The following is a 50,339-nucleotide window of genomic DNA, read 5'->3' on the forward strand; positions in this document are numbered from 1 at the left end:
GGGGGCAGGATGCACTACCCCTTCAAAACCTCAAAAACTATCCTCGTCGCTACAGATTTGCCAGGTTTTTACCCACAAATTTTCCTGAAGAGCCTATAATCTTTCATCCCATAAGGATATCATCCATCGCCTAAAGGCGAGGGGTTTACGGATCCCCTATCGGGGACTCTAAAAATTGTTTCAAAGCGTATCATGTCTCGGCGCCTTAATATATGAGAGGAAATCACCAGCAGTACCTAAAGCAGACAACCAGTAATGTAACACCCGGGCGTGGTCTTCGTTTCTGGCATACCAGTGACCCGGCTGGTGGGATTGCGCGCCTGACCCCGGCCCTGCCCCGGACAGACATCGTGGGTAACCGGTATCACTTGGTCTCGTAGCCCAGATTCGGCGCCAGCCATTTTTCAGCTTCGGCCAAACTCAGCCCTTTGCGTTTGGCGTAGTCTTCCACTTGGTCGCGATTGATTTTTCCCACGGCGAAGTAAGTGCTGTCGGGGTGGGAATAATAGACGCCGCTGACTGAAGCGGTGGGCACCATGGCCTTGGTTTCGGTAAGCCAGATGCCGGTATGTTCTTTTGCATTCAGCAGTTCCCACAGCAGGTCTTTTTCCGTGTGGTCGGGGCAGGCGGGATAGCCCGCGGCCGGCCGGATGCCGCGGTACGCCTCCTTGACAAGTTGGTCTTTGTCGAGCGCCTCATCAGCAGCGTAAGCCCAGAACTCCTGCCGCACCCGCTGATGCAGAAGCTCCGCAAAGGCTTCGGCGAGGCGGTCCGCCAGGGCTTTGAGCATGATGGCGCGGTAGTCGTCGTGAGCCGCCTCAAAACGCCGGATGTGTTCCTCGATGCCGATGCCTGCGGTAAGGGCGAAGGCGCCGATGTAGTCATGCACACCGGTGCTTTTGGGCGCGATAAAATCACTCAGGCAACGATTGGGTCGGCCCGCCGGCTTTTGTTGTTGTTGGCGCAGGTTGTGCAACACGGTACGCACTTCCGCGCGGCGGTCATCACGATAGATTTCGATGTCATCTCCCACCCGGCTGGCGGGGAAGAGGCCAATGACCGCCCGCGCGCTCAGCCAGTGTTCAGCGATGATCTGCTGCAACAGGGTCTGCGCATCGGCGAAGAGTTTCTTCGCTTCCGCGCCTTTGGCGGGATCGTCGAGAATCCTGGGGTAACTGCCGCGCAGCTCCCAGGCGTGGAAGAAAGGCGTCCAGTCGATGTATTCGGCAATTTTGCTCAGGGGGTAATCAGCGAACACTTTTATACCGGTAACGCGGGGTACGGGCGGGGTGTATCTGTCCCAGTCGATGGGCGTCTGATTGGCCCGCGCCTGGTCCAGGCTCAGCCAGGGGGTGTGGCTGCGGCGGGCGGCGTGCTGTTTGCGCACCTGTTGGTACTCGCACCGCAGCCTGCTGATGTAGTCCTCACGGAGGGTATCGCTGATGAGGTTTTGCGCCACTCCCACCGCCCGTGAGGCGTCTTTGACCCACACGGTGGCACCGCCTTGGTAGTGGGGCTCGATCTTCACGGCGGTGTGGGCCCTTGACGTGGTGGCACCACCGATAAGCAGGGGTACGGCGAAACCCTGGCGTTCCATCTCTTTGGCGATGTGGGTCATCTCTTCCAGTGACGGCGTGATCAGGCCGGACAGGCCGATGATGTCCACCTGCTCATCCCTGGCGCTATCGAGAATTTTTTGCGCCGGCACCATCACGCCCAGGTCGATGACGTCGAAGTTGTTGCATTGCAATACCACGCCGACAATATTTTTGCCGATATCGTGCACGTCGCCTTTAACCGTGGCCAGGAGAATTTTTCCGGCGGAACGGTTCCCGTCGCTTTTTTCAGCTTCGATATAAGGGATAAGATAAGCCACCGCTTTTTTCATTACCCGGGCGGATTTCACCACCTGGGGCAAAAACATCTTGCCTTCGCCGAACAAATCCCCCACCACGTTCATGCCGTCCATGAGGGGGCCTTCGATTACTTCAATGGGCCGGGGGAAATGCTGGCGGGCCTCTTCCGTGTCCTGTTCCACGTAGCTGTCGATGCCTTTCACCAGGGCGTGTTCCAGTCGCTTGGCCACCGGCCACTGACGCCAGGCCTGGTCTTCTTTCTTTTCAGCGGCGGGGCCGCCTTTGTAGCGTCCGGCGATTTCCAGCAAACGTTCGGTGGCATCCGGGCGACGGTTGAGCACCACGTCTTCCACCCGTTCGCGCAGCTCCGGCGGCAGCTCGTCGTAGACGGCCAGCTGGCCGGCATTGACAATGCCCATGTCCAGCCCCGCTTTGATGGCGTGATAGAGAAACACCGAGTGAATGGCCTCGCGCACAGGGTTGTTGCCGCGGAAGGAAAACGACACATTGCTCACCCCGCCCGACACCAGCGCATGGGGAAGCTGGTGTTTGATCCAGCGTACAGCTTCGATGAAGTCCACGGCATAGTTGTTGTGTTCTTCGATGCCGGTGGCGATGGCGAAAATATTGGGGTCGAAAATAATATCTTCCGGCGGGAAGCCCACCTGTTCGGTAAGTATCTTGTAGGAGCGGGCGCAGATGTCGATCTTGCGCGCTCGTGTGTCCGCCTGACCCTGTTCGTCGAAGGCCATCACGACGGCGGCGGCGCCGTATTTGCGGATCAGGCGCGCGCGTTCGATAAACGCGCTTTCCCCTTCTTTCAGGGAAATGGAGTTGACCACGCCCTTGCCCTGCAGGCATTTCAAGCCGGCCTCGATGATGGACCACTTGGACGAATCCACCATTACCGGCACCCGGGCGATGTCCGGTTCGGAGGCGATGAGATTGATAAAATCGCGCATGGCCGCCGCGCCGTCCAACATGGCTTCGTCCATGTTGATATCAATGATCTGGGCACCGTTGTCCACTTGCTGGCGTGCCACTTCCAGGGCCTCGCCGGGGCGCTGCTCCAGAATCAAACGTTTGAACCTGGCCGAACCGGTCACGTTGGTGCGCTCGCCCACGTTGACGAACAAGCTGTCCGGGCCGATGTTCAGCGGCTCCAGGCCGGCCAGACGACAGGCCACCTCCGGCTTGGGCAGGGGACGCGGCGGATGCGTGGCGACGGCTTGCGCGATGGCAGTGATATGGGCCGGCGTGGTGCCGCAGCAACCGCCAACGATGTTGAGAAAGCCGCTGGCGGCCCATTCGCCGATTTGTTCGGCCATGGTTTCGGGCGTTTCATCGTATTCGCCGAATTCGTTGGGCAGGCCCGCATTGGGGTGGGCGCTGACCCGGCACTCGCAGATACGCGCCAGCTCTGCCACGTATTGGCGCAGCTCCGCCGCGCCCAGGGCACAGTTGAGGCCCACGGACAGGGGATTGATGTGACGCAAGGAGTTGTAAAAGGCCTCGGTGTTTTGGCCGGACAGCAAGCGCCCGCTCATATCGGGAATGGTGCCGGAAATCATTACCGGCAAGGTCAAGCCCTCGCGCTCGAAATAAGTCTCTATGGCAAACAGGGCGGCCTTGGCATTGAGGGTGTCGAAAATGGTCTCCACCAGAATCAGATCGGCGCCACCGTCCACCAGGCCGCGCAGGGCTTCGTCGTAGGTGGTGACCAGTTGGTCGAAGGTGACATCGCGGGCGCCCGGATTTTCCACGTCGCGCGACACTGATGCGGTAACCGGCGTCGGCCCCAGCACCCCGGCTGCGAAACGGGGCCGGTCCGGCGTTTTGGCCATGGCGTCGGCAGTGGCCCGCTTGGCCAGTTCCGCCGACGCTTTGTTGATTTCGTACACCAGCTCGGGCATCTGGTAATCGCTCATGCCGAAGTGGTTGGCGTTGAAGGTGTTGGTCTCGATGATGTCGGCGCCGGCATCCAGATAGGCGGTGTGGATGTCGTAGATGATGTCCGGCCGGGTCAGCGACAACAGGTCGTTGTTGCCCTTGAGGTCGCAAACGTGGTCGGCGAAGCGGGCGCCGCGGTAATCGGCCTCATCCAGCTGGTAGCCCTGGATCATGGTGCCCATGGCCCCGTCCAGAATAAGTATGCGTTGCTGTAGAAGCTGTTCGATGTGCGACATGCGGCGTTCCTGTGGGCAGGCGGTGAATGTAAGTGTTGGCGCAAAACCGGGTAACAAGCCAGGCGCAGTGACGGCCGGTGTTCTTCACAAGGCCCGGCATTTTAACACCGCCCGTGGCCTCGCACACCGGCGGCGGCGTATACTGCGGTTTTCCCCGAACAAGTGTCATGAAGCCCGTCACCATTGCCACCTTCGACAACATGCCCGCCGCCCACATTGCCCTGGGCCGCCTGCAGGCGGAGGGCGTGGACGCCTGGCTGGCCGATGAAAACCTGGTGCAGACCGACTGGCTGTACGACATCGCCGTAGGGGGCATCAAGCTGCAGGTGGAGGCGCCCTTCGAGGCGCGGGCGCGGCGGGTGCTGGCCACCGACTATTCCAGTCAACTGGACAACTGATGTCTTCCAGGGCGCGGGCCATAGCGTTGCTGCTGCGGGTGTTCGCCTTGTTGCCCTACCCTGCCACCCAGGCGCTGGGCTGGGCAGTGGGCCACCTGCTTGCCATGGTGCCCAACACGCTGCGGGACACCAGCCGCACCAACATTGCCCGCTGTCTGCCTGAACTCGGCGCGACGGCGCAGGCCCGGCTGTTGCGGCGCAGCCTGGTGGAAACCGGCAAAACCATGTTAGAAGCGGGTGCGGTGTGGCATTGGGAGGGCGGGCGCGCGCTGGCACTGGTGCGCAAGGTGTACGGCGAGCAGCACGTGCGTGATGCCCTGGCAGCCGGCCGCGGTGTGATTCTGGCCACGCCCCACCTCGGGCAGTGGGAACTGATGGGCCTTTACTGCTCGGCCCACTACCCCATCACCACACTCTACCGCCCCCCGCGACAGACGGAACTGGACGGTGTGATCCGGCGGGCCCGGGAGCGGCTGGGGGCGCATCTGGTGCCTGCCGGCACGGCGGGGGTGCGGGCGCTGTACCGCGCCATTGGGCGGGGCGAGGCGGTGGGGCTGTTGCCCGATCAAATGCCCAAGGGTGGGGAAGGCCGGCTGGCGCCTTTTTTTGCTCAGCCGGCCCATACCATGGTGCTGTTGTCGCGTCTGGCCATGAAAACCCGGGCGCCGGTGGTGTTCTGTTATGCCCGGCGCCTCACCGGAGGGCGTGGTTTCCAGGTGCATTTTCTGCCGGCACCGGCGGTGCTCAATGAAGGCACCCTGGCCGCATCGCTGGCGGGCGTGAATGAGATGGTCGAACGCTGCGTGCGCACATGTCCAGAGCAGTATCAATGGGGCTACAAGCGCTTTGGCTCAGCACCCGCGCCCTGACGCCCGCCTCATCCCCGGTTCCAGTGGCGCTGCATTTCGTAGTACAAAAATGACGCGGTCCAGGTGATCAACAGCAGGCCGGTCAGCGACTCCAGTCCCGCCAGATGTCTGAGATGGCCGTAAGGGGCGATGTCGCCTACGCCCAGGGTGGTGAACGTGGTGTAGGAGAAGTAAATGCAGTCGGTGAATGAACCGTCGAAGTTGCCGCTGAACCGGCCCCATTGCGCATTTTGTGACAGAAAATAATAGGCGGCGGCAAACAGAACAATTTCAATGCTATGGGCAACCAGGGCGCCGAACACGCCAATGACGATCCGCAAGCGGTGCTTTATTCTCATCTGCGGGATGGCAGCCGAGGTGCGGTACAAAAATTCATAATGTATGAGCACTGCCAGGGCGATGACGGAACCGATGACGATGATGACCATATGGTTTGCGGGAACGCGGGGACCGAGCGGGCCGCAGGCTCCTAAGGCCGGCTCCGCCGGCTGGCCAGCCACTTTAACAATGGCGTCCATTGTTCCAGATCCTGCGCCACGGACGACGGAGGCAGCTCGAAAATGCCCAGGCCGCGTTCGGCGGCACGGATATAGTTTTGGGTGTCACGCAAGGTGGCCACGAGGGGGATTTTCAGCCCTGCCAAAAAAGACGCCAGTTCGTTAAAAATCAGGGTGTTCTCCCGTACACGGTTGGCCACCAGGGCGAGTTTGACCTCCCTGCGTTCCACTTTGCCGACCCGCAGCAGCTCCTCCACAAAGTGGGCGGCGGCGCGCATGTCTATGGGGGAGGGAAGAACCGGCAGCACCAGCGTTTCAACCTTGCGCACGATATGGGTGAGGTCTCTGCCGTGCACCCGGGCGGGCGCGTCCATGATGACGTAATCGGTGTTCTTGCCAAGGCGCAGGGGGTTTTTCCACGCGGCGATGCCTTTGATGTAGGAACAATCAGCCGGGCGGGCCGCCAGCCAGTCCATGCTGCTGCCCTGGGGATCAAAGTCGGCCAGGGTGACTTGCTTGCCCGCGCCGGCGAAATAGGCGGCAAGATTGGTGGCCAGTGTCGTTTTGCCGCATCCTCCCTTGGCGTTGAGCAGCATGATGGGCCGCATGTCTTTCCTCCTTGGCGTGCGCGTGGCGGGTTAGGGACGTCGCCAAATTATAGCGGGCCGGCGGCGAAAGCTTCGCTCAGAAATGCCCGTCAATCCAGACCCAGGTGAATCCACAGCTCGTCAATGCGCCGTTTCACCGCCGCGTCCATGGTGATGGGCCGGCCCCATTCGCGCTGGGTCTCACCGGGCCATTTGCTGGTGGCGTCCAGGCCCATTTTTGATCCGAGTCCGGACACCGGCGAGGCGAAGTCCAGATAATCGATGGGCGTGTTGTGAATCATGACCGTGTCGCGGGCCGGGTCCATGCGGGTGGTCATGGCCCAGATCACGTCTTTCCAGTCACGCACGTTGATGTCATCGTCGGTGACGATGACAAACTTGGTGTACATGAACTGGCGCAGAAAAGACCATACCCCCAGCATGACCCGCTTGGCGTGGCCGGGGTATTGCTTTTTGATGCTGACACAGGCCAGGCGGTAAGAACAGCCTTCCGGCGGCAGGTAAAAGTCCACGATCTCCGGAAATTGTTTTTGTAAGAGGGGCACGAACACTTCGTTGAGGGCCACCCCCAATACGGCCGGCTCATCCGGCGGCCGGCCGGTGTAGGTGCTGTGATAGAGGGGCTGATCGCGGTGAGTGATGCGCTCCACCGTGAACACGGGAAAGCGGTCCACCTCGTTATAGTAGCCGGTGTGGTCACCGAAGGGGCCCTCGTCCGCCATCTCGCCGGGGTGGATCACCCCTTCCAGCACGATTTCGGCAGAGGCGGGAACATGCAGATCATTGCTGGTGGCTTGCACCAGTTCGGTCTTGCTGCCCCGCAGCAGGCCGGCGAAGGCGTATTCCGACAGGCTGTCGGGCACAGGCGTCACCGCGCCCAAGATGGTGGCGGGATCGGCGCCCAGGGCCACGGCCACCGGAAAGGGCTGGTCCGGGTGGGCGGCCTGCCAGTCGCGAAAATCCAGCGCCCCGCCGCGGTGGGCCAGCCAGCGCATGATGAGCTTGTTGCGGCCGATCACCTGCTGGCGGTAGATGCCCAAGTTCTGCCGTTCTTTGTGGGGGCCTTTGGTGATCACCAGGGCCCAGGTGATCAGCGGTCCGGCATCCCCCGGCCAGCAGGTTTGAATGGGCAGAGTGCTCAAATCCACCTCATTGCCTTCGATGAGATGCTCCTGGCAGGGGGCTTTTTTCACCACTTTGGGTGCCATGTTCAGCACCTGCCTGAACACGGGCAGTTTGTCGAAGGCATCGCGCATACCCTTGGGCGGTTCCGGTTCCTTCAGACAGGCCAGCAGTTTGCCCACCTCCCGCAGGGCATCCACCGAGGCCGCCCCCATGCCCAGGGCCACCCGCTTGGGCGTGCCGAACAGATTGCCCAGCACGGGGATGGCATAACCGCTGGGGCGTTCAAACAACAGGGCCGGTCCACCCCGGCGCAGCACCCGGTCGCAGATTTCGGTCATTTCCAGACGGGGATCCACTGGCGCGGTGATCCGTTTGAGTTCACCGGCCCGTTCCAGTTGGGTGAGAAAATCACGCAGGTCGCGGTATTTCACGGCGGACTCACCCGAAGGCGGGACGGGGCCATCACCGCCCGAACTCCGCGATCACCGGCGCATGATCCGAGGGCCGCTCCCAGCCGCGGGGCGTTTTGTCGATGCGGGCGCCGGTGCACGCGGCGGCCAGGGCGGGGCTGGCCAGAATGTGATCGATGCGCAAGCCGAGGTTGCGGCGGAAGGCGGCCATGCGGTAATCCCACCAGGAGAACTCGTTTTCCGCTTGCCTGAACAGCCGGTAGGTGTCCGCCAAGCCCGCTTTTATCAGGGCCTGAAAGGCGGTCCGCTCTTTGGCGCTGCAAAGCACACGGCCTTCCCAGAGCTGGGGGTCGTGCACATCGCGGGCCTCGGGTGCAATGTTGAAATCGCCGATTACCACCAGCTTGGGATACTGGCGCAGTTGGTTTTCGACGTAAGCCCGCAACGCGTCCAGCCAGTTGAGCTTGTAGCGGTATTTGGGCGAGTCCACATGCTCGCCGTTGGGCACGTATAAATTGAGCAGGCGGACATCGCCGTAGGTGGCACCCAGCACCCGCCGCTGGGGATCATCCAGACCCGGCAGACCGGTGACCACGTCAGCGGCGTCCACTTTGCTCAATATGGCCACGCCGTTGTAGGTCTTCTGACCGGCATACACCACGCGATAACCGGCCCCGCCAATGGCGTCCACGGGGAATTTGTCGTCAGTGAGCTTGGTTTCCTGCAAGCCAAGGAGATCGGGTTGTGCGGTCCCTATCCATTCCAACACATGGGGCAGGCGGACTTTTAGGGAGTTGACATTCCAGCTCGCCACTTTCATCGTGGCGCGGCCCGGCGGGAGGCTTGGCGGCAGCAGCGGCAAACGGTCATTGCAGGCACCTGGCGGCTTTCAGTCCGTCCTGTCCTTCACACAACCCATGGCCCGCGGCCCGGGGTCTTTGATGGCCACCAGTTGCGCCTTGTCGCGAAAGCCCCGGCGGGTGTCGCCCAGCAGACCTTCCTCCCGGTAGACCACCGGCCTGAGCGGCTGAAACAGGTACCACAATTCCCCGTCCGCCAGGCGCCACTCGGGGATTTTCGGTCCGGCGTCGGACAAGGCGGTGCGGGTGAAGGTCTGGAAAAACAGCAGCCCGCCCACGGTGAGGGCGTCGATGATGGCGGGAATCAGAGGGCGTTCCAGGTAGTGGGCGACCACGATCACGTCAAACCGGGCCGGTGGCAGTATGCAGGTGCTGAGATCCTTGCTCTCAGCCCTCAGCGGCAGGCCGCGCCGGTGGGCGATGGCGCCCAGTTTCTCCACCGCCACGGGGGAGATGTCCCAGGCCAGGGTGTCCAGTCCGTGCTCCGCCAGCAACAAGGCATTGGCCCCCAGGCCACAGGCCAGATCCAAGGCGGTGCCCCCGACGGGCAGCAGATGTTGATTCTCGCTTAAAACTTCCGCTGGATCACCCGGTAAATCAGCGTCCAGATAGCGTTGGTCCCACTTTTCGCGGGTGGAAGTGTTGCTCATGGTGCTCCTTGGTTGTCGTTACTGCGGGCCCGTTTCAGATTTGCTCCGTTCGCGTTTGCCCATCCACACGCCAATCAACACCGGGCCGACAATGACCGTGATGACGGCCAGGATGACCAGAAAATCGCCCCGCAGGGATTCAAACTGGGAAACGATGGACAGCACGGCCACCACGGCGGCGGTGCAGGCCGCGTAAGTCAGAAAACGCACGAGATCTTTCATGGACTTCTCCTCGCCCCGGCTGCGGGCGTTGAAATGGAAGCGATGGGACAGAAAAGACATTTTACATGGTTTTTCTTCAACGGCGCCAAAAGGCGGGCGTGAACAGCACCAACAGGGTGAAGATCTCCAGCCGCCCCATCACCATGGCCAGGCACAGCACCCATTTGGCGGAATCGTTGATGCTGGCGTAGTTGGTGCCCACCTCACCCAGACCCGGACCCAGGTTGTTGAGGCAGGCGGCCACGGCGGAAAAGGCCGTGATTTGATCCAGGCCGGTGAACATCAGCAACAGCATCATGCCCACGAACACCGCCACATAGGCCGAGAAGAAACCCCACACCGAGTCGATGATATTGTCCGGCAGGGGTTTGTCCCCGATCTTGATGACAAACTGGGCGTTGGGGTGGATCAGGCGTTTGACTTCGCGGGTGCCTTGTTTCAACAACAATAGAAAGCGGATGACTTTCATGCCGCCGCCGGTGGAGCCGGCGCAGGCACCGATGAAACTGGTGAACAACAACAGCACGGGTAAAAAACCGGGCCAATGGTGGTATTGCGCGGTGGTGAAACCGGTGGTGGTGCCAATGGACACGGCTTGAAAGATGCCGTGGTGCAAGGCGCTTTCCGGCCGGGTGAAGGTGCCGGTGCCATACAGATAGCCGGTGGCCACCAGGGCCACGATGGCCAGAATGGAAAGATAAGTGCGCACTTCCGCGTCCAGCAGATAGGGTTTGAGGCTGAGGGCGCGCCAGGCCATGAAATGCAGGGCAAAATTGACCCCCGCCAGCAGCATGAACACCACGGCCACCACCTCGATCAGCGCGCTTTCGAAATAGCCGATGCTGGCATCGTGGGTGGAAAAGCCACCGATGGCCACGGTGGAAAACGCGTGGGTGACGGCGTCAAACCCCCCCATGCCCGCTGCCCAGTAGGCCAGAGCGCAGGCCACGGTAAGGCCCAGATAGATGTACCACAGGGCTTTGGCCGACTCGGCCAGGCGGGGCGCGATTTTGGTGTCCTTGATGGGACCCGGCGTTTCCGCCCGATAGAGCTGCATGCCGCCCACCCCCAGCATGGGCAGAATGGCCACCGCCAGCACGATGATGCCCATGCCGCCCAGCCATTGCAGCTGCTGGCGGTAGAACAAAATTGAGTGCGGCAGCTCGTCGATGCCCACCAGCACCGTCGCCCCGGTGGTGGTCAGTCCCGACAGGGACTCGAACACCGCATCGGCGAAGAGCATGTGGGGCCGCTCCGACAACATCAGGGGGATAGCACCCGACAGGCCCAGCACGGTCCAGAACATCAGCACCACCATAAAGCCGTCCCGCACCCGCAGTTCGCGGCGATAGTGCCGTACCGGCGCCCAGAACAGAAAGCCGGCGCACAGCAGAATCACAAAACCGAGCAGGAAAGGCATGATGGCGCCGTCGCCGAAATACAGCCCCACCAGCACCGGCGGCAACATGGTGACGCTGAACACCATCAGGAGGATGCCGACGATGCGTTGGATGACGCGTAGCTGCAAAATCCCGCTCCCGCTCCGGGTGTTCAGATAAACGTAATGCCCACCTGGAACAAGCGCTCCACGTCGGCGACCCGGCGCTTGTCCACCAGGAACAAGATTACGTGGTCTTCCGCTTCAATCACCGTATCGCCATGGGCGATCAGGACCTCGTCGCCCCGCACCACAGCGCCTATGGTAGTGCCGGGGGGGAGTTTGATGTCGTTGACGGCACGCCCCACCACCTTCGAGGTGTGGCGGTCGCCGTGGGCCACCGCCTCAATGGCTTCCGCCGCGCCACGCCTGAGGCTGTGCACCACCACCACATCACCGCGCCGCACGTGGGCCAGCAGGCTGCCGATGGTGGCCTGCTGGGGCGAAATGGCGATGTCGATATCACCGCTTTCCACCAGATCCACATAGGCGGCGCGGTTGATCAGGGCCATGACTTTGCGCGCTCCCAGGCGCTTGGCCAGCATGGCAGAGAGAATGTTGGCTTCGTCGTCATTGGTGACGGCGCAAAAAACATCGGTGTTTTCGATGTTTTCTTCCAGCAGCAGCTCGCCGTCGGCGGCGTCCCCCAGCAGCACGATGGTCTTGGTCAGTTCCTCGGCTATGTCCCGGCTGCGGGAGCGATTGCGGTCGATGAGCTTGACCTGGTGCTGGGTTTCCAGGGCACGGGCCAGACCGCGGCCGATGTTGCCGCCCCCGGCGATGATGATGCGTTTGACCGGCTTGTCCAGTTTGCGCAGCTCGCTCATGACGGCGCGGATATCTTTGCGGGCGGCGATGAAGAACACCTCATCGTCCACCTCAATCAGCGTATCGCCCTCGGGCAGGATGGGGCGGCCGCGCCGGAAGATGGCCGCCACCCGGGTATCCACCCCGGGCATGTGCTCGCGCAGAGTGCGCAGTGCCTGACCCACCAGCGGCCCGCCGTAATAGGCCCGCACCGCCACCAGCTGCACCCTGCCGCCGGCGAAGTCCAGAACCTGCAAAGCGCCGGGGTATTCAATCAGGCGCTGCACGTAATCGATGACCACCTGCTCAGGACTGATGAGCACATCCACCGGCAGGGCTTCCTGGGCGAAGATCTCGGGATAAGCCAGGTATTCCCGTGCCCGCACCCGCGCCACCTTGGTGGGGGTGTGGAACAGGGTATAGGCCACCTGACAGGCGATCATGTTGGTTTCGTCGCTGTTGGTGACCGCCAGGATCATGTCCGCATCTTCCGCGCCGGCGCGACGCAAGACATCGGGGTGGGAGGCGTTGCCCACGATGGTGTGCAGATCAAGACGGTCCTGCAGTTCACGCAGACGGGGGGCGTCGGCATCGACAACGGTGATGTCATTGGCTTCGGTGACCAGGGTGGCCGCCACCGAAGCCCCCACCTGACCCGCGCCCAGAATGATGATTTTCATTGTCTGTAGTGTATACCCTGAAGCGGGAGGCTTGTCATCTCCACCGCTTCAGTCTTCCTCGGGGAGCGCGCCCTCGTCGCTGCTTTTCCTCACCGCCTTGGTGTTGATGCCAAGGGCGCGCAGCTTGCGGTACAAATGGGTGCGTTCCAGTCCCACCTGCTTGGCCACCCTGCCCACGCTGCCGCCGGCCAGTTTCAATTGATATTCCAGGTAGGCCTTCTCGAAGCGTTCCCGCGCTTCCCGCAGGGGGAGGTCGAAGCCACCGACCGTCTCCGGCGCACCGTTTTGTGTGGTGCCACTGAGGGCCTTGTCCAGTTCGTCGGCATCAATGTCGTGATCGCCCCCCAGGATCAACAGGCGCTGCACCAGATTTTTCAGTTCGCGCACATTGCCCGGCCAGGGGTAGTGGCGCAGGCGGTTTTGGGCCGCCACGGTGAAGGGGCGGTAGGGCAGGCCTTCCTGGACAACGAAGAAGTCCAGATAGTATTCCAACAGCTCGGGAACGTCCTCGCTGTGCTCGCGCAGGGCGGGCACCCGCAGGGGAACAATGCTGAGCAGGTAATACAAATCTTCGCGAAAGCGGCGGGCCTGCACCTCCCGGGCCAGATCGCGGCGGGTGGCGGCGATGATGCGCACGTCCAGCGCCACCGGCTCCACGCCGCCCACGCGCAGACAGGCGCCGCTTTCCAGGGCGCCGAACAAGCGCGCCTGCAGGGTCAAATCCATGTCCCCCACTTCGTCGAAGAACACCGTGCCACCGGCCGCCTGCTCCAGCAGGCCGTAGCGGATGCGGCCGTCTTGCTCGGCGCCGAACAGCTCCGCGGCGGGGTTTTCCCGCATCAGCACCGCCGCGCCCACTTCGACAAAGGGCCCCTGGGCACGGGGGCTCAAGGCATGGAGATAGCGGGCGCACAGCTCCTTGCCACTGCCCGGCTCGCCCTGGATCAGCACCCGCGCTTCGTGCTGCGCCACCCGGCGGATCTGGTCGCGCAAAGTCTCCATGGCGGCGCTGCGGCCCAGGGGCTCGGTGAGGGGGCGGGCATGACGCCGCAGGCCCTGGTTTTCCGAGGCCAGCCGGGCAGCTTCCAGGGCGCGGCTGACGCTGAGCAGCAGCTTGGCCATGGACAGGGGTTTTTCAATGAAATCGTAGGCGCCCAGGCGGGTGGCCTCCACGGCCGTTTCCACAGTGCCGTGGCCGGACATCATGATCACCGGCTGGACGTGGTCCTTGTCCGCGTTCCATTCCTTGAGCAGGCTGATGCCGTCCACGTCGGGCATCCAGATGTCCAGCAGGACCAGATCGGGCCGGCGGCTGCGGCGCGCCGCCCGGGCCTGGGCGCCGTTTTCCGCCACGGCCACGGAATAGCCCTCGTCTTCGAGGATGTCCTTCACCAGGATGCGGATATCCTCTTCGTCATCCACCACCAGAATATGGGCTGCGCTCATGAGGCCTCCAAATTCACGGCTTTGCGGGGACCTGCGTCGTCTTCCACCGCCACCGGCAGGCGGATGGTGACGCAGGCGCCGGGGCCGGCGTTTTCTGCGGTAATCATTCCGCCGTGTTCCTCCACAATTTTTTTGACAATGGCCAGACCCAGACCGCTGCCCTTGGGTTTGGTGGTGACGTAAGGGTCGAACACCCGCCCCAGCAGCCCGGGGGGGAAACCGGGCCCGTTGTCCATCACCTGCACGGTCACCATGGGGTCTTGGACATCGCGCTCGGTCCGGGTGATGAGCCGGACGCGGGGTGCTTTCTGCTCGCGCACGGCCTCCAGGGCGTTCTTGATCAGGTTGTGCAGGAGCTGGCGGAAGCGGCCCGCATCCCCCTCGATGTCCGGCAGCGCCGGGGCCAGATCCACCTGGATGTCGGCGCGGTGGGCACGATAGAGTTCCACCACCTCGGTGATCACTTCGTTCAGATTCAGGCTGACCCGTTCCAGCTTGGGAGTGTAAGCATAGTCGGAAAAGGCTTTCACCATACCCTGCATGGCCACCACCTGTTGCACGATGGTGTGGGTGGCGCGGTCCAGCACATCCGCCTCCCGCGGTGCCAGGTGCGGCAGGCATTTGTGGCGCAAACGCTCCGCCGACAAGCGGATGGGGGTGAGGGGGTTTTTGATTTCGTGGGCCAGGCGCCGGGCCACTTCCCCCCAGGCGGCGTCCCGCTGGGCCTGCACCTGGGCGGTGATGTCCTCGATCAGGATCACATAACCGCCCTTGCCCGCCACCCCGGGCAGCGCCGCCCCGCCGCAGCTCAGCACCTGCCGCCCCGCGGCGCTGAACACGGTAATCTCGCCGCGCCACTCGCCGGCGCTGGCGCACATATGGTCGGCAATGGTATCGAGGAAATGGTGCAGCTGGGGGCGGCCCCGGGCCAGATCCGGCAGCTTGTGCCCCAACATCTCCACCAGGGGAATGCCCAGGATCTGGCTGGCCGCCTGGTTGACAATGCGCAGCACCTGGTCTTCGTCCACAGTCAGCACGCCGGAGGACAGACGCGCCAGCACCGCTTCCAGATAGGCCCGCTGGCTTTCGATCTCGCGCTGGCTGTGGCGGGCCTCGTCACGGGCCTGGGCCAGTTTGGCGGTCATGTCGTTGAAGGATTCCACCAGCACCCCGAACTCGTCGTGACTGGGCAGGGGCAGGCGCCGGTCGTAGTCGCCGGCGGCTACTGCGCGAGTGCCGATGGCCAGGGTGCGGATGGGCGAGACCAAACGCCGCGCCGCGTAAAAGGCCACCCACACCGCCGTGAGCAGACTCAGCAGCAACACCAGAGACAGCGTCAGCATAAAGCTGAATTTCAAAGGATCGCGCAAAAAGGCCAGCTGCTTGTAGCGGGCATAACTGCTTTGCACCGCTTTGGCCAGTGCCGCCACCTGATCGGGCACCGGGTAGAGCGCCTGCAGAATGCGGCCACCGGGGCCGCTGAGGGGGGCCACCACGCGGATGTTGAGGCCGGCGCCGCGGATCTCGTCCAGCCCCACGTAAGTGATGCCCTGGCGCAGTTGCAGCAAAATGCCGTCGTCGGGCACCACGGGAAAAATCGTGTCGATGCCGCTGGTGGACAACACCTGGCCGCTGCCGGTGAGCAGGGTCAGCTCCCCCATGCCCGGCTGGGTGAGCAGGCGCAAGGTGTCGCCCGCTTCCTCCGGTGCCACCCGGCTCAAGCGGTCCGCCAGGCTTTCCGTCTGCCGCAAGAGATCCCGCATGCGCCCTTCCAGCACTGTGCGGCTTAAGGTCATGGAGTTTTCCATGGCCTGATCCATACGCACATCGAACCAGCTGTCGATGCCGCGGCGCAGAAAATCCAGGGAAAAGTAATACACCAGAGACACCGGCACCACCGCCAGCAGCACAAACACCACCACCAGGCGCACCGTCAGACGCGAGCCGGTGGCCCCAGCGCGGTACTGGCGGTAGAGGCGCAGCATGTTGATGCTGATCAGGTACAACAGCAGCACCAGCTCCAGCACATTGACCACCAGCAACACCGAGTACAAACCCTCGAACTCTTCCGAATGCTGGGTGGCGCGCCCCATGAGATAGAGGGAGGCCAGCAACAGGCAGAACAAGGCCAGAATGGGGGCGATGCCCGTGCCGAGGCGGCGGATCAGCGCAAGGTCCATGAGAACGGTTCACTCACCATGCGCCAGGATGAGGAAAAATAAGCCAGCACCCGCAGGGGCACGGGCAGGGACTCGATATCCAGCACCGCCCGCAAATTGACGTGATAGGTCTCACCGTCTTCCAGCAGACCGGCATCCAGAAAGGGCAGGTCGACGATACGCCCCAGGGCCGCCAGCGCCATATCCAGATCAGGGTAGTAGCTTTGCACGCCGGTGTTCACATTGGTGATGGTGTAACGCCGGGTCAGGGCCTCGTAGTTGATGCGGTAGCGCTGGCGCAAAGCGGTGACGGTGTCGTCCCACAGGTAATCCCGCTGGCGGGTGATGTCAATCTGCAGCTCGATCACCAGGGGCAGCCCCTTGTCCAGGGCTTCCAGGGCATTGGGGCTGAAGCGGTAGTCCACCACGGCATGGAGGCGGTAGACCCCGTCCCGCAACACGCTGCCGGCATCCCGGATGGTGATGCCGGGTGCCGCCGCCTGGGCGCCGACGCTGAGCCAGCACAGGCACAGACCCAACAGCCGGGACAGACCGCCCCGGCCGTTTTTCAGCCAGTATTCAATGCTTGCGCAAGCAGGCATAGTAAAAACCGTCCATACCACCACATCCCGGCGGCAGCAGGCAGCCGGGAGAGACCGCCAGGCCGGCGGGCAGGTTCACAGGGAGGGCGTGGGCATCCCCGTGGCGGGCAAGAAAATCGCGTATCTGTCCTTCGTTTTCTTCGGGCAGAACAGAGCAGGTCACATAAACAAGCATACCGCCCGGTGCCAGCAGCGGCCACAGGGCCTGAAGCAGCCGTCCCTGCCCTGCCACCAGGGCGGCGATGTCTTGGGGGCGGCGCAGGTATTTGATGTCAGGGTGACGGCGTATCACGCCGCTGCCGGAGCAGGGCGCATCCAGCAGGATACGGTCAAACGTTCGACCGTCCCACCAGCTCGCCGGTTCGGTGGCATCCCCGGCCATGACGGTGGCCTGCAGACCTGAGCGGTGGAGGTTGTCGCGCAAGCGCTCAAGCCGCTCGCCGGGCAGATCCACGGCCACCACTGCCGCCAGATCCGGTTCCGATTCCAGGGCGTGACAGGTTTTGCCCCCCGGCGCGGCGCAGGCATCCAGCAGGCGCATCCCCGGCGCCAGCTGCAACAAGGAGGCGCTGAGCTGGGCGGCGGCATCCTGCACCGACACCCAGCCGTCAGCGAAACCCGGCAGCCGGGCCACGTCCACGGGGCGGGCCAGGGTGAGGGCCGCCGGGACGTGGGGCACGGCTTGCGCAGCAAGGCCCTGCTCTTGCAACAGGGACAGGTATTCATCCCGGCTGAGCCGCGCAAGGTTGACCCGCAGCGTCATGGGCGGGCGCTGATTGCCCGCGGTCAGAATGGTTTGCCAGTGGCCAGGCCGGCCCGTCCGCAGGACGTCTATCCACCACTGCGGATGCATCCAGCGGGCCGTCTCGTCGTCAGCGGTCTCCCGCTCCAGCTCGGTGATCCGGCGTTGAAAGCCGCGCAACACGCCATTGACCAGGCCCGTGGCCCAGCTTTTGTCCAGGACCCGCGCCGCACCCACCGTATCCGAGACCGCGGCGTGCGCCGGAATGCGCAGGGCGGTGAGTTGATACAAACCGGTCATCAGCAGGCAATAGAGGTCGCGATCCTTGTGTTTCAGGGGCTTTTTCAGCAAGCGCGCCAAATACGCCTCCAAACGGGGGCCGCTGCGCAAAGTGCCGTAGACCAGTTCCTGCGCCAGGGCCCGCTGGGAAGAGGCCAGCGACGCCAGTGGAGGGGGCAGGGCCTGGGACAAGGACCGGCCTTGTTCCATCACGGCCCAGACAATACGCGCCGCCGTGGCGCGGGCGTTCATGTTTTAATTCTCGCCAAAGCGTTCGCCCGGCGCCAGGTTCTGGGCGTTGAGAAAATCCGCCACGGCCATGCGGCGCCTGCCCGGTGCCTGCACCTCCAACAGGCGCAGCACGCCGGCGCCCGTGGCCACGTCTATCCCCTGGCGCGTGACGGCGAGCACCGTGCCCGGCGGCGTATCGCGGCCGCCTTCCAGGCAACTTGCCGACCACAGCCGCAGGGTCTGGCCCCGCCAGGTGGTCCGGGCCACCGGCCAGGGGTTGAAGGCCCGCACCTGGCGTTCGATCCGGGCCGCGGGCTGGCGCCAGTCCACCACCGCTTCGGCCTTGTCCAGTTTTCTGGCATAGCAGGACAGGGCATTGTCCTGGGGCTGGGGAACGAGGGCGTTGTCAGCCATCTGATCCAGCGCCCGCACAATGGCGGTGGCGCCCAGGGCGGCCAGTTTGTCGTGCAAGGTGGCGGCGGTGTCGGCCGGGTCGATGGGACAGCGCAACCGGAGCAGCACATCACCGGTGTCCAGCCCCTCGTCCATCTGCATGATGGTGATGCCGGTTTCCCTGTCTCCAGCCAGCAACGCCCGTTGAATAGGGGCCGCGCCGCGCCAGCGGGGCAGGAGAGAGGCGTGAATGTTGAGGCAGCCGCGGGGAAAGGCTTCCAGCACCGCGCGCGGCAAAATCAAACCATAGGCGGCGACCACCATCACCTCGGGGCGATGGCCGCGCAGGCTGTCCAGTGCTGCGGCGGATTTCAAGCCAGCGGGCTGATACACGGGCAGGCCGTGTGCCAGGGCCCGTTGCTTCACCGGACTGGGCGTGAGCTTGCGGCCCCGTCCGGCGGGCCGGTCGGGCTGGGTGTAGACCGCCACCACTTCGTGCCCACATGCGATGAGGGCCTCCAGGGCCGGGGCGGCGAAGTCGGGGGTGCCGGCGTAGACGATGCGCATCGACGTGGTCATGGGTCCTTTGTGGGTCTGTGGTGCGGTCAGGCCTGCTGCGGGAAGGGTGCCCCCATTGCTGGCGATTTCGCTTCGTTTCACTCGTCCCGCGCCACTGTCGCCGGAGCGGGCCGCTTACTCCTTATTCTTTTGCAGCAGGGCCTCATAGTCGTTATTGAGCAGTCGCGTGCGAATCTTGTTCAAAGCACGCAGATCCTGGGAAGGCCCCACCCGCACCCGGTACCAGCTCACGCCGCTGTCTTTGAAGACGGGCTCGATGTGGGCCTCCACGCCCAGCAGGGCCAGTTCGGCCTTGAGCCGGTCGGCATCGCTGAAGGCGCGAAATGAACCCACCTGCAAAAAATAAGTGCCGGGTTTGCGCAGGCTTTCCGGTTTTGCCGATTCGGGCACCGGCACTTCCATTTCCGGGAGCAGTTCGTAGAAGTCGAAATCCAGGGTGTTGGAGGGCGCGCCTGGTGCGGCGGCCGGAGCGTTCGCCACAGGCCCGGCCTTGGTTTTCGTCCGCGCCGGGCCTTGTTGCAGGTAAGCCGCCAGCCCGATGGCCAATCCGATGGCCAGCCCGGTCACGCCCCAGACCCAGCCGGGCGCGCCGTGGCCGGTACTGCCGGGTTTTGGTTTCTTTTTAGGGGTCGCTTGCGCCATGTTACATGGCTTCCGGCGCGGACACGCCCAGCATGTCCAGCCCGTTGGCGATCACCTGGCGTACGGCACTGATGAGATTCAAGCGGGCGTCGCGCAGGGCGTCGTCGTCCACCAAAAACTGGTGGGCGTTGTAATAGGTGTGCAGTTCGTTGGCCAACTCGCGCAGGTAGTGGGCCAGCAGGTGGGGCTCGTGACCCAGCGCGGCGGCTTCTACAATCTCAGGGTAGTGCGACAAGCGGTAGAGCAGTGCTCGTTCGTGCTCTTCGTGCAGCAGGTGCAAATTGCGCCCGCCCCGCGCCTCATCCCGCACCAGTCCTTTTTCCTTGAGCTGTTTCAGCACGCTGCACACGCGCGCATGGGCGTATTGCACGTAGTACACAGGGTTGTCCGAGGATTGGGACTTGGCCAGGTCCAGATCAAAATCCAAATGTTGCTCGGCCCGGCGCATGACGTAAAAGAAACGGGCGGCATCGCAGCCCACTTCCCCGCGCAGTTCGCGCAAAGTGACAAACTCGCCGGAGCGGGTGGACATGGACAGCTTCTCGCCGCCCCGGTAGAGAATGGCGAATTGCACCAGCAGCACGTCCAGCCGCGCGGGGTCTTCGCCCATGGCCTGCAGGGCGGCTTTGACGCGCGGCACATAGCCGTGATGATCGGCGCCCCACACATCCACCACTTTGTGAAAGCCGCGCTGGAACTTGTCCAGGTGATAGGCGATGTCGGAGGCAAAATACGTCGTCTGGCCATTGTCGCGCACGAGAACGCGGTCTTTTTCATCACCGTAGTCGGTAGAGCGGAACCACAGCGCGCCGTCTTTTTCATAACAGTGGCCCGATTGTTTCAAGCGCTCAATGGTCTGCCGCACTGCACCGCTGGCGGTGAGGGAGCGCTCCGAATACCAGTCGTCGTAGGTCACACCGAACTCGGCCAGATCTGCGCGAATGTCCGCCAGCACTGTGTTCAGCGCCACATCGAATACTGCGCGGTAATCGTCCCTGCCCAACAGCGTTTTGCAGCGCTCGATGAGAGCGTCGATGTGTTCTTCCTTGTCGCCTTCCGGCGCATCGGCGGGCAGATCCGCCATCACCAGCGAAGCGCTGCGGCGCAGACGTTCGCCGTGAATGCGGCGCAGGTCCGCCGCCATTTCCCGCACGTACCCACCCTGGTAGCCGTTGCTGGGAAAACGGAGGGTCTCACCCGCCAGCTCCAGATAACGCAGCCACAGGCTGGCGGCGAGAATGTCCATCTGCCGTCCGGCGTCGTTGACGTAGTACTCCCGGTGCACCCGGAAGCCGGCCGCGTCCAGCAGGTTCGCCACCGCCGCGCCGTAGGCCGCGCCCCGCCCGTGACCCACGTGCAACGGGCCGGTGGGGTTGGCGGAGACGAATTCAACCTGCACCGGCTTGTCGTTCCCCACCGTACTGCGTCCGAAAGCCGGACCGGCACGTAAAATGTCGCTCACCACCGCCTGCCACGCCGCCGGGCTCATGAAAAAATTGATGAAACCGGGTCCGGCGACAGCCACCTTCGCCACCGTATCCGAGCCGGGCAGTCGCGCCACCAGCGCCTCCGCCAACTGCCGCGGCGCCTGGCGGGCCGGCCCGGCCAGGGCCAGGGCCAGATTGCTGGCGAAATCACCATGCCGGCGGTCGCGGGCGCGCTCCACTTTGACGGGAATGGCCGCCACCGCCTCCGCCGGTGCGAGACCGTCGGTCACCAGGCTGTTCAAGGCCGCTTGGAGCAGGGATTCGAGATGGTGTTTCATGGCGAGGGGGCGGAAAAAGTAAAGCAGCGTATTATCCGGGTTGCCACTGCGCTTTCAAGTGGGCGCCAGGGCAGGCGCTTCAACGCGTGTCGAACGAATTAGAGTTTAGGAGGGGCAGATTCGAATCAGGTTCTCAACCAGGCAGTTGAGATTGTGGGCTAATCGCCGTAGATGTACGAGACGATGGTGTGCCCCAGGTTGCTGATGATTTCCTTCTGCAGCTTTTGCACCGCCTTGGTCTCGGCCTCGGCGAAGTTCAGATGCCCTTCGCGGCCGTGCCTGGAAATGGCGCCGAAGATTTTGCCGGTGTGGCCGTTGATCAAATCCAGGTTTACCGCCCAATGCACGAACTTCCAGCGGGGGAGGTCGGCGTTTTTGAACTCCACCTTGCCCCTCAGCAGCACGTCTTTGTCCGCCATGCGGCCACCGGCACTCACGGCGAACCCGGCCTGGGTCAGTGCTTCGCGCAAGGCAGCGCGGATTTCCCTGCCGTGAGGGCCCTTGATTTCGACACCGAAGCGCATGTCTTTACGCAGCAGCCGCTCAATATCGTTGCTGATCTGCGTCACGCTCACGCTTGGTGAGACTCCCTGTCCGGTGCCGTTCACGGTGCCGAGATCGGTATTGTAAATCTCCCGCTCCAAGGCCAGCCGTTGAACACGACGATAGTTGCGCACCGCCTCGATTTTGTCTGCGGAAGCGGACACCTGCTGCAGCAGGGCGTCAATGTCGCCGTCGATGGCGGTGATTTTATTTCGCAATGCCGCCGCTGCCTGGGCCCGGTCCAGCACGGCCAGAGCGTAAGTCACCCGGTGGCGCCGGTCCACCCATACTTCAGCGATGTGGACGTTGCTGAGGGTTTTGTTGGTCACCACCGTGGTCGAACGGTCGATTTCCGTATCGGTGCTGAGGCGCACTTTGCCGCCCTGCTCGGTTTTGCGGGCCCGCTCTCGCACGTCGATGGCGGCATCCACCTGGGCTTGAAATATCCTGGCGATGGCGGAATAGGCGGCATCTTCCGCTTCTTCCCGGGTGCCGCCGCTGCCCACGGCGCTCAGGTAGCGCTCATGGGGATATGCAAAACTCTCCTCACTGACCCAGTCGGGCTCAGGAGCGGAAATATCTTCCAGCGCAAGGGGGGCGGGCGGCGGCGGAGGCGCTTTGCCGGGCTGGCCGGCACAGGCAGTCAGGCCGGCGGCGGCCACCACTGAGGCGAGATGCAAGGCCCTTGACCTGAATGGCCGGCTCGTTTTCATCGTTGATGTTCTCTTCCGCGCCCCGCCCGCCCGTTACCGCCTGAGGCGGGCGAGGGCCTTGGCGGAATGCTTTTTGAGCTTGCGCACCCGGGTGTTCCGCTGCACTTCTTCCAGTGTGCCGATGTAGCGGCGGTCGCCCGAGGCCCCCAGCACCCGGCACAGCCAGGCCATGGCGTCCATGTGATGACCATCGCCCGTGCGTTGCTGGTAACCCCTGAGCAGTTCGTCTTCCACCACTGCCAGCAGACCCGGCTCATACAGGGAGCGCCTGATGATGGTCTTGGCCGCCACTTTGACATCCCTGGCGCGCCGGGAACGCAGCATCCGCACATAACGCTCATGGCCCGGCCGGACCTGTTGCACCGCGGGGGGCGGCGCTGCGGGCACGCTTTGTTCGCGCTGCACCTCGGCGCGCATGGGGGCGGCGCTCACCGGGGCCGGGGCGCTGCGGGAGCCGCCGATGAGCACGATATCGTCCACCCGCACCGCGCTGTTTTCTTCAATGATGCTGGTGGCAGACAGGGAGTCGCCAATCGTCCGCTCCACCCGCAGCGTGGCCACATTGACCCGGTCGCGCCCGAGCACCCGGCCCGACGCGGGATCCCGGTAGATCTCGCCCATGCGCTCGATCCTGAGCACCGAATCCGGCCGCACGCCGTCCTGCCTGCCCAGGCTGACGATGATTTCCTTGCCCTTGATCTTGACCACCTTGCCCCGCAGCGGCACGTTGGCGGCGATTTTGTCCACCAACAGCTTGATTGCCGATTGAATGCCTTCCTCGCCGTTGGCATTCACCGTTTCCGCCGCCTTGACCCGTGCTTCTTCCACGTCCACCAGTCGCACGTTCATGACGAGGGTGTTGCCCAGCTTGTTAATGCTCCCCATGGCCATCCACTCCACCGCCAACAGCTTGCCCACGGCGATGACATCGTCATCGGTGGCACCACTGAGCTGGAAGGTCTGCTCCGCCAGGATTTTGTTCATCTGGTTGCGTTCGGTCACATGGAAAAAGCCGGTTTTGAACAGCTCCGTACGCAGCAGATCGGAGGCGCTCAGGGCCAGTGACTCGGACACGCCAAAGGCATCCAGGTCGTTCACGGCGATTTTGACTTTTTCCGCCGCCAGAGCGACCCGGACGCAGACCGCCAGGCCCAGAAAAAGTGCGACGGTGAGGATAATGCGAATGAAGGGGAGCGGGTGCGGACGGGCGCGCGGACCCGGACAAGGAGCAAGCGTGTAGCCGTCAGACATTGTTTTTTCTCCAGAGGGTGAGCCCAAGGGCTGACATCCTCCCGGACATCACGCGGACCCATGCTCGCGCCAGGGGGCGCGACGGTTTGCGTCACTATAGCGCGTATGGTCGCCCCGTCAACACCGTCGCCCGTCCCTGGCGCAGCTCACGCCCCGCCTGCACTTGTTCTTTGAATCCCGGAGGAATTTTCTGCAATCGGAAATACAACGCGTATTCCGTTGTGTCAGAAAATCCCCTGTGAATCATACGTTCCACGCGGTCATCCCCCCGCTGGTGGGCGATGCAGTCTGGGAGCCGGTCGGATTCAGGGGGATAGCGCGAAAACGTGGGAAAGCGAGGGCAGAGTGCCGCAATGTTGGGGCGCATAGGGGACGCCACGCCACGAAAAGCCGTGGCAACAGGGAGCGCTCTCCCGGTTTGGCAGCCGATTCATCTTAAACCCGACCGGCCCCTAGACTGCCAGATGGCGGTGAATCAAAGCCTCGCTCAGCGCCCCCATGAGGTCCGCTGCCACCACCCGGCCTTTTTCCAGTAAACAAAAGCGGTCACCGACACGGCGGGCGAAGGGGAGTTTTTGTTCCACCAGCAGGACAGTAAGGCCTTCTTCCCGGTTCAGACACTGGATCACCTCGCCGATGAGCTGCACGATGTTGGGTTGTATGCCTTCACAGGGCTCATCGAGGATGAGCAGTTCGGGTTCCACCATCAGGGCCCGGCCGATGGCGAGCTGTTGTTGCTGGCCGCCGGAGAGATCACCGCCGCGGCGGCGGCGCATGTCGTGGAGCACAGGGAACAGGTCGAAGATACGCTGGGGAATGCCCTTTTTGCGGCGCCCGGCGGCCAGGGCGGTGAGCAGGTTTTCTTCCACGGTAAGCTGGCTGAAGATGCCGCGGCCCTGGGGCACGTAACCGATACCCAAACGGGGACGGAGTTCCACCGTGCGGCCCAACAATGATTGACCGTTGAAGCTGACCTCGCCGGAGGCCGCCGGCACCAAGCCCATCACCACGTTCAGCAAGGTGGTCTTGCCCATGCCGTTGCGACCCATGAGCACGGTGCACTGACCCTGGGGCACGTCCATGTCCACGTCCCACAGGGTGTGGGACTGGCCATAGTATTGATTGAGTCCTGTGATACGGAGCATGTCAGGCGCCCAAATAGACTTCGATCACCTTGGGATCGCTTTGCACCTGCTCCATGGACCCTTCCGCCAAAACCCGGCCCTGGTGCAATACGGTGACAGTGCGGGCTATGGTGCGTACAAATTCCATGTCGTGCTCCACCACAATGAGGGAATGCCGACCCGCCAGTTGGGCAAACAACTCGGCGGTGCGCTCTGTTTCCTGAAAGGTCATCCCGGCCACCGGCTCGTCCAATAACAGCAATTTGGGATCCTGCGCCAGCAGCATGCCGATCTCCAGCCATTGTTTCTGGCCATGGGACAGACGGCCGGCAGGGCGGTCGCGCTCGGTGCTGAGGGCGATGGTCTCCAGCAGTTCGTCGATGCGTTCCCGTTGCGACGGCGCGAGACGGGCACGCAGGGTGGCCCAGACGCTTTTGTCCGCCGCCAGCGCCAGCTCCAGATTTTCAAACACTGTGTGTTCGGGAAACACGGTGGGCTTTTGGAATTTGCGGCCGATGCCGGCAGCGGCGATTTCGTATTCGCTCATCCCGGTCAGGTTCAGGCTCTGGCCGAAGTACGCCTGACCGGAGTTCGGGCGCAGTTTGCCGGTGATCACATCCATCATGGTGGTTTTGCCGGCGCCGTTGGGGCCGATGATGCAACGCAGTTCACCCTCGTCGATATAAAGATTCAAACCGTCCAGGGCCTTGAAGCCGTCGAAGCTGACGGTCACGCCCTCCACATACAAGATGGTGCCGTGGGACAGATCCAACTGGCCGCGCCGCACCCCGTGGCCGCGCCCCGCCACCCAGCCGAAGACGCGGTCGCGGCGCCAAGTGTCGCGCAGGCGGTCCAGCTGCTTCACGGCGCCGCCTCCCTGGTCTTGTGCTTGCGGCGCCAGCGCAACAGACCCACCACCCCGCGGGGCAGGAACAATGTGACCACCACGAACAAAGCGCCCAGGGCAAACAACCAGACCTCGGGCAGCGCCGCGGTGAAATAGGTTTTGGCAAAATTCACGAGCAAGGCGCCGGCCACCGCCCCGTACAAGGTGCCGCGCCCGCCCACGGCCACCCACACGGCCAGTTCGATGGAGTTGAGTGGCGAGAATTCCCCCGGATTGATAATGCCCACCTGGGGCACGTACAGTGCCCCGGCGATCCCCGCCAGTACCGCGGAGAACACGAACACCCACAGCTTGAAGTGCTCCACCCGGTAACCCAAAAAGCGCGTGCGGTCTTCGCCGTCGCGGATGGCCGTCACCACCCGGCCCAGCTTGGAGCGCACGATGGCGCGGGCGGCCAGATAGCCCCCCGCCAATGCGATGGCCGTGGCCAGAAACAAGGCGATGCGCGTGCCGTCCGCCTGCAGATTAAAGCCCAAAATGTCTTTGAAATCGGTAAGACCGTTGTTGCCGCCGAAACCCATTTCGTTGCGGAAAAAAGCCAGCATCAAGGCGTAAGTCAGCGCCTGAGTCATGATGGACAGATAAACGCCGGTGACCCGCGAGCGGAAGGCCAGCCAGCCGAACACAAAGGCCAGCAGGCCCGGCACCAGCATTACCATGATCAGGGCGAACCAGAACATGTCGAAGCCGTGCCAGTACCAGGGCAGCTCTTTCCAGTTCAAAAACACCATGAAATCGGGCAGCAGCGGGTCGCCGTAGACGCCACGCCCGCCGATCTGGCGCATGAGGTACATGCCCATGGCATAACCGCCGAGGGCGAAGAAGGCGCCGTGACCCAGGCTCAAAATACCGCAGTAGCCCCAAACCAGATCCAAAGCGATGGCGAGCAAGGCGTAGCTCAGGTATTTGCCCAGCAGGGTGACGGTATAGGTGGAGACGTGCCAGGGGGAGTTTTCCGGCGCCACCAAGTTGAACAGTGGCACGGTCACCGCCACCACTAACAACAGCCCCAAAAAGACCTGGCCGCCGCGGTCCCCGGCCAGCAGGGAGAGTATCGGGCCCGGTTTCATCTCAGCTCTCCACCGCCCGCCCTTGTTGCGGGAACAAGCCCCGCGGCCGTTTCTGGATAAACAGGATGATGAGCACCAGGATCAGTATCTTGGCCAATACCGCGCCGGCCCAGGGCTCCAGGAATTTGTTGGCCACCCCCAAAGACATGGCCCCCACCAGCGTGCCCCACAGATTGCCCACACCGCCGAACACCACCACCATGAAGGAGTCGATGATGTAGGCCTGGCCCAGGTTGGGACCGACGTTGGTCAGTTGCGACAAGGCCACCCCGGCCACCCCGGCGATGCCCGAACCCAGGCCAAAGGTGAGCGCGTCCACCCACTCCGAACGTACCCCCACGGCTTTGGCCATGGCGCGGTTTTGGGACACGGCCCGCACATACAGGCCCAGGCGGGTGCGCTTTAAAATGAGAAACAGCAGCGCGAACACCAGCAGGGCGAAGATGATGATGTAGAGCCGGTTGTAAGTGAGCGACAGGGCGCTGTTGATTGCCCAGGAACCGCTCAGCCATTCGGGGGTGGCCACGGAACGGTTGAGGGGCGAGAAAATGGTGCGCACCAGTTGCTGCAGGATCAGGCTGATGCCGAAGGTGGCGAGCAGGGTCTCCAGCGGCCGGCCGTAGAGAAAACGGATCACCCCCCGCTCGATGAGCACGCCCACCAGGCCCGCCACGAGAAAGGCGGCGGGAATGGCCACCCACAAGGAATACTCGATGTGATCAGGCATCATGAGCTGCACCACGTAAGTGGTGTAAGCGCCCAGCATGATGAGTTCACCGTGGGCCATGTTGATGACGCCCATGACGCCGAAAGTGATGGCCAGGCCGATGGCGGCCAGCAGCAACACCGATCCCAGGCTCAGGCCGAAAAACACCGTCTCCAGAAATTCATAAAATTCCAATCGTTCCTGGATGCGGGACAGGGCCCTGGCGGCTGCCTTGCGCACCCGGGCATCGGGCTCGGCAAACGCACCGTCCGGCGCGGGTTGCAGCAACGCTTGCAGGCGGTTGCGCGCCGCCGGCTCCAGGCTCTCGCCCAACACGGCGATGGCACCCAGGCGCGTGGCGGCGTCCGGGCTGTGGCTGTCCACCAGGGCCAGGCCCAGCTTCAGCATCCCGGCGATGGCCCCGTCGCCTTCCCGGGCCAGGGCATCCCGCAGCAAGGGGGCGGAGGCGGCATCCACAGAACCCAGCATTTCCCGCGCCGCCGCCAGGCGGCGGGCGGGGTCAGGGTGGGTCAGGCTGAGGCGGGCGATGGCCCCGCGCAGCACCCCGCGCAGTTTGTTGTTGATTCCGATTTTTTTGGCGGCGCGACGTTTGACCACCCCCAGGTCCTCGTTGCTGAGAACGCCGGTGAGGTGATAGCCCTTGTCCGTCTTCTCGCGATAGACCACCTGCCGGTCTGATTTGCGGTAGTAAAGATCACCGGCCAGCAGCGCCTTCAATACCGCCAGGCTGCGCTCATCCCCCGAGGCCTCAATGGCCGAAACCGCCCGTTCCTTGTCTTTGAATTTACCCTTGACCAGGCTGTTTACGGCATCTGCAAAAGCCGTTGCATCGCCATGGGCGGCAGGCAAGGGGAACACGGCGAACATCACCAGCAGTGTGGCCAGCCAAAGAACGCGGTGGAGGCGGGAAGTCGCAGACAGGAGAGGATACATGGCTTTTATTGTGTCGAGAGTTACTGCACCAGGCAAGGCTGTTCAGTCCTGATCGGCTGTCGCAGGGCTTTGGGGAACAATACCGGAGACGAAGGGGGTGTGGGCCGGAGCCCACACCCTGAGATTAGGCTTGGGTCAGAAGTTCTGCCCCGAGCATTTCTTGGTTTTGGTGTTGTAATTGCCGCAGCTGATGGGGGGGCGCCAGTCGGCAATGATGTCTTTGCTGCCGGGCAGATAGTCGGACCAGGCGTCACCGGGCACCAGATCCGGCGTCTCCCACACCACTTCAAACTGGCCGTCATCCTGAATCTCGCCGATCAGCACCGGCTTGGTGATGTGATGATTGGGCAACATTTCTGCCACGCCGCCGGTGAGGTTGGGCGTTTTGACCCCGATCATGGCGTCGATCACCGCATCGGGGTCGGTGGTGCCTGCTTTTTCCACCGCTTTCACCCACATATTGAAGCCGATGTAATGGGCTTCCATGGGATCGTTGGTGACGCGGTCTTCGTTTTTGATGAACTTGTGCCAAGTGTCGATGAAGGATTCATTGGCCTCGGAATCCACGCTCATGAAGTAGTTCCACGCCGCCAGGTGCCCCACCAACGGACCGGTATCCAGACCGGAGAGTTCTTCCTCACCGACGGAGAACGCGACCACGGGGATATCCTCGGCGGAGATGCCCTGGTTGCCCAGTTCCTTGTAGAAGGGCACGTTGGCATCACCGTTGATGGTGGATACCACGGCGGTCTTCTTGCCGGCCGAGCCGAACTTCTTGATGTCGGCCACGATGCTCTGCCAGTCGGAATGACCGAAGGGGGTGTAGTTGATCATGATGTCTTCATCTTTCACTCCCTTGGCCTTGAGATAGGCTTCGAGGATCTTGTTGGTGGTGCGGGGGTAGACATAGTCAGTGCCCGCCAGCACCCAGCGTTTCACGCCGATGTCGTTCATCAGGTAGTCCACCGCCGGAATGGCCTGCTGATTGGGCGCCGCACCGGTGTAGAACACATTGCGGGACGACTCCTCCCCTTCGTATTGCACCGGGTAAAACAAGATGCCGTTCAGCTCCTCAAACACCGGCAGCACCGATTTGCGGGACACCGAGGTCCAGCAGCCGAACACCGCTGCCACCTTGTCCTTGGCCAACAGCTCGCGGGCTTTTTCCGCGAACAAGGGCCAGTTGGAGGCCGGGTCCACCACCACCGGCTCCAGCTTCTTGCCCAGCAGACCGCCTTTTTTGTTCTGCTCGTCGATGAGCATCAACATGGTGTCCTTCAGAGTGGTTTCGCTGATGGCCATGGTGCCGGACAAGGAATGCAACACGCCCACCTTGATGGTATCCGCCGCCTTGGCGATCTCCGTCGCCACCATGGACAAGGCCACCACCAGCCCCAGGGCGCCGAGACGCAAGCGGGCCAAGGGTTGCTGAGTGTGTCTGGGTAAGGTCATTTTCTGCATGGTTCTCATTGCTCGTTCACCCTCTCGTTCAGATTTGCAACTGCACGCCGATTTTGAAGCTGTTGACATCGCTCGCTCCCGGTCCCGGATCGGTATTGGAATAGACGATGCTGACCCGGGCGTTGTGGCCGTCGATGATGTAGTTCAGCCCCACATCAGTGGTGGTCGCCTCGCCGGTCTTGCCGGCGGCGTTGGTGCTGTCGCGGTCGAAGTTTTGATAGCGCAGCAGGGGCTGCAACTGGCCGATGCCGGTTTTCACGGGCAGCAAATAGCTGGCGAGTATCAGATAACTGCTGCCCTGGGTGAGGCTGGCATCGGCCACGTCACCCAGGTCATAGTCGTAGTAGGCCGCCTCAAACGTGCCGGTGCCGGCGCTGCCGAATTTCTTCTCAAAGAGGAAATCAATGTTCCAGCCGGTAAAGTCACCCTTGGCAGTCGGTGTGCCGGCGCCGTCGGCCTGGTTCATGTAGGTCAGCCCCACGGCCAGGATGTCCTTGCTGCCGTAGTAGGTGCTGCTGTTGTAGTAGCCGGGTTCAGGATCCCAAAAATTCAATACCACCCGGCCGGCGAACAACAAGTTGTCTTCGTCGTTGGACGTGCCGGCGCCGTCCCGGCCTTCAAAAAAACCGGCCTGATACTTGAACATGCCACCACCCACCTGGCCCCACACCGCAGCGCCGTCATCCCGGCCGGCAAAGATGGCCGGATAGGCCTGCACCATGGGGAAATCCCAGGCGTTCAGGTAGTAGGGACCATCGAGATTGGACCGGTCGCTGGGCGGCAGGAAACGGCCCAGCCAGACATTGAAGGCGTCGGTGAAATTGAACTGGACGATGGCGTCCAGCACCCGCACGGCACTGTCGTTGCCGCTGTCGATTTCCGTGTTGAAGGTCAATGAAATGTTTTCGTGCACCCGGCCGCCAGTGTAGAGCCGCATATTGCCGGCGGCAAAGTCTTTGGACGGATCGGAGCCGCTGGGAGCGGCGTCATCTTCTGCGGTGAAACTGGCGCGTATGCCGGCGCCGACGCTGAACGATTTTACATCGTCGATTTTGAGGGTGGCGCCGGCCGTGGCGACTTGCGGTGCCAGGCCCCATGCCCCCAGGCTGAGGCAGGTGAACAGCGCGGGAAGCGATCGCTTGCGATAAGAATTGCCCATTTTAAGTTCTCCCTTAACTTATTGTTGGCCGTTAAGACCGGGTCAGTTGCCGACGAACCTTTTCTGGCGAAAGGGCGGCAGGGCGTTGAAATGCCCTTGGTGAGACACGGGAGGCAAAGCAAGGGCGATGCCAGAAACTGAAAGGAATAGCTTTACAATCGTTTACGTTTCAGAACTCATGTGCGCTCTGACACGGGAGAGGGCGGGGCTCACTGTTTTGGTGCAAATCGAAGACAGGTCAGCCCAAACTGGTGCACAGCTCTTGACCTCGGCATGGTTTCTTTGGGAGATCTTGCAGGCGGGGACTTGCCTGGGCTCAAGCCTATCGCACTGACATGTTGATGCTAACCACCACCGCTCAATTCGGGCGCAGCCGGGCCTGAATGAAACGGCGATACGTCAAGGATTGCACCGGTTTCGACAGCCTGTCCGTGGCCCACCTGATCGAATCGCACCACTACCGTGCAGATAATGGGGCGTCGGCGCCGAGCATGCCCTGATGCTCGATAAACCCCGCGACCTTTGCCACGCCCTCACCGGCTTTGAGGTTAGTAAACAAAAAAGGCTTATCGCCACGCATTGCACGGGCGTCGTCCGCCATGACGCGCAGTGATGCGCCCACGTGGGGCGCCAGATCGGTTTTGTTGATCACCAGCAGATCGGATTTGGTGATGCCCGGCCCCCCCTTGCGGGGGATCTTGTCACCGGCGGCCACATCAATCACATAAACCGTCAAATCGGACAACTCCGGACTGAAAGTGGCGCTCAGATTGTCGCCGCCGCTTTCCACCAACACGAGATCCAGCTCGGGGAAGCGGCGGTTGAGTTCGTCCACCGCCGCCAGATTCATGGAGGCGTCTTCGCGGATGGCCGTGTGCGGACAGCCCCCCGTTTCCACCCCCATGATGCGCTCCGGCGCCAGCGCCCCGGCGCGGGTCAGAAACTCGGCGTCTTCCCGGGTGTAAATGTCGTTGGTCACCACCGCGATCTGGTAGCGCTCGCGCAGAGCTTTGCACAAGGCCTCCACCAGGGCGGTCTTGCCTGAACCCACGGGGCCACCGACGCCCACCCGCAATACCGGTTTGTTCTGTGACACGATGTTGTCCTCTCACGACCTGAACAAGCGCGAATACTGGCTCTCGTGCAGGGTGGCGGCAAGCCCCAGGCCGGGCAGGGCCGTGCCCACGTCTTCGTCCGTCAACGCCAGGCCCTGCTCCACGGCGGCCACACTGTTGCGTATCAATGCGCTCAATATCCGCTGCCCCGCGGTCTGACCCAGGGGCACCAGCCTGACCGCCGCCGCCACCTGGTTTTCCAGCCAGGACCATACATAGCCGGTGGCGGCTTGGGACAACGGGATGCGCCATTGCACCGCCGCCAAGGCGAACAGTGCCACAAGCGAAGCATCCCGCTCGTAACGCCACGGCCCGGCCTGGACCAGCCCCAGGTCGTCCAGCAAGCGGGCCAGCGCCTGACCCAGATGACGGTCTTCCGCCTGCAACTCCGCCGCCTCCCGCGCCGCCAGGGCATGGCGGCTCCAGCGCAAGGCGGCCGCGCCGTCGTCCGCCTCCCAGCTCCGGTATAAACGGGCCAGCAGGGGCACGTCCAGCCGCGCCAGACCCTGTGCCAGGATGCCGCCCAGCCAGCCGCTCACCGCGTCTTCATGACGCAGCCAGCCGGCGTGAACGGCATACTCCAGGCCCTGGGAATAGGCATAGGCGCCGGTGGGCAGCGCCGGGCTGGTGAGTTGCAACAGGCGCAGCAGGGCGGGCGAGGCCTGCTCAATGCTCATGGCGGTACGCCCCGCTTTCCGGCTCGAAGGGCGCCTGTTCCCGTCCCACCTGCAAACCCATCTCCCGCAGCATCCGGTCCAGCACGTGGTCGCCAAGATATCGCACAAAGCCTTCCCCCAGTTGCACGGGCACGTGGCGGTTGCCCAGATGATAGGCGGCGCGCAGCAAAAGGCGGTGGGAACCGGCCCGCGCGGTGGACACCTCTTCGGCCGCCGCCTGCACCAACACCACCTCGCCGTTGCTCGCGCGCAAACAATCGTCGCTGCGCAACACCGTGCCACGCGGTAATAACAGGCCCACCTCCCGGCCGTCGTCCAAACGGCATCTCAGGCGGCTTTTTTGACGCAATTCAAAAGGCAAGGTCAGGGTGGCCCGGGCGGGTTGCGGTTCAGCGAGACGTTCGGTGATGTCCAGCATGGGTGGTTCTGATCCCCCCAGCCCCCTTTTCAAAGGGGGGACGTGGCAGTTGGATGGCCAAGGCTAAAACAAGAAATAACGTTGCGCCAGGGGCAGTTCCGCCAGCGGCTCGCATACCAGCAATTCCCCGTCGGCCCGCACCTGATAGGTCTGCGAATCCACTTCCATCCTGGGCTGACAGCAGTTATGAATGAGATCCTGCTTGCGCACGCTGCGCGTGTCTTTGACCGCCAACACGTTTTTGCCCAGGCCATAACGCGTTTTCACATCCGCCGCCAGGGCCGCTTGTGAGACAAAGCTCACGCTGGTCTGGGCCACGGCCCGCCCCAGGGCACCGAACATGTGGCGGTAGTGCACGGGCTGGGGCGTGGGAATCGATGCGTTGGGATCGCCCATGGGCACGGCGGCAATCATGCCCCCTTTGATGATCATCGCCGGTTTGGCGCCGAAGAAGGCAGGCTTCCACAATACGATATCCGCCAGCTTGCCCGCCTCGATGGAGCCCACCTCGTGGGCAATGCCGTGGGTGATGGCAGGGTTGATGGTGTACTTGGCCACGTAACGCCTGGCGCGGAAGTTGTCGTGCTCGGCCGTGTCTTCCGCCAGGCTGCCGCGCTGCACCTTCATTTTGTGTGCCGTCTGCCAGGTGCGGCAAATGACTTCCCCCACCCGGCCCATGGCCTGGGAGTCGGAGGCGATCATGCTGAAGGCGCCCAGGTCGTGCAGGATATCTTCGGCGGCGATGGTCTCACGCCGGATGCGGCTTTCGGCAAAGGCCACGTCTTCGGGGATGCCCGGATCCAGATGATGGCATACCATGAGCATGTCCAAATGCTCGTCCACCGTGTTCACCGTGTAGGGCCGGGTAGGGTTGGTGCTGGAGGGCAGTACATTGGCCTCGCCACAGGCTTTGATGATGTCCGGCGCATGACCGCCCCCGGCGCCTTCGGTGTGATAGGTGTGGATGGCGCGGCCTTTGAAGGCGGCCAGGGTGTTTTCCACGAAACCGGATTCGTTCAGGGTGTCAGTGTGAATGGCCACTTGCACGTCCATCCTGTCCGCCACGCTCAGGCAGTTGTCGATGGCGGCGGGGGTGGTGCCCCAGTCTTCGTGCAGTTTCAGCCCCATGGCGCCGGCGGCAATTTGTTCTTCCAAGGCCCCGGGCAGGCTGGCGTTGCCCTTGCCGAGAAAACCGAAGTTCATGGGCAAATCATCCACCGCCTGGTACATTTTCTGGATATACCAGGGACCGGGAGTGCAGGTGGTGGCGTTGGTGCCCGCCGCCGGGCCGGTGCCGCCGCCAATCATGGTGGTGATGCCGGACATCAGCGCCTCTTCCACCTGCTGAGGGCAGATGAAGTGAATATGGGCGTCGATGGCCCCGGCGGTGGCGATCAGTCCCTCGCCGGCGATGGCTTCTGTGCCAGGACCGATAACCATGTCCACCCCCGGCTGCACATCGGGATTGCCCGCCTTGCCGATGGCGGCAATGCGGCCGTCTTTCAACCCGATGTCCGCTTTGACCACGCCCCAGTGATCGAGTATCAAGGCGTTGGTAATGACCGTGTCCACCACCTCAGCGGCACTGCGCTGGCTCTGGCCCATGCCGTCGCGGATGACCTTGCCGCCACCGAACTTCACTTCTTCGCCATAAACGGTGCGGTCCTCCTCCACTTGCAACCACAGCGCGGTATCACCCAGGCGCACCCGGTCGCCCACCGTGGGGCCATACATCTCGGCATACGCCTCGCGGCTGATGCGGCTCATTTTTTATCCCCCAAGTTTCCCATGACCCGGCCCTGAAAGCCGTACACCCGCCGCTCGCCGGCGTAACCCACCAGTTCCACCTCGCGGCGCTGGCCGGGCTCGAAGCGCACGGCAGTGCCGGCGGGAATGTTCAAGCGTTTCCCCCACGATGCCTCCCGATCAAAATCCAGTGCTTCGTTGGTTTCAAAGAAGTGATAATGGGAACCCACTTGCACCGGCCTGTCGCCGGTGTTGGTGACTGTCAGACGTAGCGTATCGCGGCCTGCGTTTAACTTGATTTCGCCGCTGCGTGTCACAATTTGTCCGGGAATCATGACGCCTCCTTGTAGTTGGTGTTCGCACTGACGGTGCCGGCGCGGTGATGTGCCTCCCGCACCTTTTGTTGGTGCCTCTTGTGCAGCAGCCCAAGCACACGGCACCGAAACGCGCCGGCGCCGCATTGAATGCTCTCAAAGCCTGCACAGGGGAGAAGCAAAAAAAACACACTACGAAATGTGGCTTCTCAGATTCAGAGATACTTGTTTTCGTGTTATTGAATGGGGTGATGAATAGTGACCAGCTTGGTCCCGTCGGGAAATGTGGCTTCTACCTGCACTTCGGGCACCATTTCCGCAACGCCCTCCATCACGTCGTCGCGTGAGAGCAAGCCTGCGCCCTCGCTCATGAGTTCGGCCACGGTTTTGCCGTCCCGCGCGCCTTCCATCACGGCGGCGGAAATCAAGGCAACGGCTTCCGGATAATTCAACTTCAGGCCGCGGGCCTTGCGGCGCTCCGCCAGCAAGGCCGCGGTGAAGACCAGCAACTTATCTTTTTCTTTAGGCGAAAGCTCCATTCCTCCTCCCTTTCAAGTTGCCCAAATCCGCGGCCGGCACGCCGCTTTCCCCAACACGGCCGGCCGCAAAATCTCCCAGGCGGTGGCGAACCGCGCCATGGCCTCCGCCGCATGGGGACCGAGATAGCGACAAAGTAACACTTCATCCAACTGGCTCACAACAAAGCGCCCGCCGTTGCCGGAACACGGTAGGGCATCGCGCAGGGCGGAAATCAAAGCCGGATCCTTGTGTACCGCCACCAGCGTGCCGAACACCGGCTGCGCTTGCAAGCCCCAGGGGGCGGACAGCGAAGCGCCGCCGCCGGGGTATTCCCCCCGCTCCCACCACAGCACCCGCCCCGCCCGCCGGATGTCCCAGCGCTGGGTGTAGCACCCGCGGTCGAAACGCTCCCCGGCGCCGGGCCGGCCCAGGCAGGTAACGTCCCAGCCTATGAAGCGGGCGCCCGTGCCCAGGTCCACACGGGTTTGTGCACGGACTGCGGCACCGGAGAAGACGATGGTCTCCTGGGGCAGCCACTCCAGCGCGGCGCCGCCACCCACGGTCAGATGCTGGGCCTGCTCCGCCAACACGCCCTCGCTGCGGTAGAACTTATTGGCCGCCGGCGTGGTCAGCACGGCGCTGCCACTTGCCATACTCACATGCACGTCCAGGCGGTCCCCGCCCACCACCCCGCCCGGAGGATGCAGCAGGTACATGTGGCAGCTGCCGTCGGATTCGGGATAGAACGGACGCTGGACCCGCAGGGGACCCTGATGGCTGCGGCGAACGGGAAGGGTTTTTCCCCGCCGCTCGGCGAAACCCAAAACCAGATGGGCACGCCAACCAGGCATGCGGGTTGTTTCCAATGCTTTGCTCATCGTTCCCAACAGATCGGAAGGCTAGTGGCAGCTACTCAGGCGCCTTCCCCTCTGCCCCCCAGAGACCAGGTCGGGATGGGGGCAGACGCTCGAACCTTGTGCTGAAACCAAAGTTCTACCCTCCCCCCCCTGACAGAGGGAAATATCAGAGCCACGGCCGGTGTTGTTGTCTGCGAACGGACATGCCGCCGCATTATGATGAGCACTCAATATGAGTGAATCCGGAATGTAATTCAATGCAAGCCCTCAGATGGGTGCGCAACAATGAAAAACCATCCGCATCGCCCGCGGTCAGGCCCAGGCCCGTTTCCGGGGGAAGCTCAAAACCCGCGGCTGCTGTCGCCACTCAAGGCCGCGGCGGTCCCGCTGAGCTGGGGCCAGGCAAAACCGGCGATGCGGCCATCGGGATCACTGCCGCCTACCAGCGCTTCACAAGCGGGCGGCTATGCAGTTGCCGGCCAGGGACGGCCTGCTGGGGTCCTCTGTTCCTGCTCCTACCCTTTGCGGGCCGAGCGGCTGGCGGCAACGGTGGTGAAAACCAGCCCTCATCCGGACCCTCGCCTGCACATCCTGGAACAGGGCCACCCTGCGCACCCGGCCATTTCTGAAACTGTTTGTTTGAAAGCTTTTTTCTGCCGCGTGCGGCCGACTTGAGGGTATACTTGCAGCCATGCTGACGTACCCCGATATCGACCCGGTGGCCATCCATCTGGGCCCTGTAAAAGTCCATTGGTACGGTTTGATGTACCTCGCCGGTTTCGCGGCGGCGTGGTGGCTGGGCCGGCGCCGGGCTGCGCGGCCGGGCTCCGGCTGGAACGACCAGCAGGTCGGCGATCTCATTTTCTACGGCGCGCTGGGGGCGGTACTGGGGGGACGGGTCGGATACATTCTTTTTTACGATTTCGACAGCTATCTGGAAAACCCCCTGCGCATGTTAAAGGTGTGGGAAGGGGGCATGTCTTTCCACGGCGGTCTGCTCGGCGTCATTGTGGCCATGTGGCTGTTCGGCCGCAAGCAGGGCAAGCCCTTCCTGGGGGTGACCGACTTCATGGCGCCACTGGCCCCCATCGGCCTGGGCTGCGGACGCATCGGCAATTTCATCAACGGCGAGCTGTGGGGCAAGGTCTCGGATGCGCCCTGGGCCATGGTGTTTCCCACCGGCGGCCCGCTGCCCCGGCACCCGTCCATGTTGTACGAAGCGTTTCTCGAAGGGGCGGTATTGTTTGCGCTGCTGTGGTGGTATTCGAGCAAACCCAGACCGGCGGGGGCGGTATCCGGCTTGTTTTTGCTGGGCTACGGCGTCTTTCGTTTCGCGGTGGAATTCGTGCGCGTACCCGACGCCCAGCTGGGCTATCTTGCTTTCGGCTGGCTCACCATGGGACAGGTCTTGTCCACGCCGTTGATTGTGGCCGGGGCGGCGTTGTTGGGCCGGGCTTGCCGCGCCGGGGCAAGGTCGGCGCCCGTTTCCGGACCACGTTCATAAATTCACTCAGTCCCATGCGGCAATACCTGAATCTGATGCGCCACGTGCTGGACCACGGTGTGGAAAAACACGACCGTACCGGCACCGGTACCCGCAGCGTGTTTGGTTATCAAATGCGCTTTGATCTTGGCGCAGGCTTTCCGTTGCTGACCACCAAAAAGCTGCATGTGCGTTCCATCATTCACGAGCTGCTGTGGTTTTTGCGCGGCGACACCAACGTCAAATATCTGCACGATAACGGGGTTACAATCTGGGATGAGTGGGCCGACGAAAACGGGGAGCTGGGCCCGGTGTACGGCCATCAGTGGCGCTCCTGGCCGCGGCCGGACGGCGGCCACATCGACCAGATCGCCCAGGTGGAGCAGGCCATCAAAACCGAACCGGACTCCCGCCGGCTGCTAGTCAGCGCCTGGAATGTGGCCGAAGTGGAGCGCATGGCGCTGCCCCCCTGTCATACACTGTTTCAGTTTTACGTCGCTGCGGGCCGCCTGTCCTGCCAGCTCTACCAGCGCAGTGCGGATATCTTCCTGGGCGTGCCCTTCAATATCGCGTCTTATGCCCTGCTGACGCAAATGATGGCCCAGGTCACCGGGCTTAAACCCGGCGAGTTCGTTCATACCCTGGGAGATGCCCATCTGTACAGCAATCACCTGGAGCAGGCCCGGCAGCAATTGAAGCGACAGCCGCGCCCACTGCCCACCATGAGGTTGAACCCCGCAGTCACGTCTATTTTTGAGTTTCGCTACGACGACTTCACCCTTGAGGACTACCGGGCGCATCCCGCCATCAAGGCGCCGGTGGCGGTATGAGCCACATCGCCTTGATCGCGGCCATGGGGGAAAACCGTGTAATCGGCCTGGAGAACCGGCTGCCCTGGCATTTGCCCGCGGACATGGCGTGGTTTCGCCGGCACACCCTTGGCAAGCCGGTACTGATGGGACGCAAGACCTTTGAGTCTATCGGCAGACCGCTGCCCGGGCGGTGCAATATTGTGGTCTCCCGTGACCCGGCGTTTCACCCCGAGGGGGTGCTTGTCGCGCCCGACATCGAGAAGGCACTCGGTGCCGCTGGCAGCAGCGGGGAGGTCATGGTGATCGGCGGCGCCTCCTTCTACCGGCAGCTGTTGCCGCGGGCACAGCGCCTCTACCTGACCTTGGTACATGGCCGTTTCGATGGCGATGCCTTTTTTCCCGAGTACCGCGCGCAAGACTGGCGGGAAATTTTCCACGCCGATCACGAGGCGGACGACGACAATCCCTGGAGCTACAGTTTTCTCATCCTCACCCGAGTCCGCTGAGCAGGGCGGCTTTTCCGCAACCGGGGCGGTTCGGGGTCAAGTGAGTCAGCCCGCTTACCGACAACCCCATAGGCAGCGCAGCGCTCGCCCACGGCACCCGCCCCAGGACCTAGGGAATGCAGGAAACGGCTGAAAAATCAACGGAAAAGAACACGCCTCCGGGCCCCACACACGAGGCGACCATGGCGCAGTTGCGCGCGGCCATGGAGCGTCTGGGGGATTTGCCTATCTTCAGCACCACCATGAACCGGGTGCGAAAGGTGAGCGGGGACCCGGCCAGCAATGCCATGGAAGTGGCCCAGGCGGTGATGAACGACGCGCATATGAGCACCAAGTTGCTGCGCCTGGCCAACTCTGCCTACTACAACCGTGGTGCAGGCAGCGTCACCGCCATCTCCCGCGCCGTGGTATTGCTGGGTTTCGAGACGGTCAACACCCTCACCCTGACCCTAAAGCTCATCGAGACATTTCAGAATCAACATCCCGCCATCGACATGAACCGGCTTCTGGTGCGGGCCTTCATTGCCGCCAATTTCGTCCGCCAGGTGGGTTTCAAAGCCGGTGTCAGGGATGTGGAGCAAGCTTATGTGTGCGCCTTGCTGTATAACCTGGGGGAGGCGGCGGTGGCGTATTGCCTGCCGGAGGCTTACCTGAGCATCCAGGCACTGCAAACCAGGGACGGTCTTTCGCCGTGCCAGGCGGCCAAACAGGTGCTGGGCACCGGTTTTGATGCCATCTCCCAGGACATTGCCGCCGGGTGGGAGTTTCCCGCCACTGTGGTCGACAGCATGGGAGGGGTGCCTCCGAAGGTCAAAGGGGTCCTGCGGTCCGCGGCGGGGTTACAACACGCTCTGGCGTGTTGTGCCAATCAGGCGGTGAGCGGTTTGTACGCCGCAACCGGCAGCAGTGACAACGGGAGCAGTATCCAAGAACTGCTGGAGACCATGGCCACCGCGACCGGGCTGACGAGAGACACCATTGCCACCGCCTTGGAGGATTCTTTCGAAATGGCCTGCAATCTTTCCGGCGAATACGGCCTGAACCCCCGCTCGCTCACACCGGCGCTGCACGACGGCCAGGATCCTGCGGTGGCGCGCTGGGCGCGGCGCCTGGCTTTTTTCGTCCACGCCAGGGCACCAGCAGCGGCGCCATCCACCCCGAGCTTCCAGGATACGGCCACCCCGGCCGGGCCTGGCGGTGACGCTTCACTGCAACTACGCTACATGCAGGACATCACGCGCCTGATCACCAGTGAGGCGCGTCTCAATGCCGTTTTTGTAAAGGTGATGGAGGCCATGCGCGACGGAGCGGGCTGTGACCGCGTTGTGCTTTGCCTGGTGAGCCCCGACCGCAGCCGTTACGCGGCGAGGCTCGCCGTGGGGGAAGGGACGGAGCCCTTGAAAGCGGCCTTGAGCCGCCCCATTAACGGCCACAGTGACCTGTTTTCCCAGGTGCTCATCAAAGGCGGGGAGTATTTGTTTGACCCGCAGCGCGACGGAGGCTGGCGCCAGCTGCTGCCGCCGGAGTTCGCCACGCTCGCACCGGGGCAGGGTTTTGTTCTGGCGGCGTTGCACTTCGACAAGAAACCCGTAGGATTCTTCTATGCGGACTGCGACGACAGGGCCCGCGCTGTTTCACCGGAGATTTACGCCGCCGCGCTGCAATTTGTTGAACAAGCCCGCCTGGCGTTGCGGGTTTGCCACTGAGTTTCCCCGAAACATTCCCGGAGTACAGCGATGATGGTAGGACAGCTGCATGTGAACCCGGATTTGGACGCCCTCGCCCAGGCCGTGGCGGCGCGTTGGGTGGAGCTGGCGCGCGAGGCAGTCGCGGCCCGGAATGGCTTTTTCGTTGCGCTCTCGGGCGGTTCCACGCCGCGGGCTCTGTATTCGGCACTGCGGGAGGCGCGTTACGCCCGCGAGGTGGATTGGAACAAAGTGTGGTTCTATTTCGGTGATGAGCGCAACGTTCCGCCGGATCACCCCGACAGTAATTACCGCATGGCGCGCGAAACGCTGTTTGACCATATTCCTGTTCCATCCTCCAATATCTTCCGCATGGAAGGAGAGGCGGCGGACCCCAATGAGGCCGCGACCCGCTATGCGACGGCACTGACAGCCAAACTACCCCTTTCGGCCAGGGGCATTGTGCAGTTCGACCTCGTCCTGCTGGGCCTGGGCAACGACGGGCACGTGGCCTCCCTGTTCCCCGGCACACCAGTGCTGCACGAGCGGGCCCGTCTGGTGGAGGCCGTCTGGGTGGAGCAGCTTAAAACCTGGCGCATCACGCTGACCCTGCCAGTGATCGAAGAAGCGCGGCACGTGCTCCTGATGGTGAGTGGGAGAGGCAAGGCAGATATTCTGCGGGATGTGTTTACCGCGGTCGCCACCCCGCCTTATCCTGTTCAGCTCATTAACCCCCGGGGCGAATTTGAGTGGTACGTTGACGCGGAGGCGGCGGCGCTGTTGCCCAAAGAACTGATCTCGTGAAGGTTCTGGCCGGCGACATCGGCGGTACCAAAACGCTGCTTCAAGTGGTGGAGTACCGCGCCGGCGTGCCCGTCTTCGGCGAGGTGGTGCGTTTTTCCAGTAGGGATTTTGACCGCTTTGAGGCGCTGCTGGACAGCTTTTTGGCACGGCAGCCAAAGCATGTCCTCCAAGGAATTGACGCCGCCTGTTTCGCCGTGGCCGGTCCCGTTGACAGTCAAAACCAGACAGCGCGGGTGACGAATCTGCCCTGGACGCTGGAGTCACAGTCGCTGGCCCGGCAGCTGGGTGACACCGTGGCGGTGCGGCTGGTCAATGACTTTTATGCGGTGGGTTTGGGTGTCAGCGCGCTGAATCCCACGGATTTGGTGTCCTTGCAATCCGGCGTCCGGCGGCCCGATGCACCCGCTTTGGTGGTGGGGGCGGGCACGGGGCTGGGAGTTGCACAAGTGCTCCGCCTGGACAGCGGCCTCGAAGTACTGCCGTCCGAGGGGGGGCATCTGGCGTTTTCGCCGCGCAGCGAGGAGGAAACTGCGCTGCAGGCTCAGCTGCGTGATCGTTTCGGCAGGGTGTCGTGGGAGCGCCTGGTATCGGGCACCGGGCTGGTCAACATTTATCGCTACTTCTGGCAGCGCAACACCCCTGGTAATCCGGATTGTCCGCCACTGCTCAGCGGGGCGGAAGATCCGGGCGCCGCTATTGCGGCAGCGGCCCGTGCCGGCCGCGACCCCAACGCATCGCAGGCGGTGGCTCTGTTTGTACGCTTGTACGGCACAGTCGCGGGGGAGCTGGCGCTGGTGACGTTGCCCTTCGGCGGTGTCTACCTTGCCGGGGGCATTGCGCCCAAATTGGTGGATGAATTGCGGCAGGGGCCGTTTTTGGCGGCTTTTCACGACAAAGGACGCATGCAGCCACTCACAGCAGCCATGCCCGTGGATATCGTTATGGACACGGAAGTGGGCTTGAAAGGCGCCGCATTGGCCGCCCTGCGCTGAGTTCCACCGGAACCGGAGGTGGGGCGTCTTATACGTCCAGATGAATCACCGACAGGGCGTTTTGCTCAATGAAATCCCGGCGCGGTTCCACTTGATCGCCCATTAAGGTGGTGAATATCTCATCGGCGGCAACGGCATCTTCGATGTTCACCCGCAACAGGCGGCGGGTGGCCGGATCCATGGTGGTTTCCCACAGCTGGTCTGGATTCATCTCGCCCAAACCTTTGTAACGCTGGATGTCCTGGCCTCGTTTTGCTTCGTTCATGAGCCAGTCCAAGGCGTCTTCGAACTTTTCAACATGTTGTTTTTTAGTGTTTTTTTCCACATATGCGTCATCACCCAACAGCCCGTCCAGGCGCTGCGCCAGATCGGCGATTTGCGCGTATTCCGCGGAATTGAAAAACTCAGCGGGTATGTCGTAAACCTGGGTCACGCCGTGGTGATGTTCTTCAGCCTTGATGTCACAACGGTCAGTGCCACCACTGTGCGTAACAGTCAGAGTGTAGGTCGGTCCGTCGCGACCGTCTCTGGCCATCGCCTGGTTGAGAGCAGCCAGCCACTGTTGCACAAGCACTGAATCAGCGCAGGCCGCAAAACTCAGGCGGGGCAGATGCAGCATTGCTTTGAGTACGGCCAGGGGAAAGCGCCGGGAAAGGCGCCTGATCATGGCGTCAACGGCGATGTATTGGCGCGCCAGCTCACCCACCGCCTCGTCCCGCATGGCAGGTGCGTCTTCGGAGACATGCAGCTTGGCCTTGTGCAGGGCATTGTCCAGCAGATAGGCATTGAGTTCGGCGTCGTCCTTCGCGTAGCGCTCTTGCTTCCCTTTTTTCAGTTTGTACAAAGGAGGTTGAGCGATGTAGAGATGGCCTCGTTCCACCAGCTCCGGCATCTGGCGGTAGAAAAAGGTTAGCAGCAGAGTACGGATATGGGAGCCATCTACATCGGCATCGGTCATAATGATGATGCGATGATAGCGCAGCCGGTCCGGATTGTACTCTTCGCGGCCAATACCGCAGCCCAAAGCGGTTACCAGGGTGGCAATCTCGTTTGACGATAACATCTTGTCAAACCGGGCTTTTTCCACATTCAGGATCTTGCCGCGCAAAGGCAGGATAGCCTGATAGCGGCGATCGCGACCCTGTTTGGCGGAGCCGCCCGCGGAGTCGCCCTCAACCAGGAACAATTCCGAAGCACCGGGATCCTTTTCCTGGCAGTCGGCCAGCTTTCCTGGCAGACCCGCGACGTCTAACACGCCTTTGCGACGTGTCATTTCCCTGGCCTTGCGCGCGGCTTCCCTGGCCCGTGCCGCATCAATGATTTTTCCCACCACGGCTTTTGCTTCCGTGGGATTTTCCATCAAAAAATCGTTCAGACGCTCGGCCACCACAGACTCTACGATGGGTTTGACTTCGGAGGACACCAGTTTGTCTTTGGTCTGGGAAGAAAACTTCGGATCGGGAACCTTGACGGACAACACGGCGGTCAGGCCCTCGCGGGCATCATCTCCAGTGGTATTGACCTTGGCCTTCTTTGCCAGTCCCTCGCGCTCAATGTATTGATTGAGCGTGCGCGTCAGGGCGCTGCGAAACCCGGCGAGATGGGTGCCACCGTCTTTCTGAGGAATATTATTGGTGAAACAAAACAGCGTTTCCTGATAGGCATCGATCCACTGCATGGCGACCTGGACGACCAGCCCCTCGCGCTCTGCCGAGAAATAGATGACCGTGGGGTGAATAGGGTTTTTATTTTTATTGAGATGCTCCACAAAGGCTTTGATACCGCCTTCGTATTGAAATATATCGTGTTTTTCAGACCGCTCGTCATTGAGGCGAATGCATATCCCCGGGTTGAGGAATGACAGTTCCCGCAAGCGCTTCGCCAGAATGTCGTAATGGTATTCGGTGTCGCTGAAAATCAGTGCGCTCGGCTTGAAGCGGATTTCAGTACCTGTTTTGTCTGTGGAGCCTGTCTCCCGAAGGGGCGCAAGGGGCTCGCCGAGGCGGTATTCCTGCTTGTAGGTTTTCCCGTTACGGTGGATGGTGAGTGCCAGGGTATCGGAAAGCGCATTGACCACGGACACCCCCACGCCATGGAGGCCACCGGATACTTTATAGGAATCGCTGTCAAATTTTCCGCCGGCATGAAGTACTGTCATGATAACTTCAGCGGCGGAACGGCCTTCTTCAGGATGAATGTCCACGGGTATTCCGCGCCCGTCGTCGGCCACGGTGACCGCGCCGTCGTTGTGGATGGTCACCTGGATTTCCGAACAATAGCCAGCTAGGGCCTCGTCGATGGCATTGTCAACCACTTCAAAGACCATGTGATGCAAACCGGTGCCGTCATCGGTATCCCCGATATACATTCCGGGTCGCTTGCGGACGGCATCAAGGCCCCGCAGTACTTTGATGTTTGAGGAATCGTAGGTATCCGGCTGTGCGGTCATGAAAAACTCCTTGGACAAGCGCGGGAGTATAGCACGTTTGGAGTTTTACAAATTGACTCAATCTGTTACAGGAAGTTTGTCGTGGCACTGGTGGTGAGTGATCTTCCCTTGTTTCACGTGAAACAGCGCTCCGGCCCGGCCACGCGGCCCACACCACGAATCCCGGTCTGTATCCGTAAAAAAACACTGCGCATCTTCAGCTATGATCAGCTCCAGCACCCGGCCAAACTGCTCCCTATCCAGTTCCGAGCGCAGATCATCCACGAGCAACACTGGATCAACGCCACGGTGCGCCGCTTGCAACCGGGCGCGTGCCAGCCACAAAGCGATATTCACGTTTTTCCGCTGACCGCGCGACAGCATAGCGGCCGCCGGCCGGCCATCCGCAAGAATAATCAAGTCACAAACATGAACTCCGGCCCGGGTAAAACCTGCCCTGAGGTCCCGTCCCACTGAGTTGCTTAACAGTTGCTCCAGTCCCTCGTCCCCCCTCCACCCTGGAAAGTAATCCATCGTCACACTGTGAGGAATTCCCAACACTTCGAGGAATGCCGTCACATGGGGTATCAGCTCGCCCACATACCGACGTTGCCACAGTTCAATTCGCCTGCCAAACTCCGCCAGGGCGCTGTTCCACACATCATAGTCCGCAGTGCTGGAAACGTTGTTCCGCAATAAGGCATTTCTTTGCTGCAACGCCTTACGATACTGTTGCCACACACTGGCGTAATCCTGTTCCACGTGAAACAGGCCCCAATCAAGAAAGCGACGGCGTACCCCCGGCCCGTCGTCCACGTAGTCACATGCGTCAGGACCAAAATAAAAAACCGGCAAGGCGGACGCCAGCATCGAACGCTTTTCCACCGGATTACCGTTGACACGCGCCAACCGTTTTCCGGCTCCAAAACCCACCCCAACGGACCTGGGTTCATCCAGTTTCCCAAAAACACTGAAGGACGGCGACCCGTGCGCAACCAACGGGCCCGGTCGATGGCACCGAAACGAGTCCCCGCGGGAAAGAAAATAAAGCGCCTCCAGGACGTTAGTCTTACCCGCGCCATTGGGCCCGATCAGTACATTGACATGAGGATGAGGAAAAAACTCGGCTTCAGAAATGTTTCTGAAACCCAACAGACGCACATACTTGAAACGCGCCACGGACGCTGTCAGATTATCATCATCACTCTACAATCGCATCGGCATGATCACGTACTGACACGTATCATCACCTTCGCCGGCAATCAAGCAACAACTACTGGGATCAGACAGGCGAATCTCGACATTGTCCGTCTTCACCGTCGACAACACGTCCAACAGGTAACTGACATTAAAACCAATTTCCACAGCTTCGCTGTCATAACTGGCGGGTACATCCTCCACCGCCTCTTCCTGCTCCGGATTGTTGGCCTGGATTCTCATCACGCCCCGCTCTGCCACAATCCGGACGCTTTTGTATTTCTCATTGGTCAATATTGACACGCGCACCAGTGCCTGCCGCAGTGCCTCTCTGTCTATCAAGACCAATTTATCCGCTCCTTCCGGTATCACCCGCTGATATTCGGGAAACCGGCCATCAACAAGTTTGGTGGTAAATACCCAATCGCTGGTCTGGAGCCTCAGATGCTTGTCCGACCGGTACACCGCGACTTTTGAATTTTCCCTCACCAGCAAACGCGTCAACTCCATCACCGCCTTGCGTGGAACTATAAACTGTTGATTATCCGGTATTTCAACCTGAAGCTCCCGTTTGGCCACCGCCAATCGGTGGCCATCTGTTGCAACTGCCCGCACTTCCCCGGGATACAAATCCAACAACATCCCATTGAGGTAGTACCTCACGTCCTGCTGCGCCATGGCGAACTGTGTTGCACTGAACAGCGATGCCAACGCCGTCTCTTCAGCAGAAAAAAGCAAACTTCCCTCAACCGCACCGACGTTGGGAAATTCATCAGCCGGAAGCGTCGCCAGCTTAAAGCGACTCCGGCCCGCTTTGATCACACACTTCTCGCCTTCAACATTCATATCAAGCACTACCTCGTCCCCGAGTGCCCGACATATGTCCACGAACTTCCTCGCCGGCAGGGTACAGCGGCCTTCCTCCCCATCACCATCACTGACGCCCACCGTTACAGCCATTTCCACCTCAAGGTCTGTCGCGGTCACTATTGCTTGCGATTTTTCTAATTTAATTAATACGTTAGACAAAATCGGCAAAGTCTGGCGTCGTTCCACCACCCCAATCAACATCTGCAACGGTGGCAAAATGACATTTCGGTTGACGGTTATCTTCATTACTTTGTACCTAAAAACAATATTTATTACTGTTAGCCCGTCTGTTAAGGGTGAATAACTCTGTATTTGATATTAAAATCAATCTATTACTACACACAGTATCCTGTTATTACCGGCCCCGGCAAACCGTGTGGAGCCCGTGGACAGATTGTGAATATCTGCGCTGTCCACCGTGGCCCCTGACTTTGTCCACAGCTTGGGCACACTATGCAGACAGGATTCTCAACAGGTTGGTGAAATCATCCCTGAACCGGTGGTCTTCGTCTTTCAGCTCAGCGACTTTCCGGCAGGCGTGCAGTACGGTGGTATGGTCCCGCCCCCCAAAGGCATCACCGATTTCCGGCAGGCTGTGATTGGTGAGTTCTTTCGCCAGGGCCATGGCCATTTGTCTCGGCCTGGCAACGGAGCGCGTGCGGCGCTTTGACAGGAGGTCCGCGAGGCGTATTTTGTAATACTCGGCCACGGTCTTTTGAATATTCTCTATGGTGACCAGCTTCTCCTGCAACGCCAATAAATCCTTGAGCGCTTCCTTGGCAAAATCCAGGGTAATTGCCCGACCGGTGAAGCGGGCGTTGGCGACCACCCGACGCAATGCCCCTTCCAGTTCCCGGATATTGGACCGAATGCGCTTGGCGACAAAAAATGCGACCTCAGGTGTCAAGTCGGTATTCATCTGCGCCGCCTTGCTCATGAGAATGGCCACCCGGGTCTCCAATTCCGCCGGTTCGATAGCCACGGTCAGGCCCCAACCGAAACGTGATTTCAAGCGCTCCTCCAGCCCATCCACTTCCTTTGGGTAGCGGTCACAGGTCAGGATGATCTGCTGCTGACCCTCCAGCAAGGCATTGAACGTATGGAAGAATTCTTCCTGAGATCGCTCTTTGCCGGAAAAAAACTGAATGTCGTCAATGAGCAGCGCATCCACAGAGCGATACAGACGCTTGAAATCGTCAATTTTATTGTGCTGCAGCGCCTTGACCATATCCGCCACGAAGCGTTCCGAGTGGAGATACAATACCTGGGCATCGGGGTTGTTCTTGACCATCAGGTTGCCGACCGCATGCATCAGATGGGTCTTGCCCAGCCCGACGCCCCCGTAGATAAACAAGGGGTTGTAGGCCAGGCCCGGATTCTCGCCCACCTGTATCGAGGCTGCGCGAGCCAGCTGGTTGGACTTGCCTTCCACAAAACTTTCAAAAGTAAAGTCCGGCTTGAGATTCGAGACCACGCCGGAGCGCCTGTCATCAGTCCGGCGCCGAAAACCCGGCACATTGTTCTCCCGCTTTTTGGGTCTGGCAGTGGTTTTATCCTGGCTGCCTATCTCCAGACAAACCGTTTCCACCTGATCACTCCCGTGGCGCTTGGCCAGGGTGGAAATCTGCTCAAAAAAGCGCTCATTCACCCAATCCAGCACAAACCGGTTGGGCGCCAGCAGCCGCAAACGTCTGCCTTCCTCAACCGCATGGAGGGGCCGTATCCAGGTATTGAACTGTTGCGGAGACAACTCGGCCTCCAGACAGGCCATGCACTTCTGCCACACAGAAGATTCCAAGCGGGTGCCCCTTTCACGGTTTGCCACGTTACAAATACTGTCACAGAATGCGGCCCAGGAGCGGACCTGGCGAGCGCAGTGAGTCTATACCCCTTCATTCAACTTATCCACACTGCCGACCGTCCGGCCACGGACTTTCTATTGACAGCAGCAGACCGAACTGGCTAACCTACGCCGCTCGCCGAAGAGCCAACTCCGGTAACGGTTGGGTCGTCGCTATTCCCTGTAAAGTTTACGGAAAATGTCATGAAAAGAACGTTTCAGCCCAGCGTGATACGTCGCAAGCGGACCCACGGCTTTCGCGCCCGCATGAGCACAGCAAAGGGTCGGATGATTATCAAAAACAGGCGCGCCAAGGGCCGCGTCCGGCTCAGCGCCTGAGCCAGCTTGGTCACCGGCGAGCGCTGGCGTTTTCCCAAAAGCCATCGATTACTCAAGCGACAGGACTACCAGCGTGTTTTCAACCACGGGAAACGCCACAGCCACGGGGGATTTACCGTTCTTGCCCTCCGCAACCAACTCCCCCATCCGCGCCTTGGCTTGGTTGTATCGAAGCGCTGTGGCAGACGATCGGTCGACCGGCAGCGGCTAAAGCGGCTGGTTCGTGAGAGCTTCCGTCTTCAGCAAGATACCTTGGGTGGGTTAGACATCGTGGTAATAGGCCGATCCGACGCCCTGCACCGCAGCAATGAGGAGCTCTTTGCGTCCCTCAGCCGGCATTGGCGAAAGCTCAGCTCATGCGTATGCTGATCCTGTATCTGATCCGCGCCTACCGCTACGCCCTGA

At 61.9% G+C, this 50,339-nt stretch carries 45 protein-coding genes; 10 read left to right on the top strand and 35 right to left on the bottom strand.

Annotated elements, in window-relative coordinates; translation table 11 throughout:
* Positions 1-364 precede the first annotated feature (364 nt).
* Positions 365-4,042 carry a methionine synthase gene (gene metH / locus ENJ19_01030; protein HHM04311.1) on the bottom strand — a complete coding sequence of 1,226 codons (3,678 nt, stop codon included), beginning with the start codon at positions 4,040-4,042 and terminating at the stop codon, positions 365-367.
* Between the two features lie 167 nt (positions 4,043-4,209).
* On the opposite strand from metH, the gene ENJ19_01035 reads away from it, so the two are divergent.
* Together ENJ19_01035 and ENJ19_01040 are read left to right on the top strand one after the other, a co-directional pair.
* Positions 4,210-4,440 carry a hypothetical protein gene (locus ENJ19_01035; GenBank protein ID HHM04312.1) on the top strand — a complete coding sequence of 77 codons (231 nt, stop codon included), beginning with the start codon at positions 4,210-4,212 and terminating at the stop codon, positions 4,438-4,440.
* Positions 4,440-5,309, top strand: coding sequence for a lipid A biosynthesis acyltransferase (locus ENJ19_01040; protein HHM04313.1), 870 nt, complete (start codon positions 4,440-4,442; stop codon positions 5,307-5,309). The genes ENJ19_01035 and ENJ19_01040 overlap by 1 nt, the downstream gene beginning before the upstream one ends.
* Before the next feature lie 8 nt (positions 5,310-5,317).
* On the opposite strand, the gene ENJ19_01045 is transcribed toward ENJ19_01040, so the two are convergent.
* The 30 genes from ENJ19_01045 to ENJ19_01190 form a co-directional block, all read right to left on the bottom strand.
* A complete protein-coding gene (locus ENJ19_01045; GenBank protein HHM04314.1) occupies positions 5,318-5,737 on the bottom strand; it encodes a two pore domain potassium channel family protein in 420 nt (139 codons plus the stop codon).
* Positions 5,738-5,778: 41 nt separating this feature from the next.
* Positions 5,779-6,414 (bottom strand): chromosome partitioning protein, encoded by a 636-nt coding sequence (locus ENJ19_01050; protein HHM04315.1) that lies wholly within the window; start codon positions 6,412-6,414, stop codon positions 5,779-5,781.
* Between the two features lie 89 nt (positions 6,415-6,503).
* Positions 6,504-7,970 carry a 4-hydroxy-3-polyprenylbenzoate decarboxylase gene (locus ENJ19_01055; GenBank protein ID HHM04316.1) on the bottom strand — a complete coding sequence of 489 codons (1,467 nt, stop codon included), beginning with the start codon at positions 7,968-7,970 and terminating at the stop codon, positions 6,504-6,506.
* Positions 7,971-8,001: 31 nt separating this feature from the next.
* Positions 8,002-8,769 carry an exodeoxyribonuclease III gene (gene xth / locus ENJ19_01060; GenBank protein ID HHM04317.1) on the bottom strand — a complete coding sequence of 256 codons (768 nt, stop codon included), beginning with the start codon at positions 8,767-8,769 and terminating at the stop codon, positions 8,002-8,004.
* Positions 8,770-8,838: 69 nt separating this feature from the next.
* Entirely contained in the window at positions 8,839-9,459 is a 621-nt protein-coding gene (locus ENJ19_01065; protein ID HHM04318.1) for a methyltransferase domain-containing protein, read from the bottom strand.
* An 18-nt stretch (positions 9,460-9,477) separates the two neighbouring features.
* Positions 9,478-9,681, bottom strand: coding sequence for a hypothetical protein (locus ENJ19_01070; protein HHM04319.1), 204 nt, complete (start codon positions 9,679-9,681; stop codon positions 9,478-9,480).
* A gap of 76 nt (positions 9,682-9,757) precedes the next feature.
* On the bottom strand, positions 9,758-11,209 hold the full coding sequence (locus tag ENJ19_01075) for a potassium transporter (GenBank protein HHM04320.1): 1,452 nt from the start codon (positions 11,207-11,209) through the stop codon (positions 9,758-9,760).
* A gap of 23 nt (positions 11,210-11,232) precedes the next feature.
* The gene (gene trkA / locus ENJ19_01080) at positions 11,233-12,606 is read right to left on the bottom strand and encodes a Trk system potassium transporter TrkA (protein ID HHM04321.1); all 1,374 of its coding nucleotides are present in this window, start codon (positions 12,604-12,606) and stop codon (positions 11,233-11,235) included.
* 48 nt (positions 12,607-12,654) lie between these two features.
* Positions 12,655-14,052 (bottom strand): sigma-54-dependent Fis family transcriptional regulator, encoded by a 1,398-nt coding sequence (locus tag ENJ19_01085; GenBank protein HHM04322.1) that lies wholly within the window; start codon positions 14,050-14,052, stop codon positions 12,655-12,657.
* Positions 14,049-16,232: a HAMP domain-containing protein gene (locus ENJ19_01090; protein HHM04323.1), complete on the bottom strand. Its 2,184-nt coding sequence runs from the start codon at positions 16,230-16,232 to the stop codon at positions 14,049-14,051. The genes ENJ19_01085 and ENJ19_01090 overlap by 4 nt, the downstream gene beginning before the upstream one ends.
* The gene (locus tag ENJ19_01095; GenBank protein HHM04324.1) at positions 16,217-16,813 is read right to left on the bottom strand and encodes a DUF4390 domain-containing protein; all 597 of its coding nucleotides are present in this window, start codon (positions 16,811-16,813) and stop codon (positions 16,217-16,219) included. Before ENJ19_01095 ends, ENJ19_01090 begins: the two co-directional genes overlap by 16 nt.
* Positions 16,791-18,086 carry a 16S rRNA (cytosine(967)-C(5))-methyltransferase RsmB gene (gene rsmB / locus ENJ19_01100; protein HHM04325.1) on the bottom strand — a complete coding sequence of 432 codons (1,296 nt, stop codon included), beginning with the start codon at positions 18,084-18,086 and terminating at the stop codon, positions 16,791-16,793. Before rsmB ends, ENJ19_01095 begins: the two co-directional genes overlap by 23 nt.
* A gap of 3 nt (positions 18,087-18,089) precedes the next feature.
* Positions 18,090-19,025, bottom strand: a complete 936-nt coding sequence (locus tag ENJ19_01105) for a methionyl-tRNA formyltransferase (GenBank protein HHM04326.1) — start codon at positions 19,023-19,025, stop codon at positions 18,090-18,092.
* Positions 19,026-19,151: 126 nt separating this feature from the next.
* Positions 19,152-19,679: an SPOR domain-containing protein gene (locus ENJ19_01110; protein ID HHM04327.1), complete on the bottom strand. Its 528-nt coding sequence runs from the start codon at positions 19,677-19,679 to the stop codon at positions 19,152-19,154.
* A 1-nt stretch (position 19,680) separates the two neighbouring features.
* The gene (locus ENJ19_01115) at positions 19,681-21,444 is read right to left on the bottom strand and encodes an arginine--tRNA ligase (protein ID HHM04328.1); all 1,764 of its coding nucleotides are present in this window, start codon (positions 21,442-21,444) and stop codon (positions 19,681-19,683) included.
* Between the two features lie 158 nt (positions 21,445-21,602).
* Positions 21,603-22,700, bottom strand: a complete 1,098-nt coding sequence (locus tag ENJ19_01120; protein HHM04329.1) for a hypothetical protein — start codon at positions 22,698-22,700, stop codon at positions 21,603-21,605.
* Positions 22,701-22,733: 33 nt separating this feature from the next.
* Entirely contained in the window at positions 22,734-23,951 is a 1,218-nt protein-coding gene (locus ENJ19_01125; protein ID HHM04330.1) for a hypothetical protein, read from the bottom strand.
* 452 nt (positions 23,952-24,403) lie between these two features.
* The gene (gene urtE, locus ENJ19_01130; protein ID HHM04331.1) at positions 24,404-25,096 is read right to left on the bottom strand and encodes an urea ABC transporter ATP-binding subunit UrtE; all 693 of its coding nucleotides are present in this window, start codon (positions 25,094-25,096) and stop codon (positions 24,404-24,406) included.
* A 1-nt stretch (position 25,097) separates the two neighbouring features.
* Positions 25,098-25,940 (bottom strand): urea ABC transporter ATP-binding protein UrtD, encoded by an 843-nt coding sequence (gene urtD, locus ENJ19_01135; GenBank protein HHM04332.1) that lies wholly within the window; start codon positions 25,938-25,940, stop codon positions 25,098-25,100.
* Positions 25,937-27,052: an urea ABC transporter permease subunit UrtC gene (urtC, locus tag ENJ19_01140; GenBank protein HHM04333.1), complete on the bottom strand. Its 1,116-nt coding sequence runs from the start codon at positions 27,050-27,052 to the stop codon at positions 25,937-25,939. The genes urtD and urtC overlap by 4 nt, the downstream gene beginning before the upstream one ends.
* Position 27,053: 1 nt before the next feature.
* Positions 27,054-28,646, bottom strand: a complete 1,593-nt coding sequence (gene urtB / locus ENJ19_01145; protein ID HHM04334.1) for an urea ABC transporter permease subunit UrtB — start codon at positions 28,644-28,646, stop codon at positions 27,054-27,056.
* A 201-nt stretch (positions 28,647-28,847) separates the two neighbouring features.
* On the bottom strand, positions 28,848-30,086 hold the full coding sequence (urtA, locus tag ENJ19_01150) for an urea ABC transporter substrate-binding protein (GenBank protein ID HHM04335.1): 1,239 nt from the start codon (positions 30,084-30,086) through the stop codon (positions 28,848-28,850).
* Between the two features lie 115 nt (positions 30,087-30,201).
* Positions 30,202-31,332, bottom strand: coding sequence for a hypothetical protein (locus ENJ19_01155; protein HHM04336.1), 1,131 nt, complete (start codon positions 31,330-31,332; stop codon positions 30,202-30,204).
* A gap of 457 nt (positions 31,333-31,789) precedes the next feature.
* Positions 31,790-32,428, bottom strand: a complete 639-nt coding sequence (gene ureG, locus ENJ19_01160; GenBank protein HHM04337.1) for an urease accessory protein UreG — start codon at positions 32,426-32,428, stop codon at positions 31,790-31,792.
* Positions 32,429-32,440: 12 nt separating this feature from the next.
* Entirely contained in the window at positions 32,441-33,124 is a 684-nt protein-coding gene (locus ENJ19_01165; protein HHM04338.1) for an urease accessory protein UreF, read from the bottom strand.
* The gene (gene ureE / locus ENJ19_01170; GenBank protein HHM04339.1) at positions 33,114-33,542 is read right to left on the bottom strand and encodes an urease accessory protein UreE; all 429 of its coding nucleotides are present in this window, start codon (positions 33,540-33,542) and stop codon (positions 33,114-33,116) included. The genes ENJ19_01165 and ureE overlap by 11 nt, the downstream gene beginning before the upstream one ends.
* 63 nt (positions 33,543-33,605) lie before the next feature.
* Complete coding sequence (ureC, locus tag ENJ19_01175) at positions 33,606-35,309, bottom strand: urease subunit alpha (GenBank protein ID HHM04340.1); 1,704 nt, start codon at positions 35,307-35,309, stop codon at positions 33,606-33,608.
* Entirely contained in the window at positions 35,306-35,623 is a 318-nt protein-coding gene (locus ENJ19_01180) for an urease subunit beta (GenBank protein ID HHM04341.1), read from the bottom strand. The genes ureC and ENJ19_01180 overlap by 4 nt, the downstream gene beginning before the upstream one ends.
* Positions 35,624-35,838: 215 nt before the next feature.
* Positions 35,839-36,141: an urease subunit gamma gene (gene ureA / locus ENJ19_01185; protein HHM04342.1), complete on the bottom strand. Its 303-nt coding sequence runs from the start codon at positions 36,139-36,141 to the stop codon at positions 35,839-35,841.
* A 12-nt stretch (positions 36,142-36,153) separates the two neighbouring features.
* Positions 36,154-36,972 carry an urease accessory protein gene (locus ENJ19_01190; protein ID HHM04343.1) on the bottom strand — a complete coding sequence of 273 codons (819 nt, stop codon included), beginning with the start codon at positions 36,970-36,972 and terminating at the stop codon, positions 36,154-36,156.
* A 697-nt stretch (positions 36,973-37,669) separates the two neighbouring features.
* On the opposite strand from ENJ19_01190, the gene ENJ19_01195 reads away from it, so the two are divergent.
* The 6 genes from ENJ19_01195 (at position 37,670) to glk (ending at position 43,260) form a co-directional block, all read left to right on the top strand.
* Positions 37,670-38,482 (top strand): prolipoprotein diacylglyceryl transferase, encoded by an 813-nt coding sequence (locus ENJ19_01195; GenBank protein ID HHM04344.1) that lies wholly within the window; start codon positions 37,670-37,672, stop codon positions 38,480-38,482.
* Between the two features lie 14 nt (positions 38,483-38,496).
* A complete protein-coding gene (locus ENJ19_01200; protein HHM04345.1) occupies positions 38,497-39,291 on the top strand; it encodes a thymidylate synthase in 795 nt (264 codons plus the stop codon).
* Positions 39,288-39,779 (top strand): type 3 dihydrofolate reductase, encoded by a 492-nt coding sequence (locus ENJ19_01205; GenBank protein HHM04346.1) that lies wholly within the window; start codon positions 39,288-39,290, stop codon positions 39,777-39,779. Before ENJ19_01200 ends, ENJ19_01205 begins: the two co-directional genes overlap by 4 nt.
* A gap of 116 nt (positions 39,780-39,895) precedes the next feature.
* The gene (locus ENJ19_01210; protein HHM04347.1) at positions 39,896-41,485 is read left to right on the top strand and encodes an HDOD domain-containing protein; all 1,590 of its coding nucleotides are present in this window, start codon (positions 39,896-39,898) and stop codon (positions 41,483-41,485) included.
* A gap of 30 nt (positions 41,486-41,515) precedes the next feature.
* A complete protein-coding gene (gene pgl, locus ENJ19_01215) occupies positions 41,516-42,268 on the top strand; it encodes a 6-phosphogluconolactonase (protein HHM04348.1) in 753 nt (250 codons plus the stop codon).
* Positions 42,265-43,260, top strand: a complete 996-nt coding sequence (glk, locus tag ENJ19_01220; GenBank protein HHM04349.1) for a glucokinase — start codon at positions 42,265-42,267, stop codon at positions 43,258-43,260. The genes pgl and glk overlap by 4 nt, the downstream gene beginning before the upstream one ends.
* 28 nt (positions 43,261-43,288) lie before the next feature.
* On the opposite strand, the gene gyrB is transcribed toward glk, so the two are convergent.
* The 4 genes from gyrB to dnaA all read right to left on the bottom strand — a co-directional run bounded on the left by gyrB (position 43,289) and on the right by dnaA (position 49,553).
* Positions 43,289-45,709: a DNA topoisomerase (ATP-hydrolyzing) subunit B gene (gene gyrB, locus ENJ19_01225; GenBank protein ID HHM04350.1), complete on the bottom strand. Its 2,421-nt coding sequence runs from the start codon at positions 45,707-45,709 to the stop codon at positions 43,289-43,291.
* Between the two features lie 57 nt (positions 45,710-45,766).
* Positions 45,767-46,879: a DNA replication and repair protein RecF gene (recF, locus tag ENJ19_01230; protein ID HHM04351.1), complete on the bottom strand. Its 1,113-nt coding sequence runs from the start codon at positions 46,877-46,879 to the stop codon at positions 45,767-45,769.
* Positions 46,880-46,894: 15 nt separating this feature from the next.
* Positions 46,895-48,001, bottom strand: coding sequence for a DNA polymerase III subunit beta (gene dnaN / locus ENJ19_01235; GenBank protein ID HHM04352.1), 1,107 nt, complete (start codon positions 47,999-48,001; stop codon positions 46,895-46,897).
* A gap of 205 nt (positions 48,002-48,206) precedes the next feature.
* Positions 48,207-49,553, bottom strand: a complete 1,347-nt coding sequence (dnaA, locus tag ENJ19_01240; GenBank protein ID HHM04353.1) for a chromosomal replication initiator protein DnaA — start codon at positions 49,551-49,553, stop codon at positions 48,207-48,209.
* A gap of 246 nt (positions 49,554-49,799) precedes the next feature.
* On the opposite strand from dnaA, the gene ENJ19_01245 reads away from it, so the two are divergent.
* Positions 49,800-49,934: a 50S ribosomal protein L34 gene (locus ENJ19_01245; GenBank protein HHM04354.1), complete on the top strand. Its 135-nt coding sequence runs from the start codon at positions 49,800-49,802 to the stop codon at positions 49,932-49,934.
* 6 nt (positions 49,935-49,940) lie between these two features.
* Positions 49,941-50,303, top strand: a complete 363-nt coding sequence (gene rnpA, locus ENJ19_01250) for a ribonuclease P protein component (protein HHM04355.1) — start codon at positions 49,941-49,943, stop codon at positions 50,301-50,303.
* Positions 50,304-50,339 lie beyond the last annotated feature (36 nt).

It is taken from the genome of Gammaproteobacteria bacterium, assembly GCA_011375345.1.
Lineage (GTDB): Bacteria > Pseudomonadota > Gammaproteobacteria > DRLM01 > DRLM01 > DRLM01.

What these genes read in the sequence shown, in the direction of transcription:
- metH (HHM04311.1), bottom strand. Translation starts at nt 4,042, where the DNA reads ATGTCGCACATCGAACAGCTTCTACAGCAACGCATACTTATTCTGGAC.
- ENJ19_01035 (HHM04312.1), top strand. Translation starts at nt 4,210, where the DNA reads ATGAAGCCCGTCACCATTGCCACCTTCGACAACATGCCCGCCGCCCAC.
- ENJ19_01040 (HHM04313.1), top strand. Translation starts at nt 4,440, where the DNA reads ATGTCTTCCAGGGCGCGGGCCATAGCGTTGCTGCTGCGGGTGTTCGCC.
- ENJ19_01045 (HHM04314.1), bottom strand. Translation starts at nt 5,737, where the DNA reads ATGGTCATCATCGTCATCGGTTCCGTCATCGCCCTGGCAGTGCTCATA.
- ENJ19_01050 (HHM04315.1), bottom strand. Translation starts at nt 6,414, where the DNA reads ATGCGGCCCATCATGCTGCTCAACGCCAAGGGAGGATGCGGCAAAACG.
- xth (HHM04317.1), bottom strand. Translation starts at nt 8,769, where the DNA reads ATGAAAGTGGCGAGCTGGAATGTCAACTCCCTAAAAGTCCGCCTGCCC.
- ENJ19_01065 (HHM04318.1), bottom strand. Translation starts at nt 9,459, where the DNA reads ATGAGCAACACTTCCACCCGCGAAAAGTGGGACCAACGCTATCTGGAC.
- ENJ19_01070 (HHM04319.1), bottom strand. Translation starts at nt 9,681, where the DNA reads ATGAAAGATCTCGTGCGTTTTCTGACTTACGCGGCCTGCACCGCCGCC.
- trkA (HHM04321.1), bottom strand. Translation starts at nt 12,606, where the DNA reads ATGAAAATCATCATTCTGGGCGCGGGTCAGGTGGGGGCTTCGGTGGCG.
- ENJ19_01085 (HHM04322.1), bottom strand. Translation starts at nt 14,052, where the DNA reads ATGAGCGCAGCCCATATTCTGGTGGTGGATGACGAAGAGGATATCCGC.
- ENJ19_01090 (HHM04323.1), bottom strand. Translation starts at nt 16,232, where the DNA reads ATGGACCTTGCGCTGATCCGCCGCCTCGGCACGGGCATCGCCCCCATT.
- ENJ19_01095 (HHM04324.1), bottom strand. Translation starts at nt 16,813, where the DNA reads ATGCCTGCTTGCGCAAGCATTGAATACTGGCTGAAAAACGGCCGGGGC.
- rsmB (HHM04325.1), bottom strand. Translation starts at nt 18,086, where the DNA reads ATGAACGCCCGCGCCACGGCGGCGCGTATTGTCTGGGCCGTGATGGAA.
- ENJ19_01105 (HHM04326.1), bottom strand. Translation starts at nt 19,025, where the DNA reads ATGCGCATCGTCTACGCCGGCACCCCCGACTTCGCCGCCCCGGCCCTG.
- ENJ19_01110 (HHM04327.1), bottom strand. Translation starts at nt 19,679, where the DNA reads ATGGCGCAAGCGACCCCTAAAAAGAAACCAAAACCCGGCAGTACCGGC.
- ENJ19_01115 (HHM04328.1), bottom strand. Translation starts at nt 21,444, where the DNA reads ATGAAACACCATCTCGAATCCCTGCTCCAAGCGGCCTTGAACAGCCTG.
- ENJ19_01120 (HHM04329.1), bottom strand. Translation starts at nt 22,700, where the DNA reads ATGAAAACGAGCCGGCCATTCAGGTCAAGGGCCTTGCATCTCGCCTCA.
- ENJ19_01125 (HHM04330.1), bottom strand. Translation starts at nt 23,951, where the DNA reads ATGTCTGACGGCTACACGCTTGCTCCTTGTCCGGGTCCGCGCGCCCGT.
- urtE (HHM04331.1), bottom strand. Translation starts at nt 25,096, where the DNA reads ATGCTCCGTATCACAGGACTCAATCAATACTATGGCCAGTCCCACACC.
- urtC (HHM04333.1), bottom strand. Translation starts at nt 27,052, where the DNA reads ATGAAACCGGGCCCGATACTCTCCCTGCTGGCCGGGGACCGCGGCGGC.
- urtB (HHM04334.1), bottom strand. Translation starts at nt 28,646, where the DNA reads ATGTTCGCCGTGTTCCCCTTGCCTGCCGCCCATGGCGATGCAACGGCT.
- urtA (HHM04335.1), bottom strand. Translation starts at nt 30,086, where the DNA reads ATGGTGGCGACGGAGATCGCCAAGGCGGCGGATACCATCAAGGTGGGC.
- ENJ19_01155 (HHM04336.1), bottom strand. Translation starts at nt 31,332, where the DNA reads ATGGGCAATTCTTATCGCAAGCGATCGCTTCCCGCGCTGTTCACCTGC.
- ENJ19_01165 (HHM04338.1), bottom strand. Translation starts at nt 33,124, where the DNA reads ATGAGCATTGAGCAGGCCTCGCCCGCCCTGCTGCGCCTGTTGCAACTC.
- ureE (HHM04339.1), bottom strand. Translation starts at nt 33,542, where the DNA reads ATGCTGGACATCACCGAACGTCTCGCTGAACCGCAACCCGCCCGGGCC.
- ureC (HHM04340.1), bottom strand. Translation starts at nt 35,309, where the DNA reads ATGAGCCGCATCAGCCGCGAGGCGTATGCCGAGATGTATGGCCCCACG.
- ENJ19_01180 (HHM04341.1), bottom strand. Translation starts at nt 35,623, where the DNA reads ATGATTCCCGGACAAATTGTGACACGCAGCGGCGAAATCAAGTTAAAC.
- ureA (HHM04342.1), bottom strand. Translation starts at nt 36,141, where the DNA reads ATGGAGCTTTCGCCTAAAGAAAAAGATAAGTTGCTGGTCTTCACCGCG.
- ENJ19_01190 (HHM04343.1), bottom strand. Translation starts at nt 36,972, where the DNA reads ATGCCTGGTTGGCGTGCCCATCTGGTTTTGGGTTTCGCCGAGCGGCGG.
- ENJ19_01195 (HHM04344.1), top strand. Translation starts at nt 37,670, where the DNA reads ATGCTGACGTACCCCGATATCGACCCGGTGGCCATCCATCTGGGCCCT.
- ENJ19_01200 (HHM04345.1), top strand. Translation starts at nt 38,497, where the DNA reads ATGCGGCAATACCTGAATCTGATGCGCCACGTGCTGGACCACGGTGTG.
- ENJ19_01205 (HHM04346.1), top strand. Translation starts at nt 39,288, where the DNA reads ATGAGCCACATCGCCTTGATCGCGGCCATGGGGGAAAACCGTGTAATC.
- ENJ19_01210 (HHM04347.1), top strand. Translation starts at nt 39,896, where the DNA reads ATGCAGGAAACGGCTGAAAAATCAACGGAAAAGAACACGCCTCCGGGC.
- pgl (HHM04348.1), top strand. Translation starts at nt 41,516, where the DNA reads ATGATGGTAGGACAGCTGCATGTGAACCCGGATTTGGACGCCCTCGCC.
- gyrB (HHM04350.1), bottom strand. Translation starts at nt 45,709, where the DNA reads ATGACCGCACAGCCGGATACCTACGATTCCTCAAACATCAAAGTACTG.
- dnaN (HHM04352.1), bottom strand. Translation starts at nt 48,001, where the DNA reads ATGAAGATAACCGTCAACCGAAATGTCATTTTGCCACCGTTGCAGATG.
- ENJ19_01245 (HHM04354.1), top strand. Translation starts at nt 49,800, where the DNA reads ATGAAAAGAACGTTTCAGCCCAGCGTGATACGTCGCAAGCGGACCCAC.